Origin of the sequence: Klebsiella sp. CN_Kp113, assembly GCF_040064585.1 — a bacterium.
Taxonomy (GTDB): domain Bacteria; phylum Pseudomonadota; class Gammaproteobacteria; order Enterobacterales; family Enterobacteriaceae; genus Klebsiella; species Klebsiella michiganensis.
Map to the genome: position 1 here is coordinate 55983 of NZ_JBEAID010000026.1, position 57671 is coordinate 113653.

A 57671-nucleotide genomic window follows, 5' to 3' on the forward strand; every position below is an offset into this window, starting at 1 on the left:
CACGACGCCGACAATGCGCGAGGTAAACTCAATAGGTTTGGGCTCGCCAGAAATCACCAGCGATGTCTGATAAAGCGCTTCGATGTCAACGACCGGCAAACCAGCCGCCGTCAGCCTCTCTTTGACTTCCGGACGGGCAGGATTCACGGCAATGCCGTGGTCGGTGACGAGCACGTCAATACTCTCTCCCGGCGTTACGCGGGTCGTGACGTGCCTGACGACGGTGGGAATGCGGCTGCGGATCAGGGGCGCGACCACGATAGTTAAATTTGCCGCCGCCGCGACATCGCAATGTCCGCCCGATGCCCCGCGCATCACGCCGTCGGAGCCGGTCAGAACGTTGACGTTAAAATCCGTATCAATTTCCAGGGCGCTTAAGATGACGATATCCACGCGGTCGCAGCAGGCGGCTTTCGCCGCCGGGTTGGCGTAAACGCTGGTCGAGATTTCAACGTGGTGCGGATTTTTCGCCAGCGACTCCCCCGCCGCGCCATCAAAACTTTGTGTATCCAGCAGCTTAGTAATCAGCCCCTTTTCATGCAGATCGACAATACTGCCGGTAATGCCGCCTAAGGCAAAGCTGGCGACGATATTGTGTTTCCTCATGCGGGATTCCAGGAATCGCGTACAGGCGGTGGACGCCGCGCCCGATCCCGTTTGCAGAGAAAAACCATCGCGAAAATAACCGGAATGCTCAATGACGTCCGCAGCAGACCGCGCGATCATCAGCTCTCGCGGATTGCTGGTCACGCGCGCGGCGCCAACGCTGATTTTCGCCGGGTCGCCTACGCTGTCGATTTTGACAATATAATCAACCTGATCCTGAATAATGCTGGCCGGCATATACGGAAACGGCTCAATGCTTTCCGTCAGCAAAACCACCTTGCGGGCATATTTTGCATCGACCATCGCGTAGCCAAGCGAGCCGCATCGGGATTTGCCGCCGCTGCCGCTGGCATTGCCATATTCGTCGCAGCAGGAGACCGCCAGGAACGCGACATCAATATTAATTTCACCCTTTTCAATCAGATTGACCCTGCCGCCGTGCGAGTGGATCTGTACCGGCTCCTCCATCAGGCCGTGTGAAATCGCATCCGCTAATTCACCACGCATCCCTGAGGTATAGATTTTGCTAATAACGCCGTGTTTAATATGCTCGATCAGCGGCGCGTTGCAGGTCATCAGGGAACTTGACGCCAGCGTCAGCCCTCGCAGCCCTTTTTCCGCCAGCCTGGCCATAACGTAGTTAATCACTTGATCACCCTCGCGGAAGGCGTGATGAAATGAAACGGTCATCCCATCGCGTAAATCGCAGCGCGATAAAACTTCATCCAGCGTGTCAAAAAGTTTGCGCTGATATTTTTGCCGGGTATCCGCAAGATAGGGCGTATGGGTATTTGCGCCGGTAAATACCTCATACTGATGCTGGGCGCCGGATATATTATGAAGGGCTTCGGTTAATTGATTCATAGTTAAATCCTGTTGCTGGTGACTGAATGGAGATTATTGCCGGATGCCGGAGGCATTTTTACGTTCAATAACCACCCGGGCATGGTTGATGATCGGCGCGTCAATCATTTTGCCGTTCAGTGAAATCACCCCAAGTCCGCTACGCTCCCCTTCTTCGGCCGCGGCAATAACACGCTCCGCGTAATCAACTTCTTCCTGAGTGGGGGCATAGGCATTATGTAAGATCTCTATCTGCCGCGGATTAATAAGCGACTTACCGTTAAAGCCCATACGTTTAATCAAATCCACTTCTTTCAAAAAGCCGGCCTCGTCATTAATATCGGCATAGACCACGTCAAACGCATCAATACCTGCCCCGCGGGCCGCATGTAATACCGCGCAGCGCGCGTAAAACAGCTCGGTACCGTCGCCGCGTTCCGTTTGCATATCCATGACGTAATCAAACGCCGCCAGCGCAATCCCCATCAGGCGTTGAGAGGACCTGGCGATAGCGACGGCATTAATGACCCCCACCGCCGATTCAATCGCCGCCATCAGCTGCGTAGAGCCCACCGGGCGGCCGCAGCTCTCTTCAATACGCACAATTTCACGCTCAAGCTGGTAAATATCTTCCGGCGTATCGGTTTTGGGTAAACGGATAACATCGACGCCGGCGCGCACCGCCGCTTCCAGGTCTTTTAAGCCAAATGGCGTATTCAGCGGATTAATCCTGACAACGGTTTCAATATCTTTATACATAGGATGCTGTAGCGCATGGAACACCAGCAGCCGCGCGCTGTCTTTCTCTTTCAACGAGACCGCATCTTCCAGGTCAAACATGATTGAATCGGGTTTATAAATAAAGGCTGTTGAAAGCATAGCGGCGCTTGAACCCGGTAAAAAAAGCATGCTACGGCGTAATTTTTTCATCATAATTTTTCCCACGCAATTTCGTTGCTGGCCGTTCCCCGTAAAATCGCCGCCTGCATTCTGGCGCGGATAACGCAGTCCAGCGCACCCTTATCCTCAACAATAATTTGCCCCTGCGTAACGTTTAATGCGGAAAGTGTTTCATTAACCACCGCCGTAATCTGTTCACCAAATTGTTTGTACACTTCGCTGTTGATAGTAATATCGAGCCCATCATCGTAGGGGCTGACTTTGACAACCAGGTCGCTGGATTCCAGCGTCCCGGCGATTGCCGCATGTAATATTTTCATATAAATATCCTGAACAATGATTTATTAAGCATCAACCATATCTAAATCGGGCTGCTTAGATTGATTCGCTGATAACCATTTATATAAATAAGGCATCGTAGTTGCAGGCACCATACTTTTAACGGTGTGCATATCTTCGTGACTTAACAATTTCCTGACCGCAGAGGCGGAGATGGGAAGATTATTCATATCGGTCATCCGCTGAATCTCATTCACCTTGATACTGGCGGCAGGTATTGTCATCTCATCCTCCAGCCAGTGATGCATTGCGTCATTATATTGCGCGGTCACCTTACAGAAGGGTTCAGTACCAACAAAGCGCTGATTAATATTTAAAGCCGGTGCAATGTAACGGCGGAACATAAGCAAATCTATTGCGGCATACACCTCGTTAATAATTTGTTTTTCTTTGAGAAAGTAACCGGGGAATGTTCCTCGAGAAATAATATATTTTGAGCCAGGATGGACCGTAATATTAGGCAGATGCCGTGACCCCTCCTGAACCATGGCAAACCGTTGCCGAAAGGAAAACGTGGACAGATCTTCCTCAACGACAAAGACATGCAGCCAGTCGCACGCTTTTGCAGCCTGCTCAATCAGATACTGGTGCCCTAACGTAAAGGGATTTGCATTCATCACAATCCCGCCGATATTTCCGGCCGTCACCAAATGCTGGCCCCGCAGTTGGCGGCAGTAGCGATGGATGCCAACCGGCGAATTCTCCATCAGCGTCGCCCTGTTATCGAGGGTGACCAAAGGATAAAATCCGCATCCCTGGAACGACCGCACATTATCCGGACACGTCAGGAGAAAAAGCTGATGTTCGCCGTTCTGAACAGCCTGCAGCTCCGCTTCATGAATGATCTTCAGGCCTAGCGCCGTCCCGCGCCACTCTCTGGCAACCGCAATGCATTTTAACGTATTCCCCGCAAGCCCGGCGCAGGCAACCAGCTGCCGCTGGCAGCGCGCGACAACAAATTGCTCAATGTCGCCGTCGATGCCTAATCCATTGTTCTTCAGAAAGAGAATAATTTCGTCTCTGAAGGTACCGTTGCTAGTTTCCACTTTCTCGAATTCTAGCGTTTGGTCGGTGTACATCTTGTTTCTCCTGCCCATACCTTAATGAGCGTCAAATAATCTTGTCTGAGCCCGCGGAGACGACGACATCTGCAATTCGTGCTGCGGTTTTGATTCGACAATCGTATTCATGAGATGCCCAATATTTTCAATTACCACCTCGACCCGATCGCCTTCGTGCATAAAGAGTGGGGGCGTTCTTTTTTTACCGACGCCGCCAGGGGAGCCGGTAATAATGACATCGCCGGCGCTGAGCGCCGTAAAAGTACTGATATAGCTAATCAGATCGGCAACTTTATGGATCATACTGCTCGTCGAATCATTCTGAACCATAATGCCGTTCAAATAGGTTTGAATAGACAAGCGGTGGGGATCGGGTATTTCATCAACGGTTGTCAGGCAGGGACCAAACGCGCCGGTCTGCCGCCAGTTTTTCCCGGCGGTAAACCAGGCATGCTGCCAGTCGCGCACCGATCCATCCATATAGCAGCTATAGCCTGCAACATGGCTCAGGGCAGCGTCAGTATCGATATTCATACCCGGTTTGCCAATAATAACGGCCAGCTCACCTTCATAATCAAATTCATTGGATAGCGCGGGTTTTAATATCGGCGTTGCATGACCGGTTTGCGAGTCAGGAAAACGAATAAAGAGGGTCGGCGCATCGCTGGTTTCAGAAAACTCTTTTCTTTTTTCCGCATAGTTCATACCGACGCAGAAAATTTTCCCTGGATTTTCAATGACCGGTAAAAAAGTAATATCAGCCATCATGACATCGACCGGATAATTAACATATTGGCCGGCGATATCAATAGCACCCCACTGCAGTAAGTCCTTCAGCGTACGATATTGATGACCAATCTTGCTACCCAGGTCAATAATGCCTGTATCCGTCAATATTCCATAACTCTTACGACCATGATGAACATAGCTTGCTAATTTCATGATGACACCTTACTAACATTGAATTTCTTTACTCACGCCACTGGAGATGACGTGAGTCATTCACTTCGCCACGAAGGGTTTAAGACTCAACCGGAACCATGGCTTTTGTTTCGCTGGAAGACAAATACGTTGCAACCACCGCCCCCACGGCCAGTAGCGCAATAATGAATCCCGTCATCCCCTGCCAGCCCATAGAGTGGAAAACAAAGCCGTTCACGAAACCAATCACTGAGCCGCCCATGTAGTAGAAGAACAGATACAGCGCGACGGCCTGGCCACGTGCATGCGTTGCATTTTTACTTACCCAGCTTAAGCCAACGGAGTGACAACCAAAGAAACAACCGGTAAAAATGACCGCGCCGATAATAAAGGTGACGACGTTAGACGTTAAAGTCAGCAGCATTCCCAGCGCCATCATCACAAACAGCGCGCGCAGGACTCTCATACTGCCGTATTTTGCGGAAAGTCGTCCCGCCTGAGGGGCGGTGAAAAAGCTTAAGGCAAAGCTAAAGGAGAGCAGGCCCGCATTCGCCGGAGAAATATGAAAGGGTTCGCCTTTCAGGAAGAAAGCCAGGTAGTTATAGAGAGAGGTGAATACCCCAAAGATGATGAAGCTAATCACAAAGGCTAACGCCAGCTTTTTATTTTTAAAGTGAGATGCCGCGCCTTTCACCACGCGAAGAACGTTGAGGTTTTGCGTTGGCTTAAAGTTCTGAGACGCCGGGAGTAAAAAGTTAACCAGCAAAGCCACCAAAATCAGGCTGATCGCAAAACCATAGAAAATGGTATTTATTGAGATATGGTCGATCAGCTGGCTGGCCACAATACGCCCGGACATCCCTCCCATCGAGTTACCAAAGACGAAGTATCCGGTGACCACCCCCGCCACCACCGGCGCGACCTCCTCGCTGATATAGGCGGTTGCGGCAGCAGCGATACCGCTGAGCGCCAGGCCAATAACCGCACGCAGGGCCACCAGCATCGCCCATGATTCGACCAGAGGACAGAGCATCGTCAGCAGTCCGCCAAGTAGCAGCGAAACGATAATTAATTTTTTTCTGCCGTAATGATCGGACAGCGTCCCGGTGAATAATAATCCGATAGCCAGAAGCGCCGTTTCTGCGGAGAGAATGATACTCACCTGACTCACCGGCACATCATATTCGACGGCGAGAACGGGTAACAGAGGTTGAATAAAAAAGAGTGAGGCTAATTCTGCAAGGCCGGATAGCGCCAGGGCCAGGATGATCCGAATATAATTACTGACCTTGACGGGAGCAGAATTAAGCTGATTATCTTTCGTATGGGTTATAGCCATAAAATCCTCGACATTATTTTTTTAGGTACAGAGTTATGTAGCAACTACACGCGAGAGGACATCAGTATTGCACCGCATTAATGATATAAAATATTTATAACTCCTCCGCTAAAACATATTCCGGGACGCAAACCGTGCCTTCAAATAATTTACGGGAGGTTCTAATCACTGCGGCACGCGTTTTCTCAATATCATCTCCCTCTTTGAGTAAAGATACGGAAATTTTTCCGCTCGGATGTTCAATATTAATAATATTGGTATACGGCGTCCTCGGCTGGTCGGCCACAATGTGATGGGCCACCGATCCTTCAATTATCGTGGCCATGGATATGCCGATAGAGCCCGTAATAGCCAGTGATTTATGGCAGGTATGAGGCATAAAATAACGAACTCTGATGGTCCCGCCTGTGCCGGGCGCGCTCAGCAGAACCGGTTTTGGGATCACTTTATCGGCGACATCGCCCAGCCCCATTTTCGCACCTGCCTTGCGCCGGATCGTTTCCAGCTTATTCATAAACGCGCGATCGGCATCGAGGTCGGCCGGTGATTCGTCTCCCGTTTTGCCCATCCGCTCTGCCCTAATCAGCACCATCGGCATCGCCATATCAATGCAGGTGACTTCCACATCATCAATCACATCGACGATGTTACCGGTTGGCAGCAGCTTTCCCGTCTTGCATCCGGCGGAGTTAAGGAAAGTCAGGCCAATCGGCGCAGCGCAGCCGGGAACGCCATCAATGTGCGTATCGCCTTCATAGTTGACATAAAAATTCGGCGTTTGTACTTCCGCATCAACCAGCGTACCGGTATTCAGGTTGCGGATCCGCACTGTCGTCACCGGACTTTGCGCCTTAACCAGGCCTTTTTCAATCGCGAAGGGCCCTACGGCACAGAGCATATTACCGCAGTTAGGCGTGGTATCGACGCGGCGCTCGTTGACCATCACCTGAACAAATAAATAGTCGACGTCAGCATCCGGACTGTCCGAGGGGCTAACAATCGCGACTTTACTGGTTTGGGGGCTGCCGCCGCCAATACCATCAATTTCAAGTTCGTGACCCGCGCCCATTAAGCCCAGCAGCACAGCATCGCGTTCTTCAATTTTTGTCGGTAAATCACTGGCCAGAAGCACCGGGCCTTTCGAAGTACCGCCACGCATCAGTACACAAGGAATCTTTAACATTATGTTTCTCGTTTCACGCATTGATAAGAGCAATGTCAGGATTCCACAGACGAATACATAATTCTAATGCCAATAAAACCATCGATTAATACGTTTTGCGTATAAATAGCGGTTAGGTTAGTGTGTTTGCATCGCGATAAAGTCTGGAGTGAAATCTCATGCTGCACGATCTTCAAGGTATACAAGCGTTTGTTAAAATTGCAGAAATTGGATGTTTCACAAGAGCATCACATTTTCTTCACACATCCCAACCGGCGTTAACCCGCCGGATTAAAAAACTTGAAGAGCAGCTGGGAGCTACGCTATTTGAACGGACAACCAGAAACATTAAACTCACGGCTGTAGGCAGAGAGTTTTTACCTAAGGCAAAGAATTTAATAGATTTTTATGAAAGCTCGATCCTGAGTATTAAAGAAATGGCCACCCATCAAAGCGGCGTTGTCACCCTGTCCTGTCTCCCCACCGCGGCGTTCTATTTCCTCCCTTCGGTCATCAGGGACTATAACAATCACTACCCCAATATCCGTATCCGCATCCTCGAGCATAGCGCCAGCGATTGTCTTGAAGCCGTCTTAAACGGTGACGCAGATTTCGGCATAAACATGATAAACATCACACATCCCAATATCGATTTCTCGCCGCTGGTCAATGAACCTTTCGTATTAGCCTGCCGACGGGACCACGAACTGGCGCAGAAATCGCTGATCTTGTGGGAAGACCTGGCCAACTTCAGGCTTATTGGCGTTAGACGTTCAAGCGGTAACCGCTCGCTGATCGATCAAGCGCTGGAGAATATGGACTGGAAGCCCAACTGGTTCTATGAAGTCAGGCATCTGTCGACGTCGCTGGGTATGGTAGAGGCAGGGCTTGGCGTGGCGGTGGTTCCCAGTCTGGCCATGCCGACCGATGAGCATCACATTCTTGTCAGCCGTCCGCTCGTTGAGCCGGTTATTCGCCGCACGCTCGGTCTCGTGCTGCGCAGAGAAACGGCGCTGAGCCCTGCAGCGGAAAAGTTCAGGGAGATGCTATTACAACTCTGGTCACAGGATACAAGCAGCCCGTGGATAGGGAAATTTACCCGGTAGAGCCGCTTTTATCTTCGGCACTCTAGCGCCTGACGCTGCGTGAGGGACGCGGCGATATCATTTTCAGGCCGGGGACGCGCTCGTCTGGCAATTATTGTCGCTCTTTTATAAGCCTGGCTGTCAGAAGTGATATTTTTAACGTCCCGGCAAACTATGACTGCCACCAGATCGGAATTTTTATATTCGGCGAAGGAAATAAAGTACCTTAGAACAATAGCGCATTAAGTTATGAATAATATGTGCAACGCGCCGTAATTTAAGCGAAACCGGTTAGGTATCAGCAAATAACATTCGGGCATGAGTTAAACCAAAAAATAATAATGCACTGATAACAAACTCCGTTATCGTGTTCGCGTAATACGTTGTTTTTCAGAAATGACTTTCTCATCAGGGTAAAAATATGCCAACAAAAATTCATAAATTGCTGTTGTCGCTGGCGATCGCCGCCGCGCCTTTTTTCAGCCATGCCGAAGAGTCCACCTGGGATCATATTAAGCAATCGGGCGAACTGCGCATCGGCGTCGCGCAGGGAGAACCGTGGTATTTCAAAGATCCAGCCACCGGTCAGTGGAACGGCATTGGCTATAACGTGGGTAAAGTACTGGCAAAAGATTTAGGCGTAAAACTGGTGCCGGTGGAGACCACCTGGGGAAATGCGGTCGCCGCGCTGCAGGCCGGGCAGATTGATACCATGCTGGTGCTGGACCCCACCGATGAACGCCGCAAAGCCGCCGACTTTTCCGACCAGCCTTTCCTCTGGTATGCGCAAGGGGTCCTGATCCGCGACGGCGTGAAGGCCGAGAGCTGGGAAGATCTCAATCGCCCGGATATTAAGATTGGCGTCACGCTCGGCAGCAGCCCGGACCTGATACTGACCAAAAAATTACCCAAAGTGCAGCTGGTGCGCTTTACCAATATGGATGAAGGCGTCGCAGCCTTCTACGCCGGACGCGTCGACGCCCTCTCGTACGTCCACCCGGCGCTGGCTCTGCAGCAGGCAAAAGTGCACAAAGGCAACCTGATTCTGCCAAAACCGATTATTGCCATCAGCACCGGCGGCGCGCTGCGCAAAGAGAGCGATCCCCGCTTCCGCAACTTTCTGAATGAAGAGTTTGCCAAAATTTACCAGTCGGGACAGAGCAAACAGTTTTATGAAGACGCCCTTAAGCTACGCGGTGTGGATATCAGCAAAGTGCCCTCGGTGATTAAAGAAGAGTGGAAATAAGCGACTACTCTCCTGGCGCGGACAGAAGCGGCGAGATTGCCGCGCCAATGTCCGCGCAGCGTTCCATATCCAGCAGAGCGTCAATCAGCCGCGCTGCCCGCGGCGCGCTGAGGCGTGATGACAGGTTGGCCTCGCATTTATCCACGATCCGCTGTTCCGGCAGCGGATTTTCTGCACACCCCGGCGGGAAGTCGATACGCTCTCCGGCGATCGTCCTTCCCTTTACCACAATGTCCACGCGCGCGGCGGGACGGCGATGCTGCAGCATCAGCTGTTCAAAGGTCTCATCGGCGATGATTTCAACCCGGTCAGCGAAGGCAAGGAGTGGCGCCGCGCCGCGCGTCCGATCGCTGCTCCACTGATGACGCGCGATTTTAAACGCCAGGCAGGCTATCGCCAGCGGCAGACTGAACTGCGCATCGGTATTGCTGACGGGACGCGCGTCGGCGAAAAAACGCGCCAGGGTAAAACTACCGTAAACGCGAATCCGCTCAATCGACTCTGGCGACGGAATACGGTCCAGCAGACGCTCAAACGACGCCAGCGCCGTATGCATCCAGCGGCATACCGGATAGTCTTTGAAACTGGCGTGCCTGAGCTGCCAGTGCGTCGCCAGATGCTCCGTCAGCCGTTCTGGCTGAAAACGGTCGGAGCCTGACATCCGCCAGAATCCCTGTTCACCATCGAGTATCTCGCGCGGCCCCACTATCCCCGCGAGGTGTAGCTCCACCGCGCGTACGCCGGCCTCTGCCGCCGGCGCGTTGTAATCCTTAAACGAAACCAGTGGACGCGCCTGCCAGTTGTATTTATGCAACGTGGGCAAAGGGGTTAACGAGGCGGCCAGTCCCAGGCTATTTTCCAGCCCCGTGGCATCGCAGCCGCGCAGTAAACCATACGCCACCGCCGCCCCCAGCGATTCGTGCTGGCACACGCCGTACACTTGTTGAAACCGTTCAGGACTCGGCTGCTGAGAGATAATCACGCGGCTGTTGATTTCCCAGGCCGCCACCAGAGAGGTCAGTAACGCCCCGCCGCTGACCGGCCCGCCCTGGCCCACCGCGGCCAGCGCCCCGGCCACCAGCGTGGCGCCGGGATGCCCCATCCCCCGCCCGGCGACTTCAAAACCATCGTCATAATCCAGCGCGTTTATCGCAGCGGCGTTGAGGAACGCGGCGCCGCTGGCGGAGAGCGGAGTTCCACCGTCGAGCACCGCGCTTCTGCCGGTCGCGTACTGGCTACGAATAACCCGCGCGCTTTTCAGCAGCACGCTGTCTTCGCAGCCGGCAACGCCGCAGCCCAGGCTATCAATAAAATGCAGAGCGATCCTGGCTTTCACCGACGCCGGTATCGCAGACGGGGTGAGTTCGCCGGCAAAACGCGCCAGCGTAGCGGTTAAGGAATCAGAGTTTGGCATTGCTTTCTCGCGTAAATATTTATAACCAAAAGAGATAATAGCAATGGTTTTTATTATTTAATTATCACATTTCGCTACTGCTAAGATGATGTCGTTCTAAAACCATCACCATCGTTTTGCGTTTTTCAGGGGTTCCAGAACTATGTCGTATCAATGGGATTTTGCCGCCATCTGGCCATATCGCATGCTGTTGCTGGAGGGGCTGTGGGGTACCATTCAGATCGGCGTCACCAGTATTTTATTCGGCATGCTGGCCGGCATTGCGCTGGCGTTGATGAAGGCCTCGCCGCTAACGTTCTTCCGTCTTCCGGCGCTGATACTGATCGGCTTTTATCGTAATACTCCCGCTATCGTCCACTTCTTCTGGATCTACTACGCTCTGCCAGTCGTCAGCCCGCTGACGCTCTCGCCGTTTGCTGCCGCGGTACTGGCGCTCTCCGCCCAGTCGGCCGCGTTTTATGCCGAAGTTTACCGCGGCGGCATCCAGTCGATCGGCGCCGGACAATGGGAAGGCGCGAAGGCGTTGGGCATGTCGCGCGCCACCGCGCTCCGCCGGGTCATTTTCCCTCAGGCGCTGCGCAGAATGATTCCTCCTTTCCTTGAGCGTTCTTTCGAACTGCTCAAATCCACCGCCCTTGCTTCGTCTCTGGCGTACAGCGAGCTGCTGTATCAGGCGATGCAAATCAACAGTCAGACTTACCGGCCCCTGGAAGTGTATTCGCTTATTGCGGTGATGTACTTCACCCTGCTGCTGATTATCAGCCAGGGCAGCCAGCTGCTTGAACGACGCCTTGCCGTCTCCGACTCACGTTAACGAGAGAACAACCATGCATTATCAGTGGGACTTTTCCCTTGTCTGGCAAAACTTGCCGGTACTGCTGAAGGGACTGGGCGTTACGCTGGAGCTATGGCTGCTGGCGGGAATTGTCGGCACGCTGATCGGGCTTGCCGTTGGCGTCGTCCGTGCCCGCGGGCCGCGCTATTTTTATCCCCTTACCAGCGCCTTTGTCGAGGTGTTCCGCAATACGCCGGTGCTTATCCAGCTCATCTGGTTCTACTATGCCTTTCCGGTGCTGGTGGGCATTCAGTTTTCCACTTTTGGCGCCGCCGCACTGGCGTTAACCCTGTACACCGCCGCCTACAGCACCGAGATTTTTCGCGCCGGGCTACAGTCCATCGAACGCGGGCAGTGGGAAGGGGCAAAAGCCTTAGGCATGCCGCCGGGCGTGATGCTGCGGCGTATTATCCTGCCGCAGGTATTTCGCCGTATGTTGCCAGCCCTGACAAACCGCATGATTGAACTGGCGAAGGTGACCTCCCTCGCCTCGATTCTCACGGTTAACGAACTGATGTATCAGGGCAGGCTGCTAAGCAGTACCTGGTATCGCCCGGTGGAGATTTTCACCGTCGTCGCCCTGCTCTATTTTGTGCTGATCTGGCCCGGAAGTTACCTGGCGGCACGTCTGGAGCGCCGCTACCGTCCACATCCTTAATATGATGAGAAAGGCCATGTCAGAGAAAAAAGTCGTCATGCGGATACGCGCCCTGCACAAACGCTTTGGTGCGCAAAGCGTGTTACAGGGCATCGATTTAGATATCTATGCCGGTGAGAAAATCGCCATCATTGGCGGCAGCGGCTCGGGTAAGAGCACCCTGCTGCGCTGTCTGAACTTTATGGAAATACCCAGCGCTGGCACCGTAGAACTGGACGGCGTTACCCTCGGTAAAATCGACAGCCGCGGTCAGCGGCGCTATAGCGAAAAACAGCTGAGCGATGTTCGCCAGCGCGTGGGGATGGTGTTTCAGCAATTTAATCTCTTCCCGCATCTGACGGTGCTGCAAAATGTCAGCGAAGCCCTGATATCGGTGAAAAAGATGCGTCGCGAAGAGGCGATGCGCATTGCCCACGCGCAGCTGGAAAAAGTGGGGCTCGGCCATAAGCACCAGGCCTGGCCCGGCAGCCTGTCCGGCGGTCAACAGCAGCGCGTCGCTATTGCTCGCGCCCTGGCAATGGCGCCAGAGATAATATTATTCGATGAGCCCACCTCGTCCCTCGACCCTGAACTCGTGGGGGAAGTGCTGCATACCATCCGTGAACTGGCAGATGAGGGGCGGACGCTGCTGCTGGTCACTCATGAGCTGGGCTTTGCCTGGCATTTCGCCGATCGGGTGATTTTTATCGAAAACGGCGTGATTCATGAAATGGGCACCCCGGAAGAGGTGCTGCGCCATCCGCGCCAACCGCGCACCCAGGCCTTCCTTTCCCGTTTCGCTGAACGGGCATTTTAACCGCAAGGAAACATGATGAGTTTAGCTCTCTCCGCTCAAAGCAGTCAGGCGTACCTGCAGGATACGCGCAACGACAATGTGCAGGTGTACGTCAACGGCGAATTCGTTCACCGCGATCGCGCCACGGTTTCCGTTTTCGATTCCGGCTACGTCTGCGGCGACGGGGTCTGGGAGGGGCTGCGGCTGGTGAACGGCAAGCTGATCGCCCTTCAGGCGCATCTCGATCGCCTGTTTGCCGGGGCGGCCGCTATCCAGCTCAATATCGGCCATAGTCGTGAGGAGCTAACCAATATTATGTACAGCACGCTGAAGATCAACGGTATGACGGACGGCGCCCATCTGCGGCTCATGATCACCCGCGGCAAAAAGCGCACGCCAAATCAGGACCCGCGCTTTATCCTCGGCGGCGCCACTATCGTCTGCGTGGCGGAATATAAGGTTGTGGATGAACAGGCCAAACGGCGCGGCCTTGCCCTGTTCACCTCGACCTATCGTACCAGCGCGCCGGATGTTTTCGATTTGCGTCTTAATTCCCACAGCCGCCTGAATTTGATCCAGGCGCTATTGCAGGCGCTGGACGCCGGCGCAGATGAAGCGCTGATGCTGGACCCTCATGGGTTTGTCGCCAGCTGCAATTCCACCAACTTTTTTATCGTACGCCAGGGCGAGCTGTGGACCTCAAACGGCCTGTACTGCTTTAACGGTATTACCCGCCACACTATCTTGTCACTGGCGCGCCAGCAGGGCCTCGGCGTGCAGGAAAGATCCTTTACTCTTGCCGAAGCCTTCACTGCGGACGAAGCTTTTGTCACCGGAACGCTGGCAGGTATTACCCCGGTAAACAGGCTCGACGGCAGGCGCTTCGACCTCAACGAAAATCCGGTGACCCGACGTATCAGCGGCTGGTATCAGGACTATTTACAGCAGGCGGAGTCGCCGCCCGCCGACCATCGCCGGACGAAAAAAAACCCGCAGAGATAGCGCGGGTTGATTCAAATGCAAATCCATTGACTGCAAATAACATCACAATAACCAGGTGTTATTTTATGATGTGCATCACAAAAACATCACCCCCTGTTCGGGGGGGATGCTGACTTCTCCCGGGCCTCTCTTTATCCTCCCCGCGCGCAGCGTGGAGGGCTAAGGGCATAACGTGACGGCCCAGCGCAGCCCTGATTCGCGTAGCGCAAAGATCGCCTGAGGGATTTTTGCTTTTTTTGCAGCCGGATGTAAGAATCGACAACAATTTTTATGGGTCAACGCGTTCACTGATGCCGCTCACCGCAGGGGCTGGGATATCGGCCATCGGGATGACATTGCGCATACGTCGTTGCAGCGTGCCGCCCGCCATATCAAATGAATGACTGCTCGCTACCAGAAACCCTCTGTATTACTTCATTCCACGGGAAACAGTATGAAGCCAAAACAAGCGGAAATTATCCGCCAGTCAATGTCTCTGTTTAACAAAGAGGGATATCAGTCGCCGAGTATTGACCGGATATCGGAGAATGCGGGCATCTCCAAAATGACCTTCTACCGCTACTATGCGGATAAAGAGGCGCTCATTCTTGATATTTTACAGCAGAAAGAGAGTGAGTTTATGCAGGCGCTGCAGGAGATTACCGCCGATAAACCTTCGGGCCGCGAGAAGCTGTTTGCCGTCTTCGAATATTACAATAACTGGTTCACCTGTGAGGATTTCCACGGCTGCATGTTCACCCGCGCCCTGTTTGAATATGGAACCTCGTCTTCCGCTATCCGGGCGACATGCTCACGGTTTAAATCGCGCCTCTACCAGTTTTTCCGCGACATTCTTACCCTGCTGTTAAAACCGGAACCTGCGGAACGGGTGGCGATGATGATGCTCATGCTGATTGACGGCGCCATTGCCGCTCAGCAGGCGGAGTCCTCGGAATGCCGGGAGATCCCTCCCGGAATAACGGCCTGGAGCGCGGCAAAAGCGCTTATTTATTCAGAGGGCGGCACCCTCTGACTCGCGTTCAACAACGGTACGTAACGCCTCCAGCAGACAATCGTAGTAATCGCAGCAGGTCTGAAGACGCAGCGCTGCGCCAACGTAGACCTCCTCCAGCGCAGCCGGGTTTTTATTGCCGATCGGAACGATAACGTTATTCAGCCACCCATCGGCGTGACCGATATCAACCTCGATATGTTCCGCGTAATAATGCACGTCGCGATCCGTAAGGCCAATGCGACGGCACCCGGTCACGAGCTTCTGGTACTGCGGCGGGTCCAGCAGTTCCGTCATCGCCATCACGCCGAGCGATTTGTAGTAATGCTGACGGTTAACGCCGCCCAGCATGAACGCGTTATACCCGGCGAGCCCCTGCCAGTCATACAGATGGGCGAAATGGTTTTCAGGTAGCGCAATATCTCTGCGCTTCAGCAAATCCTTATACAAATTAACGTGCGTAAACTCCTGGCTGCCCTGGCCTATTTCATCCCAAAGGTTCTGGGCAATTTCTGCACGCGTTTCTGGCAGAGAGCCGACCAGCCCCATCGCGACCAGATCGAAAAACAGCAAATTGAGCGCGCTATCGCTTTTGAAGAAATAGTCTATTTGCGTAGCAGAGGCGGAAGAGGAGAGGAAATCAAAGAGGGGATGGTGCGAAGCCGGATGTTTCTGACATAAATGACGGAGTTCCTCAACGATATTCCCGGCGTCAAGCGCGGGTATCGGGAAACTGAAACGTTTTTTTTCCACCCGGAGCCATTCTGATTCGATGTAGCTTCTGATCCCGCAGAGTAATGGATGAAACTGGTTTTTTGCCGCCGCCGATAGCGGCTCCGCCAGCCACGCCTGGTAGAGTTTAAACAGCGCGCTGTGGGCACGTTTTTTCGCTTGCGGATCGTTGGCGGTAAAAGCCTTAGTACAGGTATTTTCGGTCAGGTACCAGGCTCTGTCCGCCAGTAGCGGATTGGCCGTCAGTTTCAGTGAAAGCGCGTTGCTGTGAAGAAGCTGGTCAATCATGTCATCCAGAGAGAGCCTGGCCATTGCGGAATGTTGTTCGTTCCCGGTGAAACCATTTTCTGTCTTACGCATTGATTTATCCCTGTTTAATGCATGGTATGTATACGTTATCGTACAGACAAATATGCTGCAATCAGATTTTTTGCACACAGGTAACTAATTTTTAAACACATGATTTAAAATAAAAAAATAATAAAACCCCCCAATAACCATAAAATTTAATTGATATATTAAAAAAAATAAAGTTACCATTTAGTACAGTTCTAAGCGATGCAAGGAATGAGCATGCCTTACCTGTTACTCACGCTGGCGGCCCTGTTTTGGGGAGGGAATTATGTCGTAGGGCATATTCTCGTTCAGGGCGCGGATCCGATTCTCATGACCGAAGCGAGATGGGCGTTGACCGCACTACTGCTGGTATTGCTGTATCAGCGTCAAATCCGCGACAGTCGGCCGTTGTTCCGCCAGAATGGCGCAACGCTGCTGGTTCTAACGCTGTGTGGACAGGTGAGCTTTCCCTTAACCCTCTATATTGGTCTGCAGTCGACGTCTGCGCTGAACGCGGCGATTTACATGTCTGCGACCCCCTGTATGGTGCTGATGATTAATCGCCTGATCTTCCATGACCGGGTATCGGCGCGGAACTGGTGGGGCGTGATCTTTAGTACCGCAGGGGTGCTGCTGCTCCTGCTGCATGGCAACCTGAGCAACGCAGAGGGGCTAAAAGGGTTTAGCCAGGGCGATCTGTGGGCAATGGGCTCGGCGCTAAGCTGGGCAGTATACTGCTCGCTGTTGCGTAACAAAGATCGTCGTATCCCCGCCAATGCTTTCGTCGCCGTCAGTTCGCTTCTTGGCGCCCTTATTCTGCTTCCGGTGGTGATTTTCTGGCTGTGGCTGCACCCCGCCACCTCATTCGCCGCCTACCACGATATCGCTTTCCTTACTGGACTGGCGTATCTGGTGATTTTCCCCTCATGGCTGGCCTACCTGTTCTGGAATAAAGGCATCGCGGCTATTGGCGCGACTCGCGGTGAGATTTATACCCATATTATTCCGCTTTCCGGCGGCATATTAAGCATTGTGTTTTTACATACCCAGCCGCATCTCTATCATTTACTGAGCTCGCTGTTAATTTTGACCGGAATCGCGATTTGCTCATTCGCTAAAAAAGCAGCGGCGTATTCATAAATAATAATCTAACGTTTTAACCCATATTCACCGAAGAGTTTAATATGCTCAGGATATACTTATACCTTATTCTCGCCGCATCGGTTTCCGCGCTGGCGACAGATATGATCGTGCCCGCGCTGCCCCTATTACAAAAAGCGTTTAATACCGATTATTCGGCTATTCAGTTAACCATTAGTGGTTTTCTGGTGATATACGCGGCGAGCCAGTTATTATCAGGATTTCTTGGCGAAAAGTTGGGTAAATTACGCGTACTGACGGCCAGCTTTTTGCTTTTCCTCGCGGGCAGCCTCCTCTGTTTTATGTCCGATAGTTTAATGATGCTGTTGGCCGGCAGGGCATTACAGGCCCTGGGCGCCGGCGCCGGGCCGGTCCTGTCTAAAGCTATCGCTAAAGAGACGTTCTCCCCGCTAACGCTCAAGCGCGCGCTTTCCGATATTTCTTCCGCCAGCGCGGTGGTTCCTCTTATTGCGCCGCTGGCCGGCGCCGCACTCCTCGGCTATCTGAGCTGGAATTGGATATTCCTGGTTATGGCCCTGTTTAGCGTCGTCACCCTTGTGCTCTCTCCGCGTCGCCTTGAGCAGCATAATGCGGTCGCGGCGCCCTCCTCTTCCGGGTTTATCACCCCGGCATTTATTCAGGGAACGCTGCTGGTTTCGCTGATTCTGAGTTCGCTGTTTTGCTATATCTCGCTGTCGCCGGCCATTTTTATGCAGCAGCTGGGGCTAAGCACCATGCACTACTCGTTGCTCTTTTCTGCTTCCGTATTATTTTTTATTATTGGCAATCAGATCGCCAAATTCGAGCGAATAATTAACCCGTGGATTTTATTTATCCTGAATGCGCTGGCGGTTACCCCATTTATTATCGGCAGCCACTCACTACTATTATGTATCGCCGGATCGATGGTTTTTAACCTCACCCTTGGCGCCTATTACCCGAGCGCGAATTTTATCGCGCTGCAAATCAAAGGCAGCAAAACAGGTATTGCGGCGTCCGTCACCGGATTTATTCAAACGGTGAGCGCCGGCGCCATCAGCTATTTCGCCGTAAAACTAACGGATACCGGTATGGGGTTTGACAGAACCCTCGGTGCAAGCACGTTAACGCTGGCAATTCTGTCTCTTCTGGTAGTCACGACAATGAAGGTAACGCAATGGAAAACTGGCAAAAAAGGAAAATAGACAGGTCGCTAAAATATCAGACCCGGGTATTCTCTGAACATATTAATGAACTGGTCGCGGTAAAAAGGGACGGTAAGGTCATCACCCTCGAAGATGGCAGAAAAATGGTGGAATTTGTCTCATGCTCTTATCTTGGGCTAGAGACTCACCCGGCGCTGAAAAAAGCGGTTGTCGACGCCATTGAGCGTTTTGGCGTGCAGGTTTCTGTCGCCAGAACGCGGGTAAAAGTCGATCTGTTCCCGCAGTTGGAAGCACGACTGAACGACATCATGCATGGGGCTCATACTCTGACGTTTAACGCCGTGACCCCTTGCCATATCGCGGTGCTGCCGCTGCTGGCATCCGGGACGCTGCCGCATTTTACGTTCAGCAAAAAACCCTACTTTATTATGGAGAAGACCGCGCACGCGACGTTGCAGATCAACCGCGCGCTTTTACAGCAGTTTGGGGAAGTCGTCAGAATTGATTTTCAGGATAAGGCGCGGATTGAAGAGGCTTTTCGCTATGCGGCCAGCCAGGGTTTAACGCCGATCTCGGTATCCGACAGCGTAGGCTCAATGGGCGGCGTCGCCCCCGTCGCGCATATTGTCCGCCTGGCGCATCAGTATGACGGCTACGCGTATATAGACGATGCGCACGGCACCTCTATCTACGGAGAGTACGGTTCCGGATACGTTATGTCATGCCTCGGCCATCGGCTTGACGAGCGTATTATTATCGCCGGCTCGCTGTCTAAAGCCTTTGGCTCACACGGCGGATTTATCGCCTGTCGCGACGCTGAGACTATCAATTTTATTAAGACCTACGGCACAACCTACGCCTTTGGTGGGCCGCCTTCATTGCCTGGAATTGCCGCCTGCGTAGCCGCCGCCGATCTCCACCTGGACGGCACCGTCGCTGCCCGCCAGGAGAAGCTTCAGAACGTCATTCGCTATTTTGATGAAGTTTTCGGCAAGATCGACATCGTTAACCGGGGTACGACGATGCCGATTCGGGGGATCCTGATTGGTAACGAAGATCTCGCCATCACGATGTGCAAAAAACTGCACGATCGCGGCTTCGCGACGACCGTGGCGATGTATCCAACCGTTGAAGAAGGGCACGCCATTCTGCGCTGCGCATTGTCGGCGCTCCACGAGAGCGGGCAAATCGACGACTTCCATAAAAACTTCAAAGAATCATTGGCTGAAGCCACGAAATAAATAGCTGCTGCCGGCCTGCTTCGGCAGGCCGCCTACGGATGCTGGTCTCTTTTGGATGTATTGCCGTTTTAGCCTTACTGATGTCAGCCTCAATCGGTTTGAGTGATTATCTCGAGGATATGCTGAACAAAATTAACCGCCGGGGCTCACGCCCGCTGGCCATATTTTTGACCTATTTTCCTGCCGCGCTGGCCTGTATTTGCCCCGCAAGGATTTTTGTCTGCCCTGGCCTTCGCCGGCATCTCGCTGGTGCTGTGGAGTATATTATTGCCGCCTTATTTACTCATTAAGGCCAGGCGTTCCGCACTGCCGGCGGTATATTTTTTCCCGGCCAGTAACTTCATCCTGAAAAGGATTATTGCCGTTGGAGCCATACTCTGGCTAGTGATGATTTACGCTTTTCTTTAATAAAAAAGAACCGGGATAACCCGGATATTCAAAAACTCCCGGTTTTCCCAATCTGACAGCCGCACAATACACCATGGGGCCCAATATTCATCGCTATATTCAGGCGTGATGAAAAGCGCCGCGGACTGCGGCGCTTTTCTCTGCTTTCGGACGGTCACGCCAGGCGTTCGTTGAGCAGGCAGGCGAGCGCCTTAATGTTGTTCAGCATGGCGCCGGGCTTCAGGACGGATCCTGAACCAGATCGCATACATGGCGGGCAAGAACACCAGCGTCATGACGGTTCCCCCCAACGTCCCGCCAATCAGGGTATAGGCGAGCGTCCCCCAGAACACCGAATGGGTCAGAGGAATGAACGCCAGAACGGCGGCCATGGCCGTCAGTAAGACGGGCCTGGCTCTCTGCACCGTCGCTTCGATGACCGCATGGTACGGATCGAGACCTTCTTTCTCATTATGGTGAATCTGCCCGATAAGAATCAGCGTATTACGCATCAGAATGCCCGAAAGCGCAATCAGCCCGACGAGGGCGTTGATACCAAATGGCTGATTGAAAAGCAGCAGCGCGGGAACCACGCCGACAAGCCCGAGCGGAGCGGTAAGAAATACCATAACCATGGCCGACATTGAGCGCACCTGCACAATGATGATCAGCAGCGTCAGGGCGATCATGATGGGGAACAGCGGCGCCATCGCCCGGGTGGCTTTAGCCGATTCCTCAATCGACCCCGCCATTTCGATGCGGTACCCTGGCGGAAGCGAGTCCACAATCGGCTGCAGCTGTTTCATGATGGAGGCGGAAACGTCCGGCGGCTGAAGATTGTCGGCAATATCCCCCCGCACGGTAATCGTGGGCGTTCTGTCGCGGCGACGCAGTAAAGGATCTTCCATTCTGACCTCCACCTTCCCGATTTGCGCGAGCGGGATGCGCTGGCCCGCATTGCCGACCAGGCTAAACCCCTCAATTTTGGCCGGATCCAGACGTATATCCCCCGCGGCGCGCCCCGTCACCTGCACCGAGCGAATATCTTCCCGCACGGCGGTGATGGGAATGCCCGATAGCAGGAACTGGAGCTGCTGAGCAACGGCATTGGACGTTAAGCCGGTTGCCTGTAGACGGTCCTGATCGAGGGTGAAATGCAGTGTCGGCACGCGCGATCCCCAGTCGGTGTTGACGGTCCTCATCATCGGGCTTGCCTGCAGCACGCCCTTAACCCGGTCCGCGATGTCGCGCAGCGTATCGGTATCCGGCCCCATCACTCGCCAGGCGACCGGGAAAGGGGAATACGGGCCAAACACCAGCTGCGTCACGCGAACGCGTGCTTCAGGCGCCAGTCCGCTGGCCACGGCTTGCCGCAGCCGCAATTTGAGCGCATCGCGTGATGCCTGGCTGTCCGTCAATATCACTATTTTGGCAAACGACGGGTCGGGGAGTTCGGGGGCCATCGCCAGGTAAAAACGCGGTGAACCCTGGCCAATGTAGGCGGTAACTATCCTGGCTTCTGGCTGTTTTTCCAACCAGTCCTCTATTTTTGCCGTTGCCGCGCTGGTCTGCTCAATCGAGGTACCATAGGGCATCTGCACTTCAACGAGCACTTCCGGGCGGTCAGAGGTGGGGAAAAACTGTTTTTTCACCAGCCCCATCCCCATGACCGCCAGCGCGAAAAGCGCGATAACGGAACCGGCCACCAGCCATTTCCTGGCGATAACCCGGGTCAGCAGGCGGCGAAAGCGGTTATAGCGCGGCGTGTCATAGATGGCGGTATGCCCCCCTTCTACCTTTGCGATATCCGGCAGCATTTTCACCCCCAGATAAGGGGTGAAAACAACGGCGACCAGCCATGAAGCAATCAGGGCGAGGCCGACAATCCAGAACATATTGCTGGTGTATTCCCCGGCGGTGGACTGGGCGAAACCATTCGGCATAAAGCCGATAGCCGTGACCAGGGTACCGGCCAGCATGGGCGCGGCGGTATGGCTCCAGGCGTAGGCGGAGGCTTTGATTCTGTCGTAGCCCTCCTCCATTTTCACCACCATCATTTCGATGGCGATTATCGCGTCGTCAACCAGTAAGCCCAGCGCAAGAATCAGGGAGCCCAGCGTCACGCGGTCAAAGTTGATACCGGCGGCCTCCATCACCACAAAAACAACCGCCAGCGTCAGGGGAACCGCCGCCGCGACCACGACCCCCACGCGCCACCCCATGCTGACAAAACAGACCACCATCACCACGAGCAGGGCGACGAAGAATTTGATCATAAACTCATCGACTGCGGCGCTGATATTCACGGACTGATCGGTGACTTTCGTCAGGGTCATCCCCAGCGGCATACTGGCATTGATTTTTGCCGTTTCGGCATCCAGCGCTTTACCCAACGCCAGCCCATTCCAGCCTTCACGCATCACGATCCCCAGCAGCAGCGCAGGTTCATGTTGGTTGCGAATCTGCAAAGTGGGCGGATCTTCATAACCGCGTTCTACCGTTGCCACATCGGACAGCTTGAGCGTTTTACCCTGAGCAATAAATGGCGTATCGCGGATCTTCTGCAATTCATCGAAAGCGCCATCGAGGCGGATAAAGATCTGCGCGCCGCGCGTTTCAATTGAACCTGCCGCGGTTAATGCGTTCTGGTTATTCAGCGCATTGAAAATATCCTGCGGCGAGAGCCCCATGGTAGCCAGACGCTCATGGGAGAAGGAGATATAAATCCGTTCGGCCTGTTCGCCGATAATATTGACTTTCTTGACCCCCGGGACGTGCAGGAGCTGCTGGCGTAACGTTTCGGCATCGCGGACCAGCAGGCGCTGCGGTTCTCCTTTCGCTTTCAGCGCAAACAGGGCGAAAGTGACGTCGGCAAATTCATCATTTATCATCGGCCCCGTCACGCCGGCGGGGAGGTTTCTGCTTTCATCGCCAAGCTTCTTCCGCGCCTGGTAGAACTCTTCCTGCACCTGTGATGGCGGCGTATTGTCCTGGAGTGAGAGCGTGATAAAGGCCATGCCGGGCCGGGTATAGGTTTCCGTGCGGTCATACCATTTGAGCTCCTGCAGGCGTTTTTCCAGCGGCTCAGCCACCTGATCCTGCATCTCCTGCGCGGTCGCGCCGGGCCAGACGGTGATAACCGTCATTTGCTTAACCGTAAAGGGGGGATCCTCCGCTCGCCCGAGGCCAAAAAAGGCGTAAATACCGGCGATGGTCACCAGAATAATCAAAAACAGCGTGACCGAGCGCTCGCGCACCGCAAGCGCTGACAGGTTAAAGCGGCCCTGGCTCATGGTTTATCCCCCGTCCGGGCCGTATCCGGTTGCCCGGCCAGGCGGACAGCCTCACCCTCGTGCAGAAGATGCGCCCCTAGCGCAACGATCTTCTCACCGGGCTTCACCTCGCCCGTTACCTGCGCCTCCTCCTCGCCCACGCTCAGCACCTTGACGGGCTGCCATGCGACCCTGGCTGGCTGCGCGGAGATCCGCCAGACGCCCGGTCCCTTGCCCGCATCATAAAGCGCGGCCAGCGGCACCTGCATGACCTGGCTTTCCCCACTTTGTTTTTTGATGTGCAGCGTTACTGTCGCCCCCAGCGGCGCGTTGGCTAACGGGCCTTCCAGCACGTACCGCGCCTCAAAGGTACGGGTGGTGGCATCGGCGGCATCGGAAAGCAGGCGCAGTTTTGCGGCGACGGGCTGCGTTTCGTCGCCATAGCGCGTCGCCAGCGCTTCGCTGCCGATGGCGGGGCGCAGCGTCTCCGGCAGCTGTACCAACGCCTCTCGCTGCCCCGCTCTGGCCAGCCGGATCACCGCCTGCCCGGCACTGACAACCTGACCGGGTTCGGCAAGCGTCTCCATCACCACGCCGTCAGAGTCGGCCAGCAGCACGGCATAGCCCGTGGCATTTTGCGCCACGTTTGCCTGCGCCTGGGCTGCGCTGAGATCCGCTTTCGCGGAATCTGCCGCCGCTTTGATCTGGTCATACTCCGAGGCGGAGACTGCGCCAGCGCCAACGAGGCCACGGTAGCGCGCCTCATCGCTGATGGCTTTTCGCGCCCGCGCCCTGGCGGCGTCAACGGCCTGTTGCTGAGCCACGGCCTGCAGCTTCAGGTCGGCGGGATCCAGCCGCATCAGCGGCTGACCGCGCTTAACGGTCTGGCCAGTATCAACAAAGCGTTCAAGGATCTTACCCTGCACTCTAAAACCAAGATCGCTTTGCGTTCTTGCCACCACCACGCCGGTATAGGTGCGAGAGGTATCGTGCGCGAGTTCTACGGATGCGGATCTGACGAGCGGCGGCTGGGTGCGCGGATCGTCACTCGAGGCGTTATCACCGCAGGCCACGAGGGCCAACGGCAGAAGACAAGCGGCAAAGCGGGCTGAATGAAGCCTGAGCATGGGAAACCCTTAATCAAATAACAGGATGGTTTCCGCATTCTCAGACTAGTGACCAATAAAGTCAATGGTCACAAATCAGGGGGCCAGGCTTCTTAAAATCAGCGACGAGAGAAGAACCGCCGCCGTTGGGGCCGTTTCGAGATTAAACTGCAGTTGAACAGGATTGATGAAGGGGCACATCACCATATATATCGCATAAGTGGCTTCATCAAGGGGGGTTTTCCTTTCGAACTCCCCGGCCTGCCTGCCTTCGACAAGAATGCTCTCAATCAGCTTTAACAGCCGTTCCGCATACCTTTCTGTTGAAGGCCACTTCTCCCGCGAGGCGACGGCGGCAATATCGTAAAGTTTACGATCGTGAAAAAAGAGTTCGCTCCCCGCTTCGGTGAGCGCCCGGAAGAGGCGGCGTAATTTTTCGCTGGCTGACGGCGCGTCAGCCACCGCTGAGAGTACCGCGGCCATGATCATTTCCAGGCGGTTAGCGCAGATCACTTCGCCGATAGCCTGTTTGGATTCGAAAAACTTATAGATATAAGATTTTGAAAAACCGATAGATTTAGCCAGCTCCGCCACGGTGGTTTTTTCATAGCCGTAATGCCCGAAATGCTCAAAGGCAGCGTCGACGATTTGCTCCCGGACGCTGTGATCGAGCGGGCCGCGTGATGGTGGGACGTTCATATTCTTAGTCATTTTTTCAGCTTAGCGTGATGCGCCTTGATTGACAACAAGTGACCATTTTAGAATTAAGTCACGATTTCGACTTGTTTCAGGATCGCGCAATATCATCCTCACAGGTGACGGCACCTGCCCGGAGCGTCCGCGTCAGGCGACATACGCTGTTGGGCCAGATTCGGATGCTCCCCGAGCAAAATTGTATCAGACAAAATCCTTTGCCAACAAAAGCATCGGCTCACCTATGACAGCTTATCTCAATGATGGAAGTGAACGCTACGGCGTGACGCCCGCTTTTCCCTGCGGGCTAAGGCCGTCCTCAGGGCGCTCCCGATGGAGAGTAAGGACGACGGATTTAAACGAAAGTGTTTTTGTTGAAGCGGAAAACCGCTGCGGTTATGACCCAGACACCCTAACGACCACCTTTCCCTTAGCATGGCCCCGGGCAAGATAGTCCAGCGCCTCCTTTGTTTCGGCAAAGGGAAACACCTTGTCGATCGCAGGCCCGATCTGCCCGGATTCGATGAGTTGGCTAATTTGCGCGAGCTGCTCGCCATCGGGGCGGACAAATAAAAACGAATAGCTAAGACCCCGCACTCGTGTAAGACGCAGGATCTTTCGGCTCATCAGCGCAAAGATAAAACGCAAAAAGAAATTTAACCCCCGGTCACGGGCGAACGCGGCATCCAATGGTCCGGTGAGGGAAACAATCTTGCCACCAGGCTTGAGTATTTTAACGGCTTTTTCAATCGAATCTCCCCGGAGAGTGCCGAGTACAATATCGTAGCCGCTCAGCACGTTTTCAAACGCCTGCTTTTTGTAGTCAACCACCTCATCTGCGCCAAGACGACTCATCCACGCAAGGTTGCCTGAACTTGTGGTCGTTCCCACCTTTGCGCCAAGATGCTTTGCCAGCTGGATCGCGAAACTGCCTATTCCCCCGGACCCCGCCGGGATGAACACCTTCTGCCCTGGCTGCAGTCCGGCTCTCTCTGTCAGCGCCTGCCAGGCGGTGAGACTCACCATCGGGAGCGACGCTGCCTGTTCGAAATCCAGGTTTGCGGGTTTCATGGCAGCGAGATTTTCAGGTACTCGCGCAAATTCGGCAAGAGAACCGGTTCCCCTGTCGAAAATACTGGCGAAGATTTCATCGCCTGGCTTAAAACGCGTCACGCGGCTTCCCGTTGCCACAACCACCCCGGACAAGTCGCTGCCCAGCGTTGCGGGAAGTTTAAAAGACAAAATCGGTTTGAACAGGCCGCCAGGAATCACGTTATCAATGGGATTCAGGCCAACGGCGTAAACTTTAACCAGAAGTTCATCAGCCGCGGGGGTGGGATAATCGACGTCATCAAATCCCAGCGCCGGGGATTTACCGTAGCGTTTAAACGTGAAGGCTTTCATGGTGCTGGTTTCCTGGTATTTGTCCTGATATGTTTTCTGGCGCCGCTATTGCCGAGTAAAAAAGCGGTTCCCAGTAACGGCTCGATAAATACGGCAAACAGAATTTGCCCGTTAGCATATCCTTCACGCCGCTCGACGATGCCTGACGCGGCCAGTCGCGAAAATGTCATGATGACTCTCTCGCATCAAGCTGAAGGCTGTTGCGCACGACCTTATCCAGGATTTTTGCAGGCCCGAATCGGAGAATGAAATTCAATTTACCGGCCAGCGATCCTGCCGTGTAGCGGATCTTGGGCCGTAGAGCCTGGGCCGCTTTAACCACCACCTTAGCCACAACCTCCGGACTTTCCGCTTCGGCCATTGCCTTACTGACCACTTTCGTCAGCTTAGCCCGGATAAGGTCATACTCTTCCAGCTTTGCATCCGCTTCTCTGTTATTGGCTTCAAACTGCGTTTTTATGTAGGCAGGTTCGATCACGGAAACCCTGATGCCCTGGGTGCGCAGTTCATGGTCGAGTGCTCCCGTGTACCCTTCGACCGCATGCTTGCTGGCCGCATAAAGCGCGACATACGGCAACGGCACGACCCCGAGAATCGAACCGATATTGATGATGCGCCCGCTGCCCTGATGGCGCATATGAGGGAGCACAGCCCGCGTCAGCCTGACGATGCCCAAAAAGTTGGTATCGAAAATGCTCCAGGCCTGTTCAATAGAGCTTTCTTCCGCGGCGGCAGGCGCGACCCCAAAGCCCGCATTATTGACCAGAAGATCGATCCGCCCCTCCAGGCGCAGCAGATCGTCAATAGCGGCCCTGACCGAAGCATCGTCAGTCACATCAAGCGTCAGCAGCGGAAAGCGGTGTGTACCCGCCTGAGAGCCACGCCGGCTGGTGCCATAAACCTTATAACCCGCCGCTAAAAGTTGATGAGCCGTCGCTTCGCCGATGCCTGAAGAAGCGCCTGTCACCAGAGCCACACGTTTATTGTTCATTCTGAGTACGCTCTCAAGATGTTGTTCAGGTTAGCAAGCGTTATCGTTCCAGGTTCGTAGGGGTGAAATAAGGGGGAATTCGTCATGTTTCTTCCTCTGCTGGGTAGCGGGTAAAGGCGCAGGATTAATGATGATGATCATCATCTATAAAGTCAACTGGTTTGATTATGATCATCATCAATGTATACTTAGCCTTTGTTTTGAGGGGGGTAAGCCATGAAAGTGTCAAAAGAGCAGGTTCGCGAAAACAGGATGCGAATCGTTGAAACGGCTTCAGAACTTTTTCGTGAGCGCGGTTACGACGGCGTAGGCGTAGCGGAGCTGATGTCAGCGGCTGGCTTAACCCACGGAGGGTTTTACAAACACTTTGGTTCCAAGGCCGATTTATTATCGGAGGCGATGCATTGCGGCTTTACGCGTTCGGCAGAACGTACGGCCGATGTGAGCTGGAAAACGTTTGTGGAGTATTACCTCTCCCGCCAACATCGTGATGACATGGCAAAGGGGTGTGTGATGTCGGCTCTGGGTAGTGACGCCGCGCGTCAATCTGAAGCCATTAAGGCAACCTTTGCGGCTGGCATTGAAGCTCAGCTGGCCACCTTCGCAAATGAGAAAGCCGCGGAAGGCCTTACGCGTGCCGACCTGATCGATACGATTGCGCATCTTGTCGGCGCGCTGGTCCTTTCCCGCGCCTGTCCTGATAGCTCCTCTCTGGCAGATGAAATTCTGGATGTTTGTCGATCGCGCATTCTCAATCAGGATACGCCCGCAAAATAGCGATCGCGCAGAGTCACCGCCGATGAGAATAAGCGCTGAACGTCATCTCAGCGCCTGCTGTTCAGAAAGGTATTTTTGCCGCCATTTAGCCGGAGATACGCCGTACAGCTTCCTGAAGGCTTTAGAAAAATGCAGCTGATTTTCATAGCCAACGGAAATGCCCACGACTTTAATCGCCGTAGCGCTGTTTTTCAGCAGGCTCACTGCGATATTCATACGAAAATTAAGCAAGTATTCCCTGGGGCCGATACCGTAGGCGCCTTTGAACAATCGGCAGAGGTAGCTGCGATTGATATTGCAATAGGCGGCCAGGCTATCAACCGTCAGATGTTCGTGGTAGCGATTTTCAATTTTTTTGATCGCCCTTTGCAGATGCCGGGTTTTATCATCAGGGAGAGAAGCCTTTTCGCCGGGCGTATTGCTGATTAGCGAAGAAAAGAAGAGATAGCACAATCCCTGCACCTTCAGCGGATATTCATCGCCATGTTCGACAATTTGCCGCAGGTAGCCAGAGGCGCTGGAGTCGTCTTTATTCAGGTTGGGGCGATAAACCGGAGATTGCCGACTAAGATGACACTCCTCGAAAATTCTGGCGGCAATCAGGCCATCGACCTCAAGCCACATATAATGCCACGGATCCCTATTATCAGCGCAGTAGGTTGTCACCTCATGGGGATGAATCAGAAACCCCTCCCCGGCGCCGACAGGAAAAGCGCCAAATTCACTGTAAAATGTGCCGGTTCCACTTATCACATAATGAAATAGGTAATGCTGGCGGACTGCGGGGCCAAAGCGGTGTCCCTTATGACAATTCTCCTCGCCGTACTGGTACAAATTCAATTCGATATTGTCGGTATGATTAAGGGTAAAAGCCTTGTGCATCAGTCGCGCTCTCTCTTTTCACCCACGTTATCAGAGATGCCTGCAGTAAAGTCACCGCGTTTCAGCCAGATTCGGAGCTGGCTCACACTTTCATAGCGACATCATTTTTCGCCATACCAATATCACATTTAGCCATATTTCCTGTTCATTCCGCAGCGTACATTCTGCCTGGTGAAAACAGCAGGAACGGAGAAATACCATGATTAAAGTGACATTTATGGGCGCAGGCAGCACCATTTTCGCCAGGAACGTACTCGGCGACATTATGACGACGCCGGCGTTGAAAGAGGTGGAGATTGCGCTGTACGACATCGACAGCGCCCGTCTCAATGAATCCCTCGCCATGTTGAATAATATCAACCGCAATACCAATGCGGGCAGAGCGAAGATCGCCGCCTACCTTGGCGTTGAGAACCGCCGCGCGGCGTTGAAAAACGCCAATTACGTGGTGAATGCTATTCAGGTTGGCGGCTACGATCCGTGCACCATCACCGATTTCACGATCGCGAAAAAATATGGTCTGCAGCAAACTATTGCCGATACCCTGGGCATTGGCGGTATCTTCCGCGCGCTGCGCACCCTACCCGTGCTGTTTGATTTCGCACGGGATATTGAAGCCGTGTGCCCGGACGCCTGGCTGCTGAACTACACCAATCCGATGGCCACGATAACCGGCGCCATGCTGCGCCATACGGAAGTAAAAACGGTAGGACTGTGCCACAGCGTTCAGGTGTGTGCTGAAACGCTGTTGAAAAGCGTGGATATGCCAACCGACGACGTGCAATTTCATATCGCGGGTATTAATCACATGGCCTGGCTGCTGGACATTCGCCGTCACGGCGAGGATTTGTACCCGGAAATCAAGCGCCGGGCCAGCGCCCTGCAGGGCAAGCATGATGATATGGTGCGCCATGAAATCATGAAAACTTTCGGCTATTACGTCACCGAATCGTCAGAGCACAACGCCGAATACATGCCTTACTGGATCAAACGCAGCTACCCGGAGCTGATTGAACGCTTCAATATCCCGCTGGATGAATATCCGCGCCGGTGTATTGAACAGATTGACCAATGGCAGCAGCAGAAACTGGCGCTGACCCATGACACCAGCCTGACCCACAGCCGTACCCATGAATACGCGTCTTACATCATCGAAGCGATGGAAACCGATCGGCCTTACAAAATTGGCGGTAACGTGCTCAACACCGGCTTGATTACCAACTTACCTTCCGAGGCCTGCGTCGAAGTCCCTTGCCTGGTCGATGGCCAGGGCGTCACGCCATGCTACGTCGGCAATTTGCCGGAGCAGCTGGCAGCGCTGAACCGGACCAACATCAATACTCAGCTGTTGACCATCGAAGCGGCGGTGACGCGCAAACGCGAAGCCATCTACCATGCCGCCCTGCTCGACCCGCATACTTCCGCAGAGCTGTCGATCGATGACATCCGCAAACTGTGCGACGAACTTATTGAAGCACACGGCAGCTGGCTTCCCGCCTACCATTAATCGCTCTGCTGACCAGCAACCTCCTGATAACTCACCAGGCGCGGCGTTTTCCGCGCCGTTCCCCATGTTTACTCAAAGAACAGGAGGTTTTGTCTTTTCGGCGCTGTCTGTTTTTCTATTTTTTGATAAATCTCTTCGCATCGATTTTTCTGCGGCGGCTTTGCCAGGGCTATCGGAAAGGAGATTAAGATTCAGCCTTACCCGGTACGTAACAGGCTGTTTTGTTTTTCTTGCGATACTCACCGGGCGGCAAATGAAAATGACGCGTAAATAATCGGGTGAATGTTTGCTGCGAGTCATAGCCGTAGCGCAAACCAATACTGTAAATATTCTCATCGGTCTCGCGTAAATCGCGGGCCGCTGAGTCCAGTTTTTTATTACGGATATAGCGCCCGAGGCTCTCGCCTCGATATTGCAAGAACAAACGCTGCAGGTACCATTTGGAATACCCTGAATAACGGGCTATCTGTTCTATACGCAGTGGTTTATGTAAGTTATTGTCGATCCAGTCAATGATGACGGCTATTACTGTTTCGGAAATAAACATGTCGCCTCCCCTTCTGAATGCTGCCGGTTTTATCAAGATAGTTTTTGCGTAAGGTATGCACATCATGTTGTCACCGGCACAGCGTGAAGCTCAGGGCGCTAATAACCCTTTCATTATCAATGACAGACCGAATTCGAATGCAGTATCCGGATGGGGATAAACCAGCGATTCGATAGAGGCACTTCCTGGCGATGGCTTTGATAAAATTTGCTTACCATCACCGCCCGAGCGGGACTGCTCCTCTAATACGCATCCCAGGGTGTATTCACTCAGAGTGAGTAATATCATTGCGGCGTCGGCTTCAGTGAAACCGACGCGCGCAAGATACGCCACCTTGGGACGAAACGTACCCCCTCCCACCCGGGCCGGTGATGTCCCGGCATGTAACAGGGCGCCGTCCCGATGGGCGAGCAGAGCGCGCCGGAAACTACGGGCGTTATCCGCCAGCCAGTTTGCCCATTCAGCAATATCTTCGGGGACAGACAGGGAATGGTGTTTGGCTAAAACCGCGGAAGCCATTTCTTCAAGTAAACTCGCCTTGTTCTTGAAATGCCAGTACAACGTCGCTGATTCCACCCCCAATTTTTGTGCCAGCTTACGGGTCGTAATCGCTTCGAGGCCGACCTCATCTAATAATGCTAATGCTGCCTCAATCACCTGATCTCGCTGGATTTTCGCCATGATATTCCCCCTTTATTGATGCATCAAACCGGCCAGTGGTCTGTGAAGCGCCATTTTGTCTGAACTCAGCGCCTGACGGAATCTTTAATGCAAATAAATCTATCATTGATAGGTTTATTGATCAATGATAGATTTCTTCGCTCATCGTCCTTAGAGGGCTTTTTATGAATATCAATCAAGACAAGCGGGTCAAGGAAACGACCCATCCACGACCGATAAACGCCATACCTCCGACGCTGTGGATGCAGGCGGCCATCATTACCCTGGGGGCGTTTGCAACGATGCTCTCATCAACGATGCTGAGCGCGGCGCTGCCCGCGATGGCCGCCGGCCTTGGCGTGACGGACACGGCAATACAATGGATAGCAACGGCGTATCTTATGGCCCTTGCGGCAGGCGTTCCGCTGAGCGCATGGGCGGCCAGGCGGTTTGGCGCTACGCAGCTTTGGCTCTATGGCCTTATTTTATTTGCGATTTTTTCGGCAGTTTGCGCCCTTTCCCCGCGTTTTGAGGTGCTGCTTGCCGCAAGAGTTATGCAAGGTCTGGCAGGGGGATTACTCGTACCGGCAGGGCAAACGATTCTTGGTCTGGTCGTCGGACGCGAACGTCTGGGGCGGGTGATTGGCACGATTGGCGTGGCGATCGTCATTGCACCCTTGCTGGGAACGTCGCTGGGCGCGGTCCTGCTTGAAATCTGCGGATGGCGAGGGTTATTTTGGATCACGGTGCCGTTCTGTCTGTGCGCCTATCTTGCCGGAAGGAAGCTGCTTCCCCGTCCGACAATAAAAACTGACAGGCCCCTCTCTCTGGACTGGCTGGGACTGGCGCTGGTCTTCTGCAGCCTGCCGATGCTGATGGAAGGCATGAAAGAGCTCAGCCTGAATAGTGGTAAATATGGCTGGAACGTCACCATGCTCAGCGTGGGCGCCCTGTTCACCTGCTTGTTTATTTATCGCTCTTTGCGCATTGAGTCCCCCTTACTGCATCTCGAGCTTTTCAAGCATCGGGGTTTCACTTTATCTGCCGTATTGATGGCTATCGGCGGCGCGGTGAATTTTGGCGGTCAGTTCCTGCTTCCTTTATATTTCCGCGACGTTTGCCATGTAACGCTTGCTGAAGTGGGCCTGCTTCTCACCCCTCAGTTAATCGGCTCGGCGATAGGATTTCCGGTGGCCGGCTACTTCTCCGATAAGCTGGGGCCACGAACGGTGCTTATCATTGGCGGTTTACTCGCGGCATTTGCCACATTGCCACTGGCAATGATTGATGCGGGAAGTCGCTATACGCTTGTGGGGGGCGCAATAGCGGTCAGAGGGTTCGGTTTAGCCCTGGCAACGGTGCCCGCGATGGCTGCGGGCCTGGCTATGGCTGGCAGCCGTCACTTGGCTGATGCCGCACCTGTTCTGAATATCCTCCAGCGCGTTGGGGCGATGGCGGGCGCGGCGCTGGTGACCGCCTGCTACGTCAGATTTGCCCATACCCGGGGGAGCTTAGCCGCGTTTCATCACGCCGGGTGGCTACTTACCGGCGGGGCCGTACTGCTCGCGCTTTGCGCATTATTTATGGTGAACCATTCCACTTTAACAACGCCGGAAGAATAAAAGTTTAATCAGAAAAGTTATCGTTTTCAGACCCGATCCCAATGCCTGCTGGTTAAATTTGCAGACATGGATTTCGTTGCCTGCAAAATAAACAATTCGGAGCGGCTGATAGGCAGTCATGCCAGCCCGTTGCGAACCGGCTGGCATGGCGCACTCTCGCTGGCTAAATCGCGCCGATCAATCCCCCATCAACCCGAATCACCGCGCCGGTAATGTAGCCGGCAGGCTGGCTTGCCAGAAACGCAGCGACGGCGCCGTACTCCTGCGGTTCGCCATAGCGCCCGGCCGGAATGCTCTGACGACTCTTTTCGGCGACCACTTCCGCACTGCTGTTTTCCCGTTGCGCCTTGAGAGCATCCAGCTGACTGACGCGGTCGGTCGCGATGCGCCCTGGCACCATCACATTCACCGTCACGCCGTCGCCAGCCACTTCGCTGGCGAGGGTTTTCGACCAGCCGAGCAGGCTCATGCGCAGCGCGTTCGACAGGGCGAGACCGGGAATGGGGGTTATCACGCCGGATGAAGTGGTGGTAATAATGCGTCCCCAGCCGCGGCTGCGCATGCCGGGCAGGAGTTTATCGGTGAGCTGAATCAACGAGGCGACCATGACTGAAAACTGCTGTTGCCAGACTGCGCCATCCGTCCCCTGCGCCGGTGCGGGCGGCGGACCACCGGAGTTGTTAACCAGAATATCGATATCGCCCCACCGCTCGCGGATATCGGCAATCACTCGATCAAACTGCTCCGGGGCGGCGAGATCCAACCGCCAGGCGCGGGCAGTACCGCCCAATAAGGTGATACGTTCCACCGTTTGCGCCAGTTTTTCCGCGCTGCGGCCGGTGACCGCCACCTTCACCCCTTCCTGCGCCAGCGACAGGGCAATAGCCTGTCCCAGACCACTGCCGGCACCGCAGACCAGCGCCACACGTTGTTGTATCTGAAAATCCATAAGTGCTCCTGATTGTATTTTCAGAAGCAATATGTGCAAGAGCGATGCCAGTTATGCGCGGGCGTTTTTAACATTGACCTGGTCAAAGGCGTATTGCAGATGCGTTCTCATCAACTCTGCCGCCAGTTCCGGCTTGTTCTCTCGCAGAGCATCGATGATGGCAACATGCTCTTCACACCACGCTTTTACGCGGCGCTTATTGTGATAGCTGCCAAACTCCAGCAGACGGCGCAGCCGGTTTTGTTGCTGAATGGCCTGTAACACGAACAGGTTGCCGCTGGCTTCTGCCAGCAACTCGTGAAACTCAGCGTCGGTTTCGAAAATCTCTTTTGCCGGCACCTGCGTAATATCCGGGTGGGTGATGAGCCGCAGATGCCTTGCGCGCAGGCGTTTAAGCATCTGCCTGTCCACATGCAGGCCGGGCGTCAGCAGCGCCGTCGGTTCAATCATCAGGCGAAAACCGTAGCTGTTGCGCAGGGCGACATCGGAGTTGAGGGTTTGCAGGAAGCGCCAGCCGTGCCCCGCGTTACGGGCAATCAGGCCGTCCTCCGATAGCTTGACCAGCGTACGGGTCAGCACGCCGCGATCGACATCATAGCGCTGGCTGATTTCGGTCTGGGTAAACGATTCCGGCAGCGCACCCGCAATACGATCGTGTACCAGCTGCTCGTACAGCTTCTGGTCATTGCTCTTGGACTGCTCAATCTCCAGCAGCTCCAGTTCATTGCTGCGTTTAAGCAGGAAAAAGCCCTGATTCGGACGCGCTTCAACCGCCCCCATTCGGGTCAACTCTTTTAGCCCGGCGCGCACCGGCGTACGCGACACGCCCAGCGCATCGGCAAGATGTTGCTCCCGTAAATGATGACCTGGATCGAATTTTGCTTCGGATATCAGGTCGAGTATTTGCCGGGCAATCCGGCGACTGCTCGCAGTGGAGTCAGGCTGCATGGAGAACGGTTCCCTGAAATGCATTGTTGTGATCGATATATACAATATCACGGGCAACAAAACGCAGCAAAACAAAGCAAGGACTGCACGATTAGCGTGCAATACGCACCAGGATGAGACATTTTTTTCACACGCTTGATTGTATTTATTGACTCAATAAATTCAATTTAAATCTTAACCAGGAGACGACTATGTCCAGCAATTCTTTACTGTTTCGCCGCGTGCGTACCTTGATGTTCGCACTGACCGCACTTCCGCTGGTAAGCCATGCTGCGGTGGAAACCATCGCCCCGGGCAAGCTGACCTACGGCACGGCGGCGACGTTTATGCCTTTTGAGTTCGTGAAAGAGGGCAAGCTCACCGGCTTCGATATCGACCTGATTAACGCGCTAAGCAAAGAGATCCAACTGGCGCCTGCGCCGATGCCGATGGAGTTCAAAGGGCTTATCCCAGCGCTGCAGGGGAAACGTCTCGATATCATCAACTCCGCCATGTACGTCAACCCGACCCGTGCCGCGCAGGTCGACTTCGTGCCATATCTGAAAATCGGCAGCCGCGTGGTGGTGAGCAAAGGTAACCCGGCAAAAATCACCGGACGCGACCTGAGCCTCTGCGGCAAAAACATCGCCGTGACGCTCGGCGGGATCGAAGAGAGCCAGGCCCGGGCAGACAACCAGCGCTGCCTGGACGCCAAAAAACCGGCCATTAACGTCATGACCTTCCCCGCCGCCACCGACTCCGCCGTCGCCGTCGCCCAGGGCCGCGCCGATGCCGAGTTCCTCTCCACGCCGGGGACCGTCGCCCTGTTAACCGAAAAAGCGGGCATGTTTGCCGCGGTTGGTGACGAATTCGAAGCGGATACCCATATCGCGTTTGCCGTGCGTAAAGGCGACACCGAAACCCGGGCCCTGCTGGAGAAAGGTCTCCAGGGTCTCGTCAAAAATGGCACCTATAAGCAATTGATTGAGAAGTGGAACTTCCCTGACTCCGTTGCCCTTTTCTAAACCGTTATGCCATTAACCGGAGAAAGCTATGTCGATCGAACTAATGTGGCAGTACTTCCTCTCACCCGAGTTTGTTCAGGGTGCGTGGATGACGCTACTGATTACCCTCTGCTCACTGTTGTGTGGCGTGGTGCTGGGCCTGGTGTTGGCGCTGTTGCAGGAAGCGCCGTTTCGCGCCGGGAGAGGGCTGGCCTTTTTCTACCTGTGGCTGTTTCGCGGGACGCCAGTGCTGTTCCAGATAATCTTTGTCTACAACGTGCTGCCAGGCTTCGGCTTACGCTTCTCCGCGTTTACCTGTGCAGTGCTGGCGCTTTCGCTTAATGAAGGCGCCTACATGGCGGAAATTCTGCGCTCTGGCCTGCAGGCCGTAAAAAGCGGCCAGCGCACCGCCGGCATGGCGCTCGGGATGACCCACGGGCAGATCATGCGAAAAATCGTGCTGCCTCAGGCCGCACGCATCGTTCTGCCGCCGATGGGTAACCAGATGATCAGCATGCTGAAATCGAGCGCGCTGGTGTCGGTTATCGCCGTTCAGGAGCTGCTGCTGGTCGCCAACCAGACCGCCAGCGCCAGCTTCCGCTACTTCGAAGCGCTTTGCGCCGCCGGTCTCTATTACCTGCTGCTCACCAGCCTGTTCATGATCTTCCAGTCGTGGCTTGAAAGCGTACTGGATCCCAAACAGCGGCGCAGCAAGAGCCAGAAGCGACTGACCCGCCTGTTTAAATTACCGAAAATCGCCCGGGAGGAACCATGAGCGAGAAACCGCTGCTGGAGATGATCGGCATTGATAAGACTTTTGGTCGCCAGACCGTGCTCAAGAACTGCTCACTTGAGGTGCAGCGCGGGGAAACCGTGGTGCTGATTGGGCCATCGGGCTCGGGAAAATCCACCCTGCTACGCTGCGTCAACATGCTCTCACCTGCCGACAGCGGCGACATCTTTTTCGCCAGCCAGCACATCAGCCGGGGCGAAGTGCCGGTGCACAAACTGCGCCAGCGTATTGGCATGGTGTTCCAGAACTACGAGCTGTTCTCGCACCTGACGGCGGCGGAAAACATCATGCTGGCCCCAATGACGGTGCTGGGGATGAACCGCATTGATGCCCGCACGCTGGCGGACAACCTGCTGGCGAAGGTGCGCATCAACGAACGCGCGGACCACTTTCCGGACGAGCTCTCCGGCGGCCAGCAGCAGCGCGTGGCGATTGCCCGTGCCCTGGCGATGAAGCCCGAGCTGATGCTCTACGACGAACCCACCTCAGCTCTCGACCCGGAGATGATCCGCGAAGTGCTGGAAGTGATGGCAGAGCTCAGCGCGGAAGGGATGACCAGCATGGTGGTGACCCACGAGATGGGCTTCGCCCGGCGGGCCGCCAACAACATTCTTTTTATGGAAGACGGCGAAATTATCGATCGCGCCAGCACCGGTGATTTCTTCGCCGGCCACGTCAGCGAGCGCGCGCAGCGCTTCCTGACGCAAATATTACATTAATTATGGAGTTCCTATGTCCAGTTACCAGGTTGACAGCGCACGAATGAAAAAGGATTTAGCGACGCTGGTTGCCATCAATACGGAAAATCCGCCGGGCCATGAGCGTGAAGCCGCCGAATGTCTGGAAGGCTGGCTGCTGACCGCCGGGTTCGATCTCTCCTTTAGCGAATACGCGCCGGGGCGGACCAACGTGATCGCCGTCCTGCACAATGGACCGGGACCGTGCTTCGCCTTCAACACCCATATCGACACCGTTCCGGCGGGCAGCGGCTGGGCGAGCGATCCCTTCACCCTCAGCGAACGCGATGGCCGCCTGTACGGGCGCGGCGCCTGCGATGCCAAAGGCCCGCTGGTGGCGATGGTTGAAGCCCTGCGTCTGCTGGCCGCCAACCGTCAGCGCTGGTCCGGCACCTTGATGGGCGTGTTCACCGCCGATGAAGAGGTCGCCAGCGAAGGGGCGAAATTTTACGTACGCGACACCCCGCCAGCGATTGATTTCGCGGTGATTGGCGAGCCGACATCGAATGCGACCTTCTCGGCTCACAAAGGCAGCTTGCGTCCTCGCGTGCGGGTAAAAGGCGTCACCGCGCACTCCGGCACGCCGGAGCTGGGGGTTAACGCCATTTACCAGTCCGCGCGCCTTTTAGGGCTGATCGAAGAGGCCCACCACCAGCAGGTGCGTTGCCGCTGCCACGATCTGGTCGGCAATGCCAGCCTGACGGTGACCCGCATCAACGGCGGCCATGCGGACAACGTGGTGCCAGACAGCTGCGAGCTGCTGCTCGATCGCCGCATGGTACCGGGGGAAGACGAAGAGGTTGTTAAAGCCGAACTGCAACAGCTGCTCGACCACGCGTACGCGCAGGCAAACGTGGAAGCGGAAATTATCGCCTGGCAGCCCACCACCGGCGGCGCGACGCAAACCGACAGCAGCGAAGCCATTGTCGAGCAAAGCCTTGCCGCCTGCCGCCGTCACGGACAGAGCGAACCCGGCCCGTTTGGTTTTCAGGGCGGCTGCGACCTGGTGCATTTCTGTTCGCTGGGCGCAAAGGGCGTGGTGATTGGCCCCGGCTCGCTGGCCGTGGCCCACAAGCCCGATGAATTCGTCCCCGTCGATGAATTTATCGCCGCGGCAGATATCTATCTCGATATTGCGCTCGCCATGCTGCCGCCGGCGTCCGATTTATGAAAGCGCAGCTCTTTCGGGGAGACCTGCATTACGCCGGCGTGACGCTGCATACCGCCGCCTCCGGCCCGGTGACGGCGCTCGACACCCTCTGGTTGCGCCTGGAAGACCGTGGCGTGACGGGGATTGGCGAAGTGCGTCTCAACATTCGCTACCTGCACGGCTACCGCGAAGAGCAGGTGCTGAACAACCTGCTTCAGCGCCTCAACGGTTGGGACTGGCGCCAGGAGCCCGCGGCGCAACTTGCCGCGCTGCACGAGGAGGACCGCACGCTGCTGCCGCCGTCGCGCATGGCGCTGGATATGGCGTTGCACGATTTAATGGCGCGTCAGAACGGGGTCAGCGTCGCCGCCTGGCTGGGGGCGCCAGCTGGCCTGCCCGCCTGGCACACCAATCAGACGCTGTTCTGGGGCAGCGAAGCAGAGATGCTGGCGCAGGCGCAGCGCTATGTCGATCGCGGTTTTACCCAGCTGAAGTTACGCACGGGGATAGCGGATTTCGCCACCGACCTGGCCCGCCTGCAAAAGCTGAGGCTGCGGTTTGGTCAGCAGATTTCGCTGGCGATTGACGTGAATGGCCAGTGGTCGCTGGCGCAGGCTCACGCGGCGTTCCCTTATCTGCGCGAGCTGAATCTCAGCTATATCGAACAGCCGTTAAGCCCGGCAAACGATAGCCAGCTTGCTGAACTGTACGGCTACGGCATCCCGATCATGCTCGACGAAAGCCTCAACAGCGAGTCGGCCATCACCCGGCTTATCGCCGCCAAAGGTGCGCTGTGGGGGCATCTCAAGCTGGTGAAACTGGGGGGGCTTGCTCCGACGCTTGCCGCCGCCGTCCGTCTGCGACTCGCCGACGTGCCGTTCATGATTGGCCAGATGAATGAAGGCCATGCCGCCACCGCCGCCGCGCTCCAGCTGTGCCGCGTGGTGCAACCGGCATTCGCCGAACTGTATGGCGCCGATGGATTAACCGACGATCCCGTCAGCGGGCTGGAATACCGCAATGGCATGGTCGCCGTTAACGACTCTCCCGGTCTGGGCGTGCAGTTCGATGCCGCGCGGGCCAACTTACTCCAGGAGTTTAATGATGCAAGATGTTAACAATGTGATTCAGGGCAGCGAGTCCGCCTTTCGCGCCGACGAATATGCGCAGCGCATTCAGCGTACCCGCGAACGCTTAAGCCGCGCGGGCGTGGACGTGATGATCGTGACCGGCCCGGAAAACATTTTCTGGCTTACCGGTCAGCAAACGCCGGGCTATTACACCTTTCAGGCGCTGCTGCTGCCGGTAGAAGGGGATCCGGTCTTTGTGATTCGCCAGCTCGAATACTTTAACTTTATCGCCAACACCTTTATTTCAGACGCCGCCATCTACCAGGATGGCGATAACCCGGTGGATTTTCTGGTGGGCATGCTGCAACAGCGCGGCTGGCTCAACAAACGCATTGGGCTGGACAAACGCGGCTGGTTCCTGCCGATTGCCGTCTATGAAGCCCTGCAGGCGAAGCTCGGCACCATCGCCGATACCGCGGGCGTCATCGAACCGCTGCGCGCGGTGAAATCGGCGGCGGAGGTGGAAAAAATCGCCCTCGCGGCGCGCTATGTGGATGCGGGCATGCGCGCCGGGATGGCGGCGATTGGCAGCGGCGCGGACGAAAACGCGCTGGTCTCCGCGATGATGGGGGCCGCTATTGCCGCCGGTTCCGAGTATGTCGGCATGGAACCGCTGGTTTCTACCGGCCCACGCAGCGGCGTGCCGCACGGCACCTGGCGACGTCGGGTGATGCAGGATAACGATCCGGTCTTTCTGGAGATGTCCGCCGCCCACGATCGCTACCACGCCGCGATGATGCGCTCCGCCTGGCTGGGCCGTCCGCCCGCTATCGCCATCGAAATGGAAAAAGTTTGTCAGGAAGCCCTGCAGGCCGCCCTCGACGCCATTCGTCCGGGCGCCACCTGCGAATCGCCGCACCTGGCCTGCCAGAAGGTGATCGACCGCGCGGGATTCACCGAAAACTTCAAAAAACGCACAGGTTACTCCATCGGTATCGCCTTCGCGCCGGACTGGGGCGAAGGCGGCATTCTCAGCCTGTACAGCGGCGTCACCACCGAGCTGCAGCCTGGCATGACCTTCCACATCCCGCCGGCCCTGCGTATCTACGGTCAATTCACCGTCGGCGTCAGCGAAACCGTGGTGGTGACTGAAACCGGATATCGCCAGCTGGGTTCCCTGGCTCGCCCATTAACGCTGCTGTAAGGAAAGAAAGATGAAAGATATCAACGAGTGCCGTGAACGTCTGCGCGGCATTTTCAACATCACCGTCACCCCGTTCACCGCCAGCGGCGCGATCGACTTCCCGGCGCTGCGTGAAAATATCGAACGCGTGATTGATCTGGGCTATGACGGCCTGCTGATTGGCGGCACCTACGGTGAGTTTCCGGTAATGACCGTCGAAGAACGCCGCGAGCTGTTTCATGAGGTGATGGGCTGCGTGGACGACCGCGTGGCGGTGATGCTGTGCAGCGCCAGTTCCGACCCGCGCGACGCCCGCGAGCTGACCCGGCTGGCAAGCGAACTGGGCGGGCTGCCGATGGTCACCGCCCCCTTTGTTAGCGAAATCACTGACGAACAGATCGTCAGCTACTTCAATGAGATGGCGCCGTTATCCAAAACCGGCATTCTGGTGTACAACGCGCCGGGCATCGGCATCACCCTCTCCCCGGCGCTGCTGGAACGGCTGGCAGAGATCCCGAACGTGGTCGGCATCAAACAGGGCGATCTCAACCCAACCGCCATCGATCAGATTGCCAACCGCCTGCGCGGGCGGCTGCGTTTGTTCTGCGCCTCCGATCTGGCTTTCCTCGGGCCGATGATGGCCGGGTTTGACGGCATCAGCACGACCAACAGCGGCGCGCTGCCGGAGCTGATCGTCAATACCTTCCGCGCAGTGGAACGGGGCGACGCCGCCACCGCCCGCGATTTGCATCAGCTGTGGTACGCGTATCGGGCGCTAGCGCGCAAACACGGTCAGCCGCAGCTGGTGAAAGCGGCGATGGCGCTGCGCGGCTTTAACGGCGGCACCGTACGCGCACCGTTAAAACCGATCGGCGACGCGGCGCTGGCAGAGCTGACCCGCGTAATGCAGGAGCTTGCCAGCGACCATCGCAGCGGGGTTACGCTGGCGCGTTAAGCGCCGCCTGTAGGAACGCGACGAACAGCGGATGGGGCGCATCCGGGCGGGACATCAGTTCCGGATGCCCCTGAACCCCGTGCCAGCACGGCAGCTCAGGCTGGGAAACGGCTTCCACGATACCGTCGCTTTGCGCGCTCACGCGGACCCCGCAGGGAGACAGCGCCGGCAATAACTCGGGGTTAAAGCAGTAGCGATGGTTGTAGTGCATTTCGCGGATATCGCCGGGGATAAGCCCGGAGGAAAAAGGGAATACGCCGCAGCGATGACGGCCATCGGCAAAGGGAACAAAGCTGTGCAGGGCTTCATCGGGGGCGACTTCCGCGGGAATGGCCGATTCGAAACCCGGGCTACGGCGCACGGCTGCGGTCATCATGCTCTGCATTCCCAGGCACAGCCCCAGCGTTGGCTGCCCGCGGGCCAGGGTCTCTTCCGCCACGCGGATTTGTCCGTTGACCGCCGCCATCGAGGAACCGCCTGGCAGCACCACGCCCTGGAAGGCCTGAAGCTCGTGTAATCCCGTGGACAGGCTGACCGGCGCAAAGAAATGGACCTCCAGGTTCAGCCCCAGCGACGCCGCGGCATCGCCCAGCGAGCCGAGCGTGGCGGGATAGACCAGACGGTGGTCCACCTCGCGGCCAATCAGCGCGATGCGCAAGGACCCGCCGGCAGACGACGACTCGCCGCTATCCCAGCGGCCGTAGCGGTCGGCGGTGAGATCTAACAGCGTGTGTTGCCCATCGCTGAGCGTCAGGCGGTGGCGGCTGTCGTCGCTGTAAAGCCGCTGGCCCGGCAGGTCGGCGATAAGCGGCGCCTGCGAGGACGCCAGCACAATGACGGCGTTTGATGACGGCAGGCGGGCGATATCGCGCACCTCTTCACGCAGCGTATCGCTGCGCCAGAGGCCGCTGGTCACGCAGTACCCTGCACGAATGACGTGCTGGTGGCTATCGGGTACATCCCCGGCGAAGTCGGGGCGAAGGCTCCAGAGGGGCAACCCAAGACGATTGGCCCACAGGCTGGCGGTGATACCGTAGCGGGCGGGCGCGGAGCTGTTATCGAGAATAAAGATCGGTGACACGGCGAGTTTCCTGCTGATGTTGGGTACCTAATTGTATTAATTGAATCATTAGATACAAAAGAGGATTTATGAATAACAGTCAAATCGCCCGTCGTATGCAATCCGTACGGCCTTCTCCGACCGCGGCCATTTCTGACCAGGTACGGGTACTGGAAGCCGCAGGCAAGCAGGTTATCAACCTGGGCGAAGGGGAACTGGATTTTGCTACCCCACCCCATATTAGCTATGCGGGCATTGAAGCTATCGTGCATCACCAGACTAAGTATACCGCCGTTTCCGGCACCGCAGCGCTCAAGGCGGCCATTGCCGCCAAGTTCGCTCGCGACAATCAGCTGCGCTACCGTCCGGAAGAGATCATCGCCGGGAGCGGCGCCAAACAGCTTATTTTCAACGCCTTTCTGGCAACCCTGGACGCCGGGCAGCAGGTGATTATTCCCGCGCCCTACTGGGTCTCTTACCCGGATATGGTCTCTCTGGCCGACGGCGAACCGGTGATTGTGCCCTGCGATGAACAACACGGCTGGAAGCTGACGCCGGAACAACTGGCCGCCGCCCTCACCCCGTCAACGCGCTGGTTGATCCTCAATTCGCCGGGCAACCCGACCGGGGCGATTTACAGCGAACGGGAGCTGCGCGCGCTGGCAGACGTGCTGGCGGACTACCCGCAGGTGCTGGTGATGGCCGACGACATTTACGAGCCGCTGCGTTACGACAATACCCCGTTCACCACGTTTGCTCAGGCCGCGCCGCAGCTGGTTTCGCGTACGCTGACGGTGAACGGCGTGTCCAAAAGCCACGCCATGACCGGCTGGCGTCTGGGCTATGCGGGCGGGCCGCAGTGGCTCATTGCCGCCATGCAGATCCTGCAATCACAAAGCACCTCCAACCCCAGCGCGATTTCGCAGGCTGCGGCGGTCGCTGCCCTTAACCATTCGGCGGACTTCTTAGACGGCTGGCTGCACACGCTGGATAAACGCCGTCAGCAGGTGCTGGGGATGATTGCCGCCACCGAGGGCCTGAGCGCTGGCATTCCCCAGGGCGCATTCTATGTGTTTGCCAACTGCCAGCGGCTCATTGGGCGAGTGACGCCCACCGGCGAAACTCTCCGCGACGACAGCGGACTGGCGAACTGGCTGTTAGAACACACTCAGGTGGCCGTGTTACACGGGTCCGCGTTCGGCATGCCGGGGTATTTACGTATTGCCTACGCGGTGGAAGATGGGCTGCTGACGCAGGCCTGTCAGCGGATTGCCGAAGCCTGCGCGCAGCTGCGTTAGGGCACGCAAGCACCACAATGGCGCCCTGTAAAAAGAAAACCCCGCGCGATGTACTGGCCGGGGTTGTTGAATGCGGGCGCTCCGTTTTCTCAGCTCGCCAGCGCAATAGCGCGGCAATCAGTTTGCGTTCACGCCCGGCCGCTGCGGCAAAAATTCCTCGCCCCTGCCCCCTCCGTCGGGGCGAAATTGCGAAATGCATCACAGTCCAGGAAATAACTTAACAGGTTAACCGGTTAAGTTGGGTTGAGAGGTTGATCGGACAATCGGGTACGGGTATCGTAAGCCTACGAAATAAAATAAATGTAAACAGAAACTGGCGAAACAATGAAAGCAACGGCACAGTCAACGAAATACCAGGTGATAAAGGCAGCACTGTTAGATGAAATAAGAAACGGTACTTTTAAACCCGGGGAAAAATTCTACAGTGAGTCGGAATTAAAAGAGCGTTACTCCGTCAGTTCCGCCACGGTTATTCGCGCTATTCACGAAATGGTCAATGAAGGCTACCTGATTCGCTATCAGGGTAAAGGCACTTTTGTTTCGAAAGCCAAACGTAATGAGAACATTATTTTCTCAGAATCAGATAACGATTTAAAAGGCATGCAGTCGGTTAAAGTTATCGCCTGTGAACTGGAAAACGATCCGTGTATTAAAGAAAAACTCGGGTTAAATGATGATGAAAGATATTATCGTATTGCGCGCTTAAAGTTTGATAATAACAAACCTTATGCATTACAGATTTCGCATATTCCGGCCCGCTACTTCGCCAGTCAATTGACGATTAAGAATTCGGCACTCAGCTCTATTTATGAGGCTTTTAAGGTTAACAATGGTCTTGATATGTACACCATGCCCTATCGGCAGACCATCTGCGCCCTGACCGATGCTGCGCCAGAAGTCCTGCAGCACCTTGAGCTCACGGCTCACCAGCCCGTTATCATGATGAAACGCTATACCCACGACGAGCAAGGTCAGGTGATTGAATATATTGAGACCTGGAAACGGTTAGAATCATTTTATATTGAAATAAGAACGCCAGATAAGGGGGCAGGATGAACCAATTATTATTAATCTCTCATGGGGGTTTCGCCAGCGGTGCCAGACAGGCCACAGAATTAATACTCGGAGCGCAGCCAAACCTTCATGTAGTTGAACTGGATGGTGAGAAAGGGATAGCAGTATTTAAACAGGAACTTCTCGATAAAATCACCATCCTTAGCGCAGCAAAATCCAAAATTATTATCCTCTCTGATTTAAAAAGTGGTTCGCCGTATAACTCCGCAATGGAGATTATTGTCACTAACAACCTATGGAATAATATCACCCTACTCTCTGGGGTGAATTTAAACTTAATTCTGGAAATGGCCATGGCAATTGATGAAAGTCACTCGCCAGCCTCGCTGAATGAAATAATAACTACGGCGCGTGATGGTATTTACCATTTACAGCAGGCAGCGCTTGCCGCCCACACAGACGACGGAGACGAGTAAAAAATGGAGCACATTGCGGTCTGGCAGATAGCGTTACTGACGCTTTATTCAGGGCTGGCGATATACGACGGCAACAACACGACGCTTGGGTTAGTGAAACCGAGCATGGCGGGCTTCTTTGCCGGTCTCATTATGGGCGATATGACCACCGGGCTTATCGTCGGCGGCACCCTGAACCTGCTGGTACTGGGCGTGGGCAACTTCGGCGGCGCGTCGATCCCGGACTACATGACCGGTGCGGTGCTGGGTACCACTTTCGCGATCATCAGCGGCCAGGGCGCGGCGTTTGGCGCCACCATTGCGGTGCCGATTGGTCTCTTAATGGTACAGCTGGATATCCTCGCCCGCTTCAGCAACACCTTTATACATCATAAGGCCGACAGGCTGATTGAAGAGGGTCAGGTGAAGGCGGCGGCCAGGATGAACCTGCTGGGCCAGGTGCCTATTTCGCTCTCGCGTATGCTGCCGGTGCTGTTGGCGCTGATCCTCGGGGCAACCTTTGTTAATGACGTCGTGACCTGGATCCCCGCGTCCATCATGAACGGTCTTAAAGTCGCCGGTGGCCTACTGCCTGCGCTGGGTATCTCCATCCTGCTGCGCTATTTACCGATTAAGAAAAACATCTCGTTTCTGATTCTGGGCTTTTTCCTGGCGGCCTATCTGAAAGTGCCGGTGCTGGGCGCCGCGCTGCTGGGTCTGGCAATTGCGCTTTACGTCTTCAACTCAGAAAAACAGGTAACGCAAACTACCGAATCCCCGGCAAATGGAGCAATGGGCGATGAATAAAGTATTAAAACGCGTGTTCTGGCGCTGGTTCCTGTTCGGTCAGTCAGGCTGGAACTACGAAAAAATGCAGGGTCTGGGCTATCTGTACAGCATCTATCCGTTCCTTGAGAAAAAGTACGCAAAACCCGAAGAGCAGAAGGACGCGGCGAAGGTACACAGCCAGTTCTTTAACACCAACAACACCATGGCGCCGGGGATCCTCGGGGTGAACATCGCCCTGGAAGAGCAGACCGGGCTTGCGGGCAAAGATGCGGTTGCCGGGATCAAAACCGGTCTGATGGGGCCTCTGGCGGGCATCGGAGATACGCTGTTCTTTGTTATTCCGACCACCATTATCGGTTCTGTCGCGTCGTACCTCGCGCTGCAGGGCAACCCGGTGGGGCTTGTTCTCTGGCTACTGTTCGCCCTGGTTCGCATGCTGTTTATGCGCTTTAGCATCAGCAAAGGGTATCAGGAAGGGGTCAACCTGCTGGGGTCTTTGACCAATAGCCTCAACAAAATTACCCGCGCAGCCAATATTCTCGGACTGACGGTTATCGGGGCGCTTATCCCCTCGGTGGTGAAGGCGAATCTTAATTTCGAATTCAGCTACGGCGAAGTGTCGCTCAAGCTGCAGAGCATTGCCGACCAGATTATGCCCGGGCTTATTCCGCTGCTGGTTGTGGGGTTCACCTGGTGGCTGCTGGGGCTCAAAAAGATGAACTCGACTCGGGTCATTTTTGTCCTGATTGCTTTAGGTATTATCGGCTACAACCTGAATATTCTCGGTTAAGTAACACATTGATTTAAGGAACTTATCATGAAAGGTATTGTGCATATTCGTGTCGATGACCGGCTGATCCACGGCCAGGTGGCCACCCGCTGGGTAAGCCACTTCAACGCCAACCGTATTATGGTGATTGACGACGCCGTAGCTGCAAACGACGTAGAGAAAATGCTGCTGCGCAGTGCAGCCCCGGAAGGCTGCAACACCTCTATTCTCTCTTTTGAGAAAGCCAGCGCCAATATCCTCGCCGGCAACTACGACGGTCAGCGCGTACTGATCCTGCTGAAGACCCCGGAGCTGGCGCTGAAGCTAATGAACGCCGGGATTGCCCTCCCCCAGCTCAATATCGGCAATATGTCCAACAAAGACGATCGCCGCCAGATCAAACGCTCGGTCAGCGTCAACGATGCTGAGATCGCGGCCATCAACGCGCTGCTGGAAAAAGGCGTGGCGGTGACGGCGCAGATGACGCCGGAAGAGCCGAACGCCTGTATCACCACGTTTTTAAAAGCCGATAAGGGATAAGGGATGTCACCACATCAGCAGCAGTATTATCAGCATGTTTTAGCGACGCTGAATCAGGTGTTTCTTACTCAGAGCGCTGAAGTTGAGCAGGCGGCGGCGCTGTTTGCCGAGTGCGTCAAAGCCAACGGCATTATTCACGGCTTTGGATCCGGCCACTCGTTTGCCGCGGCGGTTGAGCTGGCCGGTCGTGCGGGCGGCCTGGTCAATACCAAAGCCATTGACCAGTTCTATGGGCCAACCGGCTGGTTTGATTCGCTGAAAGGGATTGGCGACATCTTCTCCGGGCTGCTCGATCTGCGCGAGTCAGACTGCTTTGTGATTATCTCCAACTCCGGCACTAAACCGCTGCACGTTGAGCTGGCACGCAAGGTCAAAGAGAGGGGGCTGAAGCTGGTGGTTATCACCCGCTACGCCGGTGAGTCGACGCCAACGAGCGAGAGCATTCGCGACTATGCCGATGTCACTCTCGATAACGGCTGCCCGTCCGGTGACTGCACGCTAAGTATGGATAACGGCAACATCATGACCGGTCCGGTGTCCTCGCTGTCTGCGGCCTTCATCATCAATAACGTGGTGATCCGCTGCATCGAGATGCTGCTGGAACAAGGTATCGCGCCGCCGGTGATGCGCAGCATCAATCTGCCCGGCGGTAAAGAATACAACGACATGCTGATGAGTCAGTACAAAGAGCGCGTATTCACGCTGTAGGGAAAAATCATGAAAGAGAGTCTGTCGAATCGCCTCACACCGCTGCCCTTTCCTGCCCTCACGCCCGACGCCTGTCGGGATGAGCTGACGGCGTGCGCGCGACGCATCGCGCGTAACATGGGTCTGTACGGCGAGAAATTCCCCTCAGCCTGCACGATCCATAATCGCTACGTTCTGAAAGAGAATAACGACTGGACCAACGGATTCTGGACCGGGATGCAGGCAATGGCCTGGGAGTTCAGCGGCGATCGCGCCTACCTGGACGGCGTTGAACGCAACGTGGCGAGTTTTAAAGCCCGCCTGGCGGCGCACCACGTCCTCGATCACCACGATATCGGCTTCCTTTATAGCCTGTCGGCAGTCGCGTACTGGAAACTGACGGAGCGCGAAGCGCTAACCCCGCTTATTCTGGCGGCGGCCGATCTGCTGGTAAACCGTTTTCACCCCAGCGCCGGTTTTATCCAGGCCTGAGGGACGCTTAACGACCCGCAGGAGTACCGGCTTATTATCGATTCATTGATTAACCTTCCCCTGCTCCACGTGGCGGCAAAGATCAGCGGTGAATCACGTTATCGGGAAGTGGCTGAACGCCACTATGCGGCGGTCATCAACAACATTTTTCGCGAAGACGGCTCCACTTTCCATACCTTCTATTTTGACCAGACAAGCGGTGCGCCTTCGCACGGGAAAACCTTTCAGGGCTACAGCGATAACTCCTGCTGGGCCCGCGGCCAGGCGTGGGCCATTCTCGGCATCCCGCTTCACTGGTCGGCTACCGGCGAAACCGACCACTACGAACGGTGGCAGCAGGCCTGCGAGTATTTCTTCCGCTACCTGCCGGAGGACGGCGTTCCCGCCTGGGATCTGCTGCTGGCTGCAGATCCGGACGCCCCGAAAGACAGCTCCGCGCTGGCGATTGCGGTCTGCGGCCTGCTGGAAGCGCATAAGCACTTTCCGGATGCCGGTTACCAGAAACTGGCGCGTCAATGTCTGCTGGCATTAATGCGCGGCGCGTCTGCCCGCGATGATGATGTCTGCGAAGGCTTACTTAAACACGGTGTTTACGCCTATGCCCTCGGTAAAGGCATCGATGAATGTAATCTCTGGGGAGATTACTTCTATATGGAAGCGTTATACCGAGTCTACCAACCACAATGGTCAGGATACTGGTTATGACAATGATTCAGAGCTATTTAGATATCGTCCAGAAAAAACTTAACGACATTACTCAACAGCAAAGCCATAAAATTACTTCCACCGCCGTGGAACTGGCAAAAATCATTAACCAGGGAGGTGTAATTTATATTTTCGGCTGCGGCCACTCACATATTTTCGCTGAAGATGTATTTTATCGTGCCGGAGGAATCGCCCCGGTTCGGCCAATATTTATCGAACCTTTAATGTTACATCAGGGGGCGGCTGCTTCATCATATTATGAAAAACAGAATGACTATATTGCTGAGCATCTGGAGAGATTCTCGATCACCAGTAAAGATGCGCTGATTGTTATCTCAACTTCCGGGATTAACCCCGCTCCGGTCGATGCAGCGCTCTGGGCAAAACAGCACGGGGCATTTACCCTGGCGCTGACCAGCTTTCTGTATGCCGAGACCCAGCCGTCGAAGCACAAGGCTGGCCTTAAGCTGCGGGACTGCGTGGATGTCGCCATTGATAACCAGGTGCCAATCGGTGATGCGGTGCTTTCCCTTACGGAGCATGCAATGCCGTTCGCGCCGGTTTCCTCAATGACCGGGCTGTTTATTATGCACACCCTGTTCGCGGAAATCATAGCGAACCTGGGGAGTGAAAATAAATCTCTGCCGGTATTTTTGAGCGGTAACATTGCGAATTCCGCCAAACATAATGAATATCTTCTCGAAAAATATGGTGCGCAAATCCCGGAGCTCATAAATAACACGAGTTTTAAATAAGCAGTACATCCCCTCGCCCTATAATACATGGTTTTATAAGGTATATAATAATGACAAGTCATAGACTCAGAGTTTCTCTGTGTACACCGCTGTTTCTTTTTATTGCCGCAGATGCCTTTGCGGAAGAAGAAACGGATTATGAAGCGCCTTCTCAGTTTGAGAAAGCGTTTTATGATGAAGGAAAATTAAATCTCAATACCTCACTATATATTCGTCATCGTGCTGTAAAAGACCCCGCGACCGGTAAATATGGACTGGGTCCAGCCGGGATCCAGAACCAGACCGGTAACGTGGCAATTAGCTATATTTCAGGCTATTACCAGGACGTTATTGGCTTTGATTTCTGGGGCAACGCCAACATTAAGCTCGGGCATACCGTCGGTCAGTCGGAGATCCTTTACTACGACTACGATTGCGGCGAGCCGGGCAAGTTCAGCCCGTGCGAGAAGTCCTACATGAGCGTGTCGGTTGCCGCACTCAAGCTCAACCTTGGCGATGCAGGCACCAACTTCAAGCTGGCCGCGGGCTATACCCCCATTAACTCCGGTACCGTAAAAAGCAGCTGGGGCCTCAACCCTCACGCTTTTCGCGGGTTTGACAGTGCCCTGACCCTCGACAAACTGAGGCTGACCTACGCCTGGGCCGACCGCTTCAAGAACGACTGGAGCCGTGATTTTAAACCGATGACCACGGCCTGGCACCAGAACAACGCCGCCGGACTCGATGACAACGGCAAAACCATTAAAGCCGGTGCAATCATCGATTACATTCACACGGTGGGCGCAGTCTATAACTTTGGCAGTACCGTGCTTGACGTGGGCTATGGCGAAGGTAAAGGCTACCGTCGCAACTGGCAGGCACAGGTAGAGCGTCACGATACGTTGACAAAGGATGTCTCCCTGCAGAGTAAGCTCTTCTACCAGGGCGCGCGCTACATTGAAGATCTGTCGAAAATTAAAGATCCTGCAACGGAATATTATGTGGGGGTTGGTTTTAACCTGAGCCACGACAACACCGTGTGGTCCCTTGGCTATAGTCAGAACTACGCCCCGAACACCGGAGATTACAACTTCCGCTTAACCCCGTGGGCGAACTCCGATAAGCGTGATTATCAGCCGACGCTGTCGCAGCTGGAAGACTTTAACGTTTCCGGCGCCCGCGCGGTTCGTTTTGGCGTGAGTTATAACTTTGCCGATCTTAATCTACCGGAGTTAACCCTGGGCGGTGCCGGAACCTACGGCTGGCACGTGGTTAGCGATGTCAGTAAAACCGGTTCGACGAGAAAGTACGACGGGAGCATGGTGTCGTTCGATCTTTCCGCTCGCTATCAGGTGGCGGACGGCATGGCGAAAGGCCTCTCCTTTACCCTGCTCCCGGCGCTCTTCCGGGCGACAGACAGCAACTATAAAACCGATCGTAACGACGTGAAGTTTATCGTCGGCTACAGCATCAATATCTTCTGAGCCCGCCCCCCTCAACAGCGCATGAGGGGGACTTTGCGAGGGGAACCGCACCTGTCAGCTTCAAACGGCCAGAGCGGGTTACTCAACCGAATGGCATACAGAATAGCGGCACATAAGAAAAAACCCCGAGCGATTAAAGAGCTCGGGGTTTGTATGACCGGCTTGCACGATGCCGAAGAAAGCAAAAGAACCATCAGGACTAGCCGTAGATAGATAAGTGACATTAAAATAACACTCGGAGATAGTTCGAACTGTTTTTGACCTGCTACCTTGTCATACTAAACATTTCTCTGTAGATAATTCTGGCTTACTCCCTCACCATTTTCATATATTCATAAAATATGATAACCATCACATTCATGATCAGGGTGCCAATTTTTGATATAGCTGGCTTTTACTTTTTGCTACAGATGGTAATGCACCCTAAAAAAGGAATTAATCATGAAAATGACAATAATATATGCACTACTATCCGTATTTTTTGGAGTATATGGAACAACGGCCAGTGCCAGTAACACAAATCAAGTATCACAAAATTTAGAAACTGCGATTCCCCAACAAAAGCAAATAGTTATCGGCAATTGGGACGAGTTCAACTCAAGAAAAATTGACAGACTCATTCAAGAAGCAAAGCAGAAGCCTGCGCATTCTTTATATGCTGTTTTTGATTTTGACAACACAACAGCTTTTCTGGATATCGAAGAGGCAACGCTTATCTATCAACTAGAAAACCTTAAATTTTCGATGAAACCTGAGATATTGAAAGAGATAATTTACAAAGATATACCGCCTTCAAACTTTAACTCGGATTATAATAATAAAAATCATCAACCGGTTAATATAAACCTCATTGGTCAAGACATTATTGATAGCTACACATGGCTATACAATAATTACAGCGGATTTGCGGGTAATAAAACGCTTGATGAAATTAAAAAAAATTCCAATTATATGAATTTTATAGTGAAAATGAGATATTTATATGATGCAATCGGTGGGTCATTCGACCATGAGGTATCTTATCCATGGGTGACGTATCTCTTTTCTGGCATGTCCAAAAAAGAAGTAGCTGATTTAGTGCACGATACTATTGAGTGGCAAAATAACCAGCCTATCGGAAAGGTGACATGGGTAAGCCCAGCAGATATGGCAGGCCGAGCTGGTATCGTATCAGTAACATGGAAAAATGGATTCAGGCTGATCCCAGAAATGCAGACATTATATAAAAACCTACAGCAGGCAGGTGTTGATGTTTATGTCATTTCCGCTTCTGCTTTAGATGTGATAAAAAGCATCGTTACTACAGAAAAATATGGTTTTTCTGTTCCTGAGTCTCATGTCTATGCAATGCATCCCTTATATGATAAAGAAGGTAGATTGACTCACAGCCTCGATCCATACTATCCCCAGACGCAAGGTAAAGGTAAAACCGAAACTATAAAGAAATTTATACAACAACATTACAAAAATACAGGACCAATATTAGTTGCTGGCGATAGCGAAGGAGATCAAAACATGATGTCCGACTTTAATGACACAAACTGTGTTCTTATTATTAACCGGCTACGCTCATCTGACACAATTATCGGTGAGTTATCAGCTAAAGCCGTTCGTGACTATAATAAAGATGATGCAAAAATATTATTACAAGGAAGAGATGAAAATAAAGGGGAATTTTTACCATCACAAAGTAGCATATTGATGGGCACTAATAACAAAGTATCTTTACCATAGGTATCGACTTACAGCAATGCCTCTTACTTGAAACGGGGGCATTGCTAGTGAAATGATATTAATTACTTTAAATATAACATCATGACCTTGTCATAGTACATTATTTATAATAACGCCTGACGTTGATATTTTTAAAGGATTAAAAATCATAATACTACGCAGTATAATCAAACATTCCTTTTTAAGCATGAACATATTAAATCCAGCGACTTTAATAACAACATTCAATTTATGACATAAGTCCTCTATACAACATCCATTGTTTTTTCATAAAAACCTGAGGTCAAAGAATAACCATTTTCATCCAGATTATTAAACACATCCAAAATTCCGTTAGTTGTATAAACCAACAAATGTGTAAATACTTCTATTTTATTATTTTCAATAACCAAATAATCCACACCAAGTTTTACCGATAATATCCTGTTATTTAGACATCCCCTGATTTCTTTTGGACTATTTGTCACCCAGCGAACTTGATTATACTCAATCGAAAACGGAAGTGTTAGATCATTACTTAACCATAGTTCATCAAATTTAGACCAGGCAATAGAGATTACCTCACCTCCATCAAAGTAGATTCTTATGGGTAAATCATTCCAGGGTTCCCAGTCATCAAAATAAATCTCGGCCGTTTCATACTTGATAATTTTTTTACCAAGCAATTTAAAAAAACAAGTATATATATTGTTAACTTTATTCATACCTTGAGCCTCATATCCTGAAGACTTAAAACCAGGCTGATATTAAAACATACTCATCCAGACACGCTGGTCTTTACAATCATCTTAACGAATTTTTGGACGTCCCATTCTTTGATATCTGAAACTTGCCCATCGCCGATTTCGATCAAACGAAGATTGGATGAAGCTGTCTCAACCATATCTATTGAGAAAAAAGGGGAGCCTATATGCTTCGCTATTTCATGAACAATAGCAGGGATAACATCATCAGCAGAGTAGACATTTCCATAGAATGAAAAATATCTACGTTCTGTTTCGGGTTTTAGGTCCTCAACCTTTCTAAGCACGACACCACCCTCTATTTCTCCGCGATATTGTTTAATATGGGCTAAAATCCCCTGTATTTCCTCGGCATTTTTCGCTATCGAACCACGCGATGTCGTAAGTGATTTAACATAGTCTTTAACAAAATATGAAGGCCATTTTAATCGTGATGTGATTTTTTCGAAATCATCATTCTCAGTAAGTAAAATAGTTTCAGGTGTATAATCACTACATGATCCGTACCAGCCCGTAATATAGTGGCAAGAAGCGTAATCATCAGGAGAAACTAACATTTCCGCACTATGACTTTTAACAGTATTGTATAATGTTTTATATTCTTTCTGTTTAAGCATCCAGCCTCGCCAAATAACTGGTGCATGCGCCTCAAGGTTTCCTGAAAGTTTAATTTTGCTATCTAATAAATGCTGTGATGATAGCAAAACACATTTTACTCCGTTGTCACTTGCACAGTTGAATTCATCCTCATAATTTTCATCAACTCTATTCAGATTAAAATAATCACTTGGGTAAATTATTTGCATGAAACCTATCCTTTTCTTAATATTTGTCTATATTATGGGTAACGTAACACTCTATTGGCAGTGATGTATAATTTATATACTCGCCTGTTTATCTGCTCGGAGTGTGTTAAATGACTTAACGCCGGGGGGATTATTCACTGACGTCTTTACAGAGCCCGCTTCGAAATGCATTAGCCCTCACCTGAATGATGAGTATTTGAAAGGATATTTATTGAGCAAAGGACGGACTTTAGATGTAAAAAAGCCCGTATAAACGGGCTTTTTGTACTACTTTATGCACTATAAAATCAAAACCATTCTTTAAGTTATTGATTTTATTTAGAATTTGGCGGAAGCGTAGAGATTCGAACTCTAGAACCCTTTCGGGTCGCCGGTTTTCAAGACCGGTGCCTTCAACCGCTCGGCCACGCTTCCAATGAGGCGCACTATAAACACCTCTGTTCAGGCTGTAAAGCACCAATTTATTCAACTGCCTTAAAATTAAACAAAAACGCGTTATTCGTCTGAAATTCAGGCAGTTTGCGCAGATTTTCAGCGCAAACCGCCCTCTTCGCGTTAATGTTTTTTGATGTACATATCTTTGGTGTAGTAATACCCCAGCTTATCCGGCGTAAATCCCCCTACCCATGGCTTGACCAGATGGGTGCGCACGTAGTGATAGACCGGAATGGCCGGGACATCCTGACCTAACAGATCCTCCGCCTGCTGGTAGAACTTGCCCCGTGCCGTCGTGTCAGAGGCTTTTGCCGCATTGCGCAGCGCCTCATCGTAGGCCGGGTTGCTGTACTGGCTGGTATTTTCACTGTCGCCGGTGCGGAAGTTATTGAGAAACGTCGCGGCGTCGTCATAGTCGGCTATCCACGCGTAGCGCACGGCGTCAAAATTATGCGTATGCATGGCGTCGAGCATGGTCTTCCACTCCTGGTTTTGCAGCTTCGCCTCAACGCCAAGGTTCTTTTTCCACATTGAGCTGGCGGCGATGGCAATTCGCTGGTGAGATTCGGACGTGTTATAGAGCAGATTAAAGACCAGCGGATGGGTCTCATTATACCCGGCTTCGCTTAATAGCTTTTTCGCCTCGGCGATACGCTTATCGCGTGGCCAGCTGGCGTACTCTGGATTGTGCAGCTTTACCCCGCCGATGTCAGGCTGGCTGATAAGCCAGGCCGGACGCTGCCCCTGCCCCAGCACCTTCTCCGCGATAATGTCTTTATCGAGGGCCATATTCAGCGCCCGCCGTACGCGCGGGTCGTTAAACGGCGGCCGGGTAGTGTTGAATTCGTAATAATAGGTGGCCAGCTGCGGCGAAACATCCAGCTGATCGCCCATGGTTTTTTTGAGCTGGGCAAACTGATTAATCGGTACCGTATACACAATATCGATCTCTCCCGCCTTATAGCGGTTGACGTCGGCGGTTTCAGAGCTTATCGGCAGGTACGTCACCTTATTGATGACCGTATGCGCGTTATCCCAGTAGCGCGGATTGCGCTCGGCCACAATGCGCTCATTCACCACCCACTGCGACAGCTTATAGGGCCCGCTGGTTACGATATGCTCCGGTTTGGTCCATTTGTCGCCGTAGCGCGATATCAGCACTTTATCGAGCGGAACCAAAGATGGGTGCGCCAGCATCGCCAAAAACGCCGCATTCGGCTGAGTTAAGGTGACCTCAAGGGTGACATCATCTATCGCTTTGACACCCAGCGTCTCGGGCGCTTTTTGCCCCTGCGCGATCTCCGCCCCGTTGACGATATGCATATTGCCGGGATAGCTCGCGTAAGGCGACGCCGTTAGCGGCGACACCAGACGCTGCCAGCTCCAGACAATATCCTGCGCCGTGATCGCCGTACCGTCGGACCAGGTCACACCGGGACGCAGGTGGAACGTCCAGACGGTGTTGTCCTTATTCTCCCACTTCTCCGCCAGCCGGGGCTCAATCTCTCCTGTTGGCGATACGCTGACCAGCCCTTCAAA

The 57671-nt window shown here is 53.9% G+C and carries 52 protein-coding genes, 1 tRNA gene and 3 pseudogenes (2 of these 56 cut by a window edge); 32 read left to right on the forward strand and 24 right to left on the reverse strand.

Annotated elements, in window-relative coordinates; translation table 11 throughout:
- The 7 genes from citF to ABLV30_RS18115 all read right to left on the reverse strand — a co-directional run.
- On the reverse strand, positions 1-1470 hold the 5' portion of the coding sequence (citF, locus tag ABLV30_RS18085; RefSeq protein ID WP_032749691.1) for a citrate lyase subunit alpha. It extends 51 nt beyond the left edge of the window; 1470 of the gene's 1521 nt are visible here — the first part of the coding sequence; the start codon lies at positions 1468-1470; its stop codon lies beyond the left edge, outside the window.
- 33 nt (positions 1471-1503) lie between these two features.
- Positions 1504-2379, reverse strand: a complete 876-nt coding sequence (gene citE, locus ABLV30_RS18090) for a citrate (pro-3S)-lyase subunit beta (RefSeq protein ID WP_014228729.1) — start codon at positions 2377-2379, stop codon at positions 1504-1506.
- Positions 2379-2669 (reverse strand): citrate lyase acyl carrier protein, encoded by a 291-nt coding sequence (citD, locus tag ABLV30_RS18095; RefSeq protein WP_004849626.1) that lies wholly within the window; start codon positions 2667-2669, stop codon positions 2379-2381. The genes citE and citD overlap by 1 nt, the downstream gene beginning before the upstream one ends.
- 24 nt (positions 2670-2693) lie before the next feature.
- Positions 2694-3767: a [citrate (pro-3S)-lyase] ligase gene (citC, locus tag ABLV30_RS18100; RefSeq protein WP_014228728.1), complete on the reverse strand. Its 1074-nt coding sequence runs from the start codon at positions 3765-3767 to the stop codon at positions 2694-2696.
- Between the two features lie 21 nt (positions 3768-3788).
- Complete coding sequence (locus tag ABLV30_RS18105) at positions 3789-4691, reverse strand: fumarylacetoacetate hydrolase family protein (protein ID WP_048263141.1); 903 nt, start codon at positions 4689-4691, stop codon at positions 3789-3791.
- A gap of 79 nt (positions 4692-4770) precedes the next feature.
- Positions 4771-6009, reverse strand: coding sequence for an MFS transporter (locus tag ABLV30_RS18110; protein WP_265800565.1), 1239 nt, complete (start codon positions 6007-6009; stop codon positions 4771-4773).
- Positions 6010-6103: 94 nt separating this feature from the next.
- Positions 6104-7192, reverse strand: a complete 1089-nt coding sequence (locus ABLV30_RS18115) for a 4-oxalomesaconate tautomerase (protein WP_265800562.1) — start codon at positions 7190-7192, stop codon at positions 6104-6106.
- 158 nt (positions 7193-7350) lie between these two features.
- Here ABLV30_RS18115 and ABLV30_RS18120 point away from each other — a divergent pair, with 158 nt between their 5' ends.
- Positions 7351-8277, forward strand: a complete 927-nt coding sequence (locus tag ABLV30_RS18120; protein WP_004131117.1) for a LysR family transcriptional regulator — start codon at positions 7351-7353, stop codon at positions 8275-8277.
- 400 nt (positions 8278-8677) lie between these two features.
- Positions 8678-9502, forward strand: coding sequence for a transporter substrate-binding domain-containing protein (locus ABLV30_RS18125; RefSeq protein WP_024359628.1), 825 nt, complete (start codon positions 8678-8680; stop codon positions 9500-9502).
- 4 nt (positions 9503-9506) lie between these two features.
- On the opposite strand, the gene ABLV30_RS18130 is transcribed toward ABLV30_RS18125, so the two are convergent.
- Positions 9507-10916, reverse strand: a complete 1410-nt coding sequence (locus ABLV30_RS18130; RefSeq protein WP_265800559.1) for an MmgE/PrpD family protein — start codon at positions 10914-10916, stop codon at positions 9507-9509.
- 142 nt (positions 10917-11058) lie between these two features.
- On the opposite strand from ABLV30_RS18130, the gene ABLV30_RS18135 reads away from it, so the two are divergent.
- From ABLV30_RS18135 to ABLV30_RS18155, 5 genes are all read left to right on the forward strand, one after another.
- Positions 11059-11730 carry an amino acid ABC transporter permease gene (locus ABLV30_RS18135; protein WP_025106197.1) on the forward strand — a complete coding sequence of 224 codons (672 nt, stop codon included), beginning with the start codon at positions 11059-11061 and terminating at the stop codon, positions 11728-11730.
- Between the two features lie 13 nt (positions 11731-11743).
- Complete coding sequence (locus ABLV30_RS18140; RefSeq protein ID WP_014228720.1) at positions 11744-12409, forward strand: amino acid ABC transporter permease; 666 nt, start codon at positions 11744-11746, stop codon at positions 12407-12409.
- Positions 12410-12425: 16 nt separating this feature from the next.
- Positions 12426-13205, forward strand: a complete 780-nt coding sequence (locus tag ABLV30_RS18145; RefSeq protein ID WP_014228719.1) for an amino acid ABC transporter ATP-binding protein — start codon at positions 12426-12428, stop codon at positions 13203-13205.
- 15 nt (positions 13206-13220) lie between these two features.
- Positions 13221-14186 carry an aminotransferase class IV gene (locus tag ABLV30_RS18150; RefSeq protein WP_032693380.1) on the forward strand — a complete coding sequence of 322 codons (966 nt, stop codon included), beginning with the start codon at positions 13221-13223 and terminating at the stop codon, positions 14184-14186.
- Between the two features lie 433 nt (positions 14187-14619).
- Positions 14620-15198 carry a TetR/AcrR family transcriptional regulator gene (locus ABLV30_RS18155; protein ID WP_004849617.1) on the forward strand — a complete coding sequence of 193 codons (579 nt, stop codon included), beginning with the start codon at positions 14620-14622 and terminating at the stop codon, positions 15196-15198.
- On the opposite strand, the pseudogene ABLV30_RS18160 reads toward ABLV30_RS18155, so the two are convergent.
- Positions 15174-16269 (reverse strand): annotated as a pseudogene (locus tag ABLV30_RS18160) (iron-containing redox enzyme family protein). The gene ABLV30_RS18155 and the pseudogene ABLV30_RS18160 overlap by 25 nt on opposite strands.
- Before the next feature lie 213 nt (positions 16270-16482).
- Between ABLV30_RS18160 and ABLV30_RS18165 the strand changes: the two are divergent.
- The 4 genes and pseudogenes from ABLV30_RS18165 to ABLV30_RS18180 all read left to right on the forward strand — a co-directional run bounded on the left by ABLV30_RS18165 (position 16483) and on the right by ABLV30_RS18180 (position 20179).
- Positions 16483-17385 carry a DMT family transporter gene (locus ABLV30_RS18165; RefSeq protein WP_014228716.1) on the forward strand — a complete coding sequence of 301 codons (903 nt, stop codon included), beginning with the start codon at positions 16483-16485 and terminating at the stop codon, positions 17383-17385.
- A gap of 44 nt (positions 17386-17429) precedes the next feature.
- Positions 17430-18569, forward strand: coding sequence for an MFS transporter (locus tag ABLV30_RS18170; RefSeq protein ID WP_265800557.1), 1140 nt, complete (start codon positions 17430-17432; stop codon positions 18567-18569).
- Positions 18542-19771: an aminotransferase class I/II-fold pyridoxal phosphate-dependent enzyme gene (locus tag ABLV30_RS18175; RefSeq protein WP_348865635.1), complete on the forward strand. Its 1230-nt coding sequence runs from the start codon at positions 18542-18544 to the stop codon at positions 19769-19771. The genes ABLV30_RS18170 and ABLV30_RS18175 overlap by 28 nt, the downstream gene beginning before the upstream one ends.
- Positions 19772-19851: 80 nt before the next feature.
- Positions 19852-20179 (forward strand): annotated as a pseudogene (locus ABLV30_RS18180) (aromatic amino acid transport family protein).
- Between the two features lie 191 nt (positions 20180-20370).
- Here ABLV30_RS18180 and ABLV30_RS18185 read toward each other — a convergent pair.
- From ABLV30_RS18185 to ABLV30_RS18205, 5 genes are all read right to left on the reverse strand, one after another.
- Positions 20371-23451 (reverse strand): efflux RND transporter permease subunit, encoded by a 3081-nt coding sequence (locus ABLV30_RS18185; protein ID WP_047684557.1) that lies wholly within the window; start codon positions 23449-23451, stop codon positions 20371-20373.
- Complete coding sequence (locus ABLV30_RS18190) at positions 23448-24557, reverse strand: efflux RND transporter periplasmic adaptor subunit (RefSeq protein WP_025106191.1); 1110 nt, start codon at positions 24555-24557, stop codon at positions 23448-23450. Before ABLV30_RS18190 ends, ABLV30_RS18185 begins: the two co-directional genes overlap by 4 nt.
- A 75-nt stretch (positions 24558-24632) precedes the next feature.
- Positions 24633-25247, reverse strand: coding sequence for a TetR/AcrR family transcriptional regulator (locus ABLV30_RS18195; protein WP_025106190.1), 615 nt, complete (start codon positions 25245-25247; stop codon positions 24633-24635).
- Positions 25248-25625: 378 nt separating this feature from the next.
- Positions 25626-26633, reverse strand: a complete 1008-nt coding sequence (locus tag ABLV30_RS18200; protein WP_148849938.1) for an NADP-dependent oxidoreductase — start codon at positions 26631-26633, stop codon at positions 25626-25628.
- 166 nt (positions 26634-26799) lie between these two features.
- Positions 26800-27624, reverse strand: a complete 825-nt coding sequence (locus tag ABLV30_RS18205; protein ID WP_265800553.1) for an oxidoreductase — start codon at positions 27622-27624, stop codon at positions 26800-26802.
- 216 nt (positions 27625-27840) lie between these two features.
- Between ABLV30_RS18205 and ABLV30_RS18210 the strand changes: the two genes are divergently transcribed.
- Positions 27841-28401, forward strand: a complete 561-nt coding sequence (locus ABLV30_RS18210; protein ID WP_257198335.1) for a TetR/AcrR family transcriptional regulator — start codon at positions 27841-27843, stop codon at positions 28399-28401.
- A 42-nt stretch (positions 28402-28443) separates the two neighbouring features.
- On the opposite strand, the gene ABLV30_RS18215 is transcribed toward ABLV30_RS18210, so the two are convergent.
- Positions 28444-29283 carry an AraC family transcriptional regulator gene (locus ABLV30_RS18215; RefSeq protein ID WP_265800550.1) on the reverse strand — a complete coding sequence of 280 codons (840 nt, stop codon included), beginning with the start codon at positions 29281-29283 and terminating at the stop codon, positions 28444-28446.
- Between the two features lie 199 nt (positions 29284-29482).
- On the opposite strand from ABLV30_RS18215, the gene ABLV30_RS18220 reads away from it, so the two are divergent.
- On the forward strand, positions 29483-30790 hold the full coding sequence (locus ABLV30_RS18220; RefSeq protein WP_032749714.1) for an alpha-glucosidase/alpha-galactosidase: 1308 nt from the start codon (positions 29483-29485) through the stop codon (positions 30788-30790).
- A 184-nt stretch (positions 30791-30974) separates the two neighbouring features.
- On the opposite strand, the gene ABLV30_RS18225 is transcribed toward ABLV30_RS18220, so the two are convergent.
- Complete coding sequence (locus ABLV30_RS18225) at positions 30975-31337, reverse strand: RamA family antibiotic efflux transcriptional regulator (protein ID WP_004849595.1); 363 nt, start codon at positions 31335-31337, stop codon at positions 30975-30977.
- Positions 31338-31427: 90 nt separating this feature from the next.
- Positions 31428-32018: a TetR/AcrR family transcriptional regulator C-terminal domain-containing protein gene (locus ABLV30_RS18230; RefSeq protein WP_116280856.1), complete on the reverse strand. Its 591-nt coding sequence runs from the start codon at positions 32016-32018 to the stop codon at positions 31428-31430.
- Between the two features lie 164 nt (positions 32019-32182).
- Here ABLV30_RS18230 and ABLV30_RS18235 point away from each other — a divergent pair, with 164 nt between their 5' ends.
- Positions 32183-33619 carry a DHA2 family efflux MFS transporter permease subunit gene (locus ABLV30_RS18235; RefSeq protein ID WP_265800547.1) on the forward strand — a complete coding sequence of 479 codons (1437 nt, stop codon included), beginning with the start codon at positions 32183-32185 and terminating at the stop codon, positions 33617-33619.
- 163 nt (positions 33620-33782) lie between these two features.
- Here ABLV30_RS18235 and ABLV30_RS18240 read toward each other — a convergent pair whose 3' ends face one another.
- Entirely contained in the window at positions 33783-34568 is a 786-nt protein-coding gene (locus ABLV30_RS18240; protein ID WP_265800545.1) for an SDR family oxidoreductase, read from the reverse strand.
- Between the two features lie 51 nt (positions 34569-34619).
- Entirely contained in the window at positions 34620-35516 is an 897-nt protein-coding gene (locus tag ABLV30_RS18245; RefSeq protein ID WP_014838004.1) for a GntR family transcriptional regulator, read from the reverse strand.
- 191 nt (positions 35517-35707) lie between these two features.
- Here ABLV30_RS18245 and ABLV30_RS18250 point away from each other — a divergent pair, with 191 nt between their 5' ends.
- From ABLV30_RS18250 to ABLV30_RS18280, 7 genes are read left to right on the forward strand one after another with little or no spacing between them, the layout of a single operon-like run.
- Positions 35708-36520 carry an ABC transporter substrate-binding protein gene (locus ABLV30_RS18250; RefSeq protein ID WP_025106182.1) on the forward strand — a complete coding sequence of 271 codons (813 nt, stop codon included), beginning with the start codon at positions 35708-35710 and terminating at the stop codon, positions 36518-36520.
- Positions 36521-36548: 28 nt separating this feature from the next.
- On the forward strand, positions 36549-37274 hold the full coding sequence (locus tag ABLV30_RS18255; RefSeq protein WP_025106181.1) for an amino acid ABC transporter permease: 726 nt from the start codon (positions 36549-36551) through the stop codon (positions 37272-37274).
- Entirely contained in the window at positions 37271-38011 is a 741-nt protein-coding gene (locus tag ABLV30_RS18260; RefSeq protein WP_025106180.1) for an amino acid ABC transporter ATP-binding protein, read from the forward strand. Before ABLV30_RS18255 ends, ABLV30_RS18260 begins: the two co-directional genes overlap by 4 nt.
- A 13-nt stretch (positions 38012-38024) precedes the next feature.
- Positions 38025-39200, forward strand: coding sequence for a M20 family metallopeptidase (locus ABLV30_RS18265; protein ID WP_025106179.1), 1176 nt, complete (start codon positions 38025-38027; stop codon positions 39198-39200).
- Entirely contained in the window at positions 39197-40297 is a 1101-nt protein-coding gene (locus ABLV30_RS18270; protein WP_025106178.1) for a mandelate racemase/muconate lactonizing enzyme family protein, read from the forward strand. Before ABLV30_RS18265 ends, ABLV30_RS18270 begins: the two co-directional genes overlap by 4 nt.
- A complete protein-coding gene (locus ABLV30_RS18275) occupies positions 40284-41453 on the forward strand; it encodes a Xaa-Pro peptidase family protein (RefSeq protein WP_048263175.1) in 1170 nt (389 codons plus the stop codon). The genes ABLV30_RS18270 and ABLV30_RS18275 overlap by 14 nt, the downstream gene beginning before the upstream one ends.
- A gap of 10 nt (positions 41454-41463) precedes the next feature.
- Positions 41464-42387, forward strand: coding sequence for a dihydrodipicolinate synthase family protein (locus ABLV30_RS18280; RefSeq protein WP_032693369.1), 924 nt, complete (start codon positions 41464-41466; stop codon positions 42385-42387).
- Here the strand turns inward: ABLV30_RS18280 and ABLV30_RS18285 are convergent.
- A complete protein-coding gene (locus ABLV30_RS18285) occupies positions 42371-43468 on the reverse strand; it encodes a CTP synthase (RefSeq protein WP_348865636.1) in 1098 nt (365 codons plus the stop codon). The genes ABLV30_RS18280 and ABLV30_RS18285 overlap by 17 nt on opposite strands.
- A gap of 68 nt (positions 43469-43536) precedes the next feature.
- Here ABLV30_RS18285 and ABLV30_RS18290 point away from each other — a divergent pair, with 68 nt between their 5' ends.
- The 11 genes and pseudogenes from ABLV30_RS18290 (at position 43537) to ABLV30_RS18340 (ending at position 54148) form a co-directional block, all read left to right on the forward strand.
- Positions 43537-44745, forward strand: coding sequence for a pyridoxal phosphate-dependent aminotransferase (locus tag ABLV30_RS18290; protein WP_014837999.1), 1209 nt, complete (start codon positions 43537-43539; stop codon positions 44743-44745).
- A gap of 324 nt (positions 44746-45069) precedes the next feature.
- The gene (locus ABLV30_RS18295; RefSeq protein ID WP_014837997.1) at positions 45070-45801 is read left to right on the forward strand and encodes a GntR family transcriptional regulator; all 732 of its coding nucleotides are present in this window, start codon (positions 45070-45072) and stop codon (positions 45799-45801) included.
- Positions 45798-46235, forward strand: coding sequence for a PTS fructose transporter subunit IIA (locus ABLV30_RS18300; protein WP_348865637.1), 438 nt, complete (start codon positions 45798-45800; stop codon positions 46233-46235). The genes ABLV30_RS18295 and ABLV30_RS18300 overlap by 4 nt, the downstream gene beginning before the upstream one ends.
- Positions 46236-46238: 3 nt before the next feature.
- Positions 46239-47021: a PTS sugar transporter subunit IIC gene (locus ABLV30_RS18305; RefSeq protein ID WP_014228687.1), complete on the forward strand. Its 783-nt coding sequence runs from the start codon at positions 46239-46241 to the stop codon at positions 47019-47021.
- Positions 47014-47793 (forward strand): PTS system mannose/fructose/sorbose family transporter subunit IID, encoded by a 780-nt coding sequence (locus ABLV30_RS18310; protein WP_014228686.1) that lies wholly within the window; start codon positions 47014-47016, stop codon positions 47791-47793. The genes ABLV30_RS18305 and ABLV30_RS18310 overlap by 8 nt, the downstream gene beginning before the upstream one ends.
- Positions 47794-47820: 27 nt before the next feature.
- On the forward strand, positions 47821-48312 hold the full coding sequence (locus ABLV30_RS18315) for a PTS sugar transporter subunit IIB (RefSeq protein ID WP_014837995.1): 492 nt from the start codon (positions 47821-47823) through the stop codon (positions 48310-48312).
- A 3-nt stretch (positions 48313-48315) separates the two neighbouring features.
- The gene (locus tag ABLV30_RS18320; RefSeq protein ID WP_048263181.1) at positions 48316-49020 is read left to right on the forward strand and encodes a sugar isomerase domain-containing protein; all 705 of its coding nucleotides are present in this window, start codon (positions 48316-48318) and stop codon (positions 49018-49020) included.
- Between the two features lie 117 nt (positions 49021-49137).
- Positions 49138-50196, forward strand: a pseudogene (locus ABLV30_RS18325) (glycoside hydrolase family 88 protein).
- The gene (locus ABLV30_RS18330) at positions 50193-50951 is read left to right on the forward strand and encodes an SIS domain-containing protein (RefSeq protein WP_148841913.1); all 759 of its coding nucleotides are present in this window, start codon (positions 50193-50195) and stop codon (positions 50949-50951) included. Before ABLV30_RS18325 ends, ABLV30_RS18330 begins: the two are co-directional and overlap by 4 nt.
- 50 nt (positions 50952-51001) lie before the next feature.
- Positions 51002-52414 (forward strand): OprD family outer membrane porin, encoded by a 1413-nt coding sequence (locus ABLV30_RS18335; RefSeq protein ID WP_049083500.1) that lies wholly within the window; start codon positions 51002-51004, stop codon positions 52412-52414.
- A gap of 441 nt (positions 52415-52855) precedes the next feature.
- Positions 52856-54148 (forward strand): haloacid dehalogenase-like hydrolase, encoded by a 1293-nt coding sequence (locus tag ABLV30_RS18340; protein WP_064407432.1) that lies wholly within the window; start codon positions 52856-52858, stop codon positions 54146-54148.
- A gap of 245 nt (positions 54149-54393) precedes the next feature.
- Here the strand turns inward: ABLV30_RS18340 and ABLV30_RS18345 are convergent, their stop codons facing one another.
- The 4 genes from ABLV30_RS18345 to ABLV30_RS18360 form a co-directional block, all read right to left on the reverse strand.
- Positions 54394-54852, reverse strand: coding sequence for a hypothetical protein (locus ABLV30_RS18345; RefSeq protein ID WP_265800537.1), 459 nt, complete (start codon positions 54850-54852; stop codon positions 54394-54396).
- A gap of 53 nt (positions 54853-54905) precedes the next feature.
- A complete protein-coding gene (locus ABLV30_RS18350; protein ID WP_148851918.1) occupies positions 54906-55697 on the reverse strand; it encodes an ATP-grasp domain-containing protein in 792 nt (263 codons plus the stop codon).
- Positions 55698-56023: 326 nt separating this feature from the next.
- A tRNA-Ser gene (locus ABLV30_RS18355) sits at positions 56024-56111 on the reverse strand.
- Positions 56112-56252: 141 nt separating this feature from the next.
- Positions 56253-57671, reverse strand: the 3' portion of a protein-coding gene (locus ABLV30_RS18360; RefSeq protein ID WP_148851917.1) for an ABC transporter substrate-binding protein. It continues 210 nt past the right edge of the window; only the last 1419 of its 1629 coding nucleotides appear in the window; its start codon lies off the right edge, out of view; it ends in the stop codon at positions 56253-56255.

Bases quoted from the DNA above. Each gene is read 5' to 3' on its own strand.
- citE (WP_014228729.1), bottom strand. From the start codon at position 2,379: ATGAAAAAATTACGCCGTAGCATGCTTTTTTTACCGGGTTCAAGCGCC.
- citD (WP_004849626.1), bottom strand. From the start codon at position 2,669: ATGAAAATATTACATGCGGCAATCGCCGGGACGCTGGAATCCAGCGAC.
- citC (WP_014228728.1), bottom strand. From the start codon at position 3,767: ATGTACACCGACCAAACGCTAGAATTCGAGAAAGTGGAAACTAGCAAC.
- ABLV30_RS18105 (WP_048263141.1), bottom strand. From the start codon at position 4,691: ATGAAATTAGCAAGCTATGTTCATCATGGTCGTAAGAGTTATGGAATA.
- ABLV30_RS18110 (WP_265800565.1), bottom strand. From the start codon at position 6,009: ATGGCTATAACCCATACGAAAGATAATCAGCTTAATTCTGCTCCCGTC.
- ABLV30_RS18115 (WP_265800562.1), bottom strand. From the start codon at position 7,192: ATGTTAAAGATTCCTTGTGTACTGATGCGTGGCGGTACTTCGAAAGGC.
- ABLV30_RS18120 (WP_004131117.1), top strand. From the start codon at position 7,351: ATGCTGCACGATCTTCAAGGTATACAAGCGTTTGTTAAAATTGCAGAA.
- ABLV30_RS18125 (WP_024359628.1), top strand. From the start codon at position 8,678: ATGCCAACAAAAATTCATAAATTGCTGTTGTCGCTGGCGATCGCCGCC.
- ABLV30_RS18130 (WP_265800559.1), bottom strand. From the start codon at position 10,916: ATGCCAAACTCTGATTCCTTAACCGCTACGCTGGCGCGTTTTGCCGGC.
- ABLV30_RS18135 (WP_025106197.1), top strand. From the start codon at position 11,059: ATGTCGTATCAATGGGATTTTGCCGCCATCTGGCCATATCGCATGCTG.
- ABLV30_RS18140 (WP_014228720.1), top strand. From the start codon at position 11,744: ATGCATTATCAGTGGGACTTTTCCCTTGTCTGGCAAAACTTGCCGGTA.
- ABLV30_RS18145 (WP_014228719.1), top strand. From the start codon at position 12,426: ATGTCAGAGAAAAAAGTCGTCATGCGGATACGCGCCCTGCACAAACGC.
- ABLV30_RS18150 (WP_032693380.1), top strand. From the start codon at position 13,221: ATGAGTTTAGCTCTCTCCGCTCAAAGCAGTCAGGCGTACCTGCAGGAT.
- ABLV30_RS18155 (WP_004849617.1), top strand. From the start codon at position 14,620: ATGAAGCCAAAACAAGCGGAAATTATCCGCCAGTCAATGTCTCTGTTT.
- ABLV30_RS18165 (WP_014228716.1), top strand. From the start codon at position 16,483: ATGCCTTACCTGTTACTCACGCTGGCGGCCCTGTTTTGGGGAGGGAAT.
- ABLV30_RS18170 (WP_265800557.1), top strand. From the start codon at position 17,430: ATGCTCAGGATATACTTATACCTTATTCTCGCCGCATCGGTTTCCGCG.
- ABLV30_RS18175 (WP_348865635.1), top strand. From the start codon at position 18,542: ATGGAAAACTGGCAAAAAAGGAAAATAGACAGGTCGCTAAAATATCAG.
- ABLV30_RS18185 (WP_047684557.1), bottom strand. From the start codon at position 23,451: ATGAGCCAGGGCCGCTTTAACCTGTCAGCGCTTGCGGTGCGCGAGCGC.
- ABLV30_RS18190 (WP_025106191.1), bottom strand. From the start codon at position 24,557: ATGCTCAGGCTTCATTCAGCCCGCTTTGCCGCTTGTCTTCTGCCGTTG.
- ABLV30_RS18195 (WP_025106190.1), bottom strand. From the start codon at position 25,247: ATGACTAAGAATATGAACGTCCCACCATCACGCGGCCCGCTCGATCAC.
- ABLV30_RS18200 (WP_148849938.1), bottom strand. From the start codon at position 26,633: ATGAAAGCCTTCACGTTTAAACGCTACGGTAAATCCCCGGCGCTGGGA.
- ABLV30_RS18205 (WP_265800553.1), bottom strand. From the start codon at position 27,624: ATGAACAATAAACGTGTGGCTCTGGTGACAGGCGCTTCTTCAGGCATC.
- ABLV30_RS18210 (WP_257198335.1), top strand. From the start codon at position 27,841: ATGAAAGTGTCAAAAGAGCAGGTTCGCGAAAACAGGATGCGAATCGTT.
- ABLV30_RS18215 (WP_265800550.1), bottom strand. From the start codon at position 29,283: ATGCACAAGGCTTTTACCCTTAATCATACCGACAATATCGAATTGAAT.
- ABLV30_RS18220 (WP_032749714.1), top strand. From the start codon at position 29,483: ATGATTAAAGTGACATTTATGGGCGCAGGCAGCACCATTTTCGCCAGG.
- ABLV30_RS18225 (WP_004849595.1), bottom strand. From the start codon at position 31,337: ATGTTTATTTCCGAAACAGTAATAGCCGTCATCATTGACTGGATCGAC.
- ABLV30_RS18230 (WP_116280856.1), bottom strand. From the start codon at position 32,018: ATGGCGAAAATCCAGCGAGATCAGGTGATTGAGGCAGCATTAGCATTA.
- ABLV30_RS18235 (WP_265800547.1), top strand. From the start codon at position 32,183: ATGAATATCAATCAAGACAAGCGGGTCAAGGAAACGACCCATCCACGA.
- ABLV30_RS18240 (WP_265800545.1), bottom strand. From the start codon at position 34,568: ATGGATTTTCAGATACAACAACGTGTGGCGCTGGTCTGCGGTGCCGGC.
- ABLV30_RS18245 (WP_014838004.1), bottom strand. From the start codon at position 35,516: ATGCAGCCTGACTCCACTGCGAGCAGTCGCCGGATTGCCCGGCAAATA.
- ABLV30_RS18250 (WP_025106182.1), top strand. From the start codon at position 35,708: ATGTCCAGCAATTCTTTACTGTTTCGCCGCGTGCGTACCTTGATGTTC.
- ABLV30_RS18255 (WP_025106181.1), top strand. From the start codon at position 36,549: ATGTCGATCGAACTAATGTGGCAGTACTTCCTCTCACCCGAGTTTGTT.
- ABLV30_RS18260 (WP_025106180.1), top strand. From the start codon at position 37,271: ATGAGCGAGAAACCGCTGCTGGAGATGATCGGCATTGATAAGACTTTT.
- ABLV30_RS18265 (WP_025106179.1), top strand. From the start codon at position 38,025: ATGTCCAGTTACCAGGTTGACAGCGCACGAATGAAAAAGGATTTAGCG.
- ABLV30_RS18270 (WP_025106178.1), top strand. From the start codon at position 39,197: ATGAAAGCGCAGCTCTTTCGGGGAGACCTGCATTACGCCGGCGTGACG.
- ABLV30_RS18275 (WP_048263175.1), top strand. From the start codon at position 40,284: ATGCAAGATGTTAACAATGTGATTCAGGGCAGCGAGTCCGCCTTTCGC.
- ABLV30_RS18280 (WP_032693369.1), top strand. From the start codon at position 41,464: ATGAAAGATATCAACGAGTGCCGTGAACGTCTGCGCGGCATTTTCAAC.
- ABLV30_RS18290 (WP_014837999.1), top strand. From the start codon at position 43,537: ATGAATAACAGTCAAATCGCCCGTCGTATGCAATCCGTACGGCCTTCT.
- ABLV30_RS18295 (WP_014837997.1), top strand. From the start codon at position 45,070: ATGAAAGCAACGGCACAGTCAACGAAATACCAGGTGATAAAGGCAGCA.
- ABLV30_RS18300 (WP_348865637.1), top strand. From the start codon at position 45,798: ATGAACCAATTATTATTAATCTCTCATGGGGGTTTCGCCAGCGGTGCC.
- ABLV30_RS18305 (WP_014228687.1), top strand. From the start codon at position 46,239: ATGGAGCACATTGCGGTCTGGCAGATAGCGTTACTGACGCTTTATTCA.
- ABLV30_RS18310 (WP_014228686.1), top strand. From the start codon at position 47,014: ATGAATAAAGTATTAAAACGCGTGTTCTGGCGCTGGTTCCTGTTCGGT.
- ABLV30_RS18315 (WP_014837995.1), top strand. From the start codon at position 47,821: ATGAAAGGTATTGTGCATATTCGTGTCGATGACCGGCTGATCCACGGC.
- ABLV30_RS18320 (WP_048263181.1), top strand. From the start codon at position 48,316: ATGTCACCACATCAGCAGCAGTATTATCAGCATGTTTTAGCGACGCTG.
- ABLV30_RS18330 (WP_148841913.1), top strand. From the start codon at position 50,193: ATGACAATGATTCAGAGCTATTTAGATATCGTCCAGAAAAAACTTAAC.
- ABLV30_RS18335 (WP_049083500.1), top strand. From the start codon at position 51,002: ATGACAAGTCATAGACTCAGAGTTTCTCTGTGTACACCGCTGTTTCTT.
- ABLV30_RS18340 (WP_064407432.1), top strand. From the start codon at position 52,856: ATGAAAATGACAATAATATATGCACTACTATCCGTATTTTTTGGAGTA.
- ABLV30_RS18345 (WP_265800537.1), bottom strand. From the start codon at position 54,852: ATGAATAAAGTTAACAATATATATACTTGTTTTTTTAAATTGCTTGGT.
- ABLV30_RS18350 (WP_148851918.1), bottom strand. From the start codon at position 55,697: ATGCAAATAATTTACCCAAGTGATTATTTTAATCTGAATAGAGTTGAT.